60 protein-coding genes (2 of these 60 cut by a window edge) are annotated in these 54748 nt (G+C 74.1%); 30 read left to right on the top strand and 30 right to left on the bottom strand.

The window, feature by feature from the left end:
- Window positions 1–233, top strand: partial view of an SRPBCC family protein gene (locus tag A3CO_RS0115065; RefSeq protein ID WP_018333078.1) — the 3' portion only. The gene continues 217 nt to the left of window position 1, outside the view; the window shows 233 of its 450 coding nt (coding positions 218–450); its start codon lies off the left edge, out of view; its stop codon occupies window positions 231–233.
- 192 nt (window positions 234–425) lie between these two features.
- On the opposite strand, the gene A3CO_RS0115060 is transcribed toward A3CO_RS0115065, so the two are convergent.
- From A3CO_RS0115060 to A3CO_RS32435, 4 genes are all read right to left on the bottom strand, one after another.
- On the bottom strand, window positions 426–1136 hold the full coding sequence (locus tag A3CO_RS0115060; protein ID WP_018333077.1) for an RluA family pseudouridine synthase: 711 nt from the start codon (window positions 1134–1136) through the stop codon (window positions 426–428).
- A 51-nt stretch (window positions 1137–1187) separates the two neighbouring features.
- Window positions 1188–1484 carry a DUF397 domain-containing protein gene (locus A3CO_RS0115055; RefSeq protein WP_245561509.1) on the bottom strand — a complete coding sequence of 99 codons (297 nt, stop codon included), beginning with the start codon at window positions 1482–1484 and terminating at the stop codon, window positions 1188–1190.
- A gap of 64 nt (window positions 1485–1548) precedes the next feature.
- Window positions 1549–1770 (bottom strand): DUF397 domain-containing protein, encoded by a 222-nt coding sequence (locus A3CO_RS0115050; RefSeq protein ID WP_026204632.1) that lies wholly within the window; start codon window positions 1768–1770, stop codon window positions 1549–1551.
- Window positions 1771–1986: 216 nt separating this feature from the next.
- On the bottom strand, window positions 1987–2850 hold the full coding sequence (locus A3CO_RS32435; RefSeq protein ID WP_018333074.1) for a helix-turn-helix domain-containing protein: 864 nt from the start codon (window positions 2848–2850) through the stop codon (window positions 1987–1989).
- Between the two features lie 419 nt (window positions 2851–3269).
- On the opposite strand from A3CO_RS32435, the gene A3CO_RS32430 reads away from it, so the two are divergent.
- Together A3CO_RS32430 and A3CO_RS35910 are read left to right on the top strand one after the other, a co-directional pair.
- On the top strand, window positions 3270–3599 hold the full coding sequence (locus A3CO_RS32430) for a hypothetical protein (RefSeq protein ID WP_157647588.1): 330 nt from the start codon (window positions 3270–3272) through the stop codon (window positions 3597–3599).
- On the top strand, window positions 3596–4102 hold the full coding sequence (locus tag A3CO_RS35910; RefSeq protein WP_018333072.1) for a hypothetical protein: 507 nt from the start codon (window positions 3596–3598) through the stop codon (window positions 4100–4102). The genes A3CO_RS32430 and A3CO_RS35910 overlap by 4 nt, the downstream gene beginning before the upstream one ends.
- A gap of 130 nt (window positions 4103–4232) precedes the next feature.
- Here A3CO_RS35910 and A3CO_RS0115035 read toward each other — a convergent pair whose 3' ends face one another.
- Window positions 4233–5393, bottom strand: coding sequence for an isochorismate synthase (locus A3CO_RS0115035; protein ID WP_018333071.1), 1161 nt, complete (start codon window positions 5391–5393; stop codon window positions 4233–4235).
- A gap of 141 nt (window positions 5394–5534) precedes the next feature.
- Between A3CO_RS0115035 and A3CO_RS0115030 the strand changes: the two genes are divergently transcribed.
- Both A3CO_RS0115030 and A3CO_RS0115025 read left to right on the top strand, forming a co-directional pair.
- Entirely contained in the window at window positions 5535–6797 is a 1263-nt protein-coding gene (locus A3CO_RS0115030) for a cytochrome P450 (RefSeq protein WP_018333070.1), read from the top strand.
- Between the two features lie 34 nt (window positions 6798–6831).
- The gene (locus A3CO_RS0115025) at window positions 6832–7260 is read left to right on the top strand and encodes a VOC family protein (protein WP_245561508.1); all 429 of its coding nucleotides are present in this window, start codon (window positions 6832–6834) and stop codon (window positions 7258–7260) included.
- 79 nt (window positions 7261–7339) lie between these two features.
- Here the strand turns inward: A3CO_RS0115025 and A3CO_RS0115020 are convergent, their stop codons facing one another.
- Window positions 7340–8587, bottom strand: a complete 1248-nt coding sequence (locus tag A3CO_RS0115020) for an FAD-dependent oxidoreductase (RefSeq protein WP_026204630.1) — start codon at window positions 8585–8587, stop codon at window positions 7340–7342.
- Window positions 8588–8685: 98 nt separating this feature from the next.
- Between A3CO_RS0115020 and A3CO_RS32420 the strand changes: the two genes are divergently transcribed.
- From A3CO_RS32420 to A3CO_RS0114985, 7 genes are all read left to right on the top strand, one after another.
- On the top strand, window positions 8686–9348 hold the full coding sequence (locus A3CO_RS32420; protein WP_018333067.1) for a TetR/AcrR family transcriptional regulator: 663 nt from the start codon (window positions 8686–8688) through the stop codon (window positions 9346–9348).
- A 63-nt stretch (window positions 9349–9411) separates the two neighbouring features.
- Window positions 9412–10113: an energy-coupling factor ABC transporter permease gene (locus A3CO_RS0115010; RefSeq protein ID WP_018333066.1), complete on the top strand. Its 702-nt coding sequence runs from the start codon at window positions 9412–9414 to the stop codon at window positions 10111–10113.
- Window positions 10110–10451, top strand: coding sequence for a PDGLE domain-containing protein (locus tag A3CO_RS0115005; RefSeq protein ID WP_018333065.1), 342 nt, complete (start codon window positions 10110–10112; stop codon window positions 10449–10451). The genes A3CO_RS0115010 and A3CO_RS0115005 overlap by 4 nt, the downstream gene beginning before the upstream one ends.
- On the top strand, window positions 10451–11209 hold the full coding sequence (cbiQ, locus tag A3CO_RS0115000) for a cobalt ECF transporter T component CbiQ (RefSeq protein ID WP_018333064.1): 759 nt from the start codon (window positions 10451–10453) through the stop codon (window positions 11207–11209). The genes A3CO_RS0115005 and cbiQ overlap by 1 nt, the downstream gene beginning before the upstream one ends.
- Window positions 11206–11970, top strand: a complete 765-nt coding sequence (locus A3CO_RS0114995) for an energy-coupling factor ABC transporter ATP-binding protein (RefSeq protein ID WP_018333063.1) — start codon at window positions 11206–11208, stop codon at window positions 11968–11970. Before cbiQ ends, A3CO_RS0114995 begins: the two co-directional genes overlap by 4 nt.
- Before the next feature lie 112 nt (window positions 11971–12082).
- Window positions 12083–12862, top strand: a complete 780-nt coding sequence (locus tag A3CO_RS32415; RefSeq protein WP_018333062.1) for a tyrosine-protein phosphatase — start codon at window positions 12083–12085, stop codon at window positions 12860–12862.
- Window positions 12863–12992: 130 nt separating this feature from the next.
- On the top strand, window positions 12993–13172 hold the full coding sequence (locus A3CO_RS0114985; RefSeq protein ID WP_157647587.1) for a hypothetical protein: 180 nt from the start codon (window positions 12993–12995) through the stop codon (window positions 13170–13172).
- A gap of 13 nt (window positions 13173–13185) precedes the next feature.
- Here A3CO_RS0114985 and A3CO_RS0114980 read toward each other — a convergent pair whose 3' ends face one another.
- Genes A3CO_RS0114980 through A3CO_RS0114970 form a run of 3 tightly spaced genes read right to left on the bottom strand, consistent with a single transcriptional unit; the run spans window position 13186 to window position 16626 of the window.
- Window positions 13186–14649, bottom strand: coding sequence for a pyruvate, phosphate dikinase (locus A3CO_RS0114980; protein WP_018333060.1), 1464 nt, complete (start codon window positions 14647–14649; stop codon window positions 13186–13188).
- Window positions 14650–14660: 11 nt separating this feature from the next.
- Window positions 14661–15440 (bottom strand): SDR family oxidoreductase, encoded by a 780-nt coding sequence (locus A3CO_RS0114975; RefSeq protein ID WP_018333059.1) that lies wholly within the window; start codon window positions 15438–15440, stop codon window positions 14661–14663.
- Window positions 15433–16626 (bottom strand): cytochrome P450, encoded by a 1194-nt coding sequence (locus A3CO_RS0114970; protein WP_018333058.1) that lies wholly within the window; start codon window positions 16624–16626, stop codon window positions 15433–15435. The genes A3CO_RS0114975 and A3CO_RS0114970 overlap by 8 nt, the downstream gene beginning before the upstream one ends.
- Window positions 16627–16734: 108 nt before the next feature.
- Here A3CO_RS0114970 and A3CO_RS0114965 point away from each other — a divergent pair, with 108 nt between their 5' ends.
- Entirely contained in the window at window positions 16735–17373 is a 639-nt protein-coding gene (locus A3CO_RS0114965) for a hypothetical protein (RefSeq protein ID WP_018333057.1), read from the top strand.
- 25 nt (window positions 17374–17398) lie between these two features.
- Here the strand turns inward: A3CO_RS0114965 and A3CO_RS0114960 are convergent, their stop codons facing one another.
- Together A3CO_RS0114960 and A3CO_RS32410 are read right to left on the bottom strand one after the other, a co-directional pair.
- On the bottom strand, window positions 17399–18001 hold the full coding sequence (locus A3CO_RS0114960) for a histidine phosphatase family protein (protein WP_018333056.1): 603 nt from the start codon (window positions 17999–18001) through the stop codon (window positions 17399–17401).
- A complete protein-coding gene (locus A3CO_RS32410; RefSeq protein ID WP_033414414.1) occupies window positions 18001–19566 on the bottom strand; it encodes an AMP-binding protein in 1566 nt (521 codons plus the stop codon). Before A3CO_RS32410 ends, A3CO_RS0114960 begins: the two co-directional genes overlap by 1 nt.
- A 140-nt stretch (window positions 19567–19706) precedes the next feature.
- On the opposite strand from A3CO_RS32410, the gene A3CO_RS32405 reads away from it, so the two are divergent.
- From A3CO_RS32405 to A3CO_RS0114930, 5 genes are all read left to right on the top strand, one after another.
- Window positions 19707–20387, top strand: a complete 681-nt coding sequence (locus A3CO_RS32405; protein ID WP_018333054.1) for a TetR/AcrR family transcriptional regulator — start codon at window positions 19707–19709, stop codon at window positions 20385–20387.
- A gap of 70 nt (window positions 20388–20457) precedes the next feature.
- On the top strand, window positions 20458–22194 hold the full coding sequence (locus tag A3CO_RS0114945) for a PEP-utilizing enzyme (RefSeq protein ID WP_018333053.1): 1737 nt from the start codon (window positions 20458–20460) through the stop codon (window positions 22192–22194).
- Between the two features lie 3 nt (window positions 22195–22197).
- Window positions 22198–22476 carry a hypothetical protein gene (locus A3CO_RS0114940; RefSeq protein ID WP_018333052.1) on the top strand — a complete coding sequence of 93 codons (279 nt, stop codon included), beginning with the start codon at window positions 22198–22200 and terminating at the stop codon, window positions 22474–22476.
- Between the two features lie 26 nt (window positions 22477–22502).
- A complete protein-coding gene (locus A3CO_RS0114935) occupies window positions 22503–23600 on the top strand; it encodes a phosphotransferase family protein (protein ID WP_026204628.1) in 1098 nt (365 codons plus the stop codon).
- A complete protein-coding gene (locus A3CO_RS0114930; protein ID WP_018333050.1) occupies window positions 23597–24628 on the top strand; it encodes a TIGR03857 family LLM class F420-dependent oxidoreductase in 1032 nt (343 codons plus the stop codon). Before A3CO_RS0114935 ends, A3CO_RS0114930 begins: the two co-directional genes overlap by 4 nt.
- On the opposite strand, the gene A3CO_RS37550 is transcribed toward A3CO_RS0114930, so the two are convergent.
- Both A3CO_RS37550 and A3CO_RS0114920 read right to left on the bottom strand, forming a co-directional pair.
- Window positions 24610–26547: a homocysteine S-methyltransferase family protein gene (locus A3CO_RS37550; RefSeq protein ID WP_018333049.1), complete on the bottom strand. Its 1938-nt coding sequence runs from the start codon at window positions 26545–26547 to the stop codon at window positions 24610–24612. The two genes, A3CO_RS0114930 and A3CO_RS37550, sit on opposite strands and share 19 nt — an antisense overlap.
- A complete protein-coding gene (locus tag A3CO_RS0114920; RefSeq protein ID WP_018333048.1) occupies window positions 26544–27851 on the bottom strand; it encodes a PucR family transcriptional regulator in 1308 nt (435 codons plus the stop codon). The genes A3CO_RS37550 and A3CO_RS0114920 overlap by 4 nt, the downstream gene beginning before the upstream one ends.
- A gap of 64 nt (window positions 27852–27915) precedes the next feature.
- Here A3CO_RS0114920 and wrbA point away from each other — a divergent pair, with 64 nt between their 5' ends.
- Window positions 27916–28518 (top strand): NAD(P)H:quinone oxidoreductase, encoded by a 603-nt coding sequence (wrbA, locus tag A3CO_RS0114915; RefSeq protein ID WP_018333047.1) that lies wholly within the window; start codon window positions 27916–27918, stop codon window positions 28516–28518.
- A 135-nt stretch (window positions 28519–28653) separates the two neighbouring features.
- Here wrbA and A3CO_RS0114910 read toward each other — a convergent pair whose 3' ends face one another.
- The 4 genes from A3CO_RS0114910 to A3CO_RS0114890 form a co-directional block, all read right to left on the bottom strand.
- The gene (locus tag A3CO_RS0114910; RefSeq protein WP_018333046.1) at window positions 28654–29496 is read right to left on the bottom strand and encodes an ABC transporter permease; all 843 of its coding nucleotides are present in this window, start codon (window positions 29494–29496) and stop codon (window positions 28654–28656) included.
- Window positions 29493–30509 carry an ABC transporter ATP-binding protein gene (locus tag A3CO_RS0114905; RefSeq protein WP_018333045.1) on the bottom strand — a complete coding sequence of 339 codons (1017 nt, stop codon included), beginning with the start codon at window positions 30507–30509 and terminating at the stop codon, window positions 29493–29495. The genes A3CO_RS0114910 and A3CO_RS0114905 overlap by 4 nt, the downstream gene beginning before the upstream one ends.
- Before the next feature lie 246 nt (window positions 30510–30755).
- The gene (gene mdlC / locus A3CO_RS0114895) at window positions 30756–32357 is read right to left on the bottom strand and encodes a benzoylformate decarboxylase (RefSeq protein ID WP_018333043.1); all 1602 of its coding nucleotides are present in this window, start codon (window positions 32355–32357) and stop codon (window positions 30756–30758) included.
- 30 nt (window positions 32358–32387) lie between these two features.
- Window positions 32388–32660, bottom strand: a complete 273-nt coding sequence (locus A3CO_RS0114890; protein WP_018333042.1) for a hypothetical protein — start codon at window positions 32658–32660, stop codon at window positions 32388–32390.
- 143 nt (window positions 32661–32803) lie between these two features.
- Between A3CO_RS0114890 and A3CO_RS0114885 the strand changes: the two genes are divergently transcribed.
- Complete coding sequence (locus tag A3CO_RS0114885; RefSeq protein WP_018333041.1) at window positions 32804–33988, top strand: epoxide hydrolase family protein; 1185 nt, start codon at window positions 32804–32806, stop codon at window positions 33986–33988.
- The gene (locus tag A3CO_RS0114880; RefSeq protein ID WP_018333040.1) at window positions 33982–35715 is read left to right on the top strand and encodes an ABC transporter ATP-binding protein; all 1734 of its coding nucleotides are present in this window, start codon (window positions 33982–33984) and stop codon (window positions 35713–35715) included. Before A3CO_RS0114885 ends, A3CO_RS0114880 begins: the two co-directional genes overlap by 7 nt.
- Window positions 35716–35790: 75 nt before the next feature.
- Here A3CO_RS0114880 and A3CO_RS0114875 read toward each other — a convergent pair whose 3' ends face one another.
- Window positions 35791–37095 (bottom strand): DNA polymerase IV, encoded by a 1305-nt coding sequence (locus A3CO_RS0114875; RefSeq protein ID WP_018333039.1) that lies wholly within the window; start codon window positions 37093–37095, stop codon window positions 35791–35793.
- A 47-nt stretch (window positions 37096–37142) separates the two neighbouring features.
- Window positions 37143–37586, bottom strand: a complete 444-nt coding sequence (locus tag A3CO_RS32395) for an HAD family hydrolase (protein WP_018333038.1) — start codon at window positions 37584–37586, stop codon at window positions 37143–37145.
- A gap of 52 nt (window positions 37587–37638) precedes the next feature.
- On the opposite strand from A3CO_RS32395, the gene A3CO_RS0114865 reads away from it, so the two are divergent.
- A complete protein-coding gene (locus A3CO_RS0114865) occupies window positions 37639–37848 on the top strand; it encodes a DUF2795 domain-containing protein (RefSeq protein WP_018333037.1) in 210 nt (69 codons plus the stop codon).
- A 63-nt stretch (window positions 37849–37911) separates the two neighbouring features.
- Here A3CO_RS0114865 and A3CO_RS0114860 read toward each other — a convergent pair whose 3' ends face one another.
- Together A3CO_RS0114860 and A3CO_RS0114855 are read right to left on the bottom strand one after the other, a co-directional pair.
- Window positions 37912–38178, bottom strand: coding sequence for a hypothetical protein (locus A3CO_RS0114860; RefSeq protein ID WP_157647585.1), 267 nt, complete (start codon window positions 38176–38178; stop codon window positions 37912–37914).
- A gap of 107 nt (window positions 38179–38285) precedes the next feature.
- On the bottom strand, window positions 38286–38621 hold the full coding sequence (locus A3CO_RS0114855) for a hypothetical protein (RefSeq protein WP_026204623.1): 336 nt from the start codon (window positions 38619–38621) through the stop codon (window positions 38286–38288).
- Between the two features lie 99 nt (window positions 38622–38720).
- Between A3CO_RS0114855 and A3CO_RS0114850 the strand changes: the two genes are divergently transcribed.
- On the top strand, window positions 38721–39434 hold the full coding sequence (locus A3CO_RS0114850) for a class I SAM-dependent methyltransferase (protein WP_018333034.1): 714 nt from the start codon (window positions 38721–38723) through the stop codon (window positions 39432–39434).
- Here A3CO_RS0114850 and A3CO_RS0114845 read toward each other — a convergent pair.
- On the bottom strand, window positions 39431–39661 hold the full coding sequence (locus A3CO_RS0114845; RefSeq protein WP_018333033.1) for a hypothetical protein: 231 nt from the start codon (window positions 39659–39661) through the stop codon (window positions 39431–39433). The two genes, A3CO_RS0114850 and A3CO_RS0114845, sit on opposite strands and share 4 nt — an antisense overlap.
- A 177-nt stretch (window positions 39662–39838) precedes the next feature.
- Between A3CO_RS0114845 and A3CO_RS32390 the strand changes: the two genes are divergently transcribed.
- Both A3CO_RS32390 and A3CO_RS35905 read left to right on the top strand, forming a co-directional pair.
- Window positions 39839–41194: an FAD-dependent oxidoreductase gene (locus A3CO_RS32390; RefSeq protein ID WP_033414413.1), complete on the top strand. Its 1356-nt coding sequence runs from the start codon at window positions 39839–39841 to the stop codon at window positions 41192–41194.
- Between the two features lie 275 nt (window positions 41195–41469).
- Window positions 41470–42693 carry a hypothetical protein gene (locus A3CO_RS35905; RefSeq protein WP_020508843.1) on the top strand — a complete coding sequence of 408 codons (1224 nt, stop codon included), beginning with the start codon at window positions 41470–41472 and terminating at the stop codon, window positions 42691–42693.
- Window positions 42694–42760: 67 nt separating this feature from the next.
- Here A3CO_RS35905 and A3CO_RS0114830 read toward each other — a convergent pair whose 3' ends face one another.
- Genes A3CO_RS0114830 through A3CO_RS0114820 form a run of 3 tightly spaced genes read right to left on the bottom strand, consistent with a single transcriptional unit; the run spans window position 42761 to window position 44396 of the window.
- Window positions 42761–43282 (bottom strand): hypothetical protein, encoded by a 522-nt coding sequence (locus tag A3CO_RS0114830; protein ID WP_018333031.1) that lies wholly within the window; start codon window positions 43280–43282, stop codon window positions 42761–42763.
- Window positions 43279–43641: a DUF4873 domain-containing protein gene (locus A3CO_RS0114825; protein ID WP_018333030.1), complete on the bottom strand. Its 363-nt coding sequence runs from the start codon at window positions 43639–43641 to the stop codon at window positions 43279–43281. Before A3CO_RS0114825 ends, A3CO_RS0114830 begins: the two co-directional genes overlap by 4 nt.
- The gene (locus A3CO_RS0114820; protein ID WP_026204621.1) at window positions 43638–44396 is read right to left on the bottom strand and encodes a TetR/AcrR family transcriptional regulator; all 759 of its coding nucleotides are present in this window, start codon (window positions 44394–44396) and stop codon (window positions 43638–43640) included. Before A3CO_RS0114820 ends, A3CO_RS0114825 begins: the two co-directional genes overlap by 4 nt.
- Window positions 44397–44508: 112 nt before the next feature.
- Here A3CO_RS0114820 and A3CO_RS0114815 point away from each other — a divergent pair, with 112 nt between their 5' ends.
- Genes A3CO_RS0114815 through A3CO_RS0114805 form a run of 3 tightly spaced genes read left to right on the top strand, consistent with a single transcriptional unit; the run spans window position 44509 to window position 48057 of the window.
- Window positions 44509–45462 carry an AurF N-oxygenase family protein gene (locus A3CO_RS0114815; protein ID WP_018333028.1) on the top strand — a complete coding sequence of 318 codons (954 nt, stop codon included), beginning with the start codon at window positions 44509–44511 and terminating at the stop codon, window positions 45460–45462.
- Window positions 45462–46445, top strand: coding sequence for an alpha/beta fold hydrolase (locus tag A3CO_RS32380; protein ID WP_018333027.1), 984 nt, complete (start codon window positions 45462–45464; stop codon window positions 46443–46445). Before A3CO_RS0114815 ends, A3CO_RS32380 begins: the two co-directional genes overlap by 1 nt.
- Window positions 46435–48057, top strand: coding sequence for a flavin-containing monooxygenase (locus tag A3CO_RS0114805; protein ID WP_018333026.1), 1623 nt, complete (start codon window positions 46435–46437; stop codon window positions 48055–48057). Before A3CO_RS32380 ends, A3CO_RS0114805 begins: the two co-directional genes overlap by 11 nt.
- 136 nt (window positions 48058–48193) lie before the next feature.
- On the opposite strand, the gene A3CO_RS0114800 is transcribed toward A3CO_RS0114805, so the two are convergent.
- Window positions 48194–49075, bottom strand: coding sequence for an acyl-CoA thioesterase (locus A3CO_RS0114800; RefSeq protein WP_018333025.1), 882 nt, complete (start codon window positions 49073–49075; stop codon window positions 48194–48196).
- Between the two features lie 37 nt (window positions 49076–49112).
- The gene (locus A3CO_RS0114795; RefSeq protein WP_018333024.1) at window positions 49113–49703 is read right to left on the bottom strand and encodes a hypothetical protein; all 591 of its coding nucleotides are present in this window, start codon (window positions 49701–49703) and stop codon (window positions 49113–49115) included.
- 254 nt (window positions 49704–49957) lie between these two features.
- Here A3CO_RS0114795 and A3CO_RS32375 point away from each other — a divergent pair, with 254 nt between their 5' ends.
- Complete coding sequence (locus tag A3CO_RS32375) at window positions 49958–51445, top strand: WS/DGAT/MGAT family O-acyltransferase (RefSeq protein ID WP_018333023.1); 1488 nt, start codon at window positions 49958–49960, stop codon at window positions 51443–51445.
- Window positions 51442–52185, top strand: a complete 744-nt coding sequence (locus A3CO_RS32370) for a methyltransferase domain-containing protein (RefSeq protein ID WP_018333022.1) — start codon at window positions 51442–51444, stop codon at window positions 52183–52185. Before A3CO_RS32375 ends, A3CO_RS32370 begins: the two co-directional genes overlap by 4 nt.
- Before the next feature lie 88 nt (window positions 52186–52273).
- Here A3CO_RS32370 and A3CO_RS35900 read toward each other — a convergent pair whose 3' ends face one another.
- The 3 genes from A3CO_RS35900 to A3CO_RS0114770 form a co-directional block, all read right to left on the bottom strand.
- Window positions 52274–52930 carry a phosphatase PAP2 family protein gene (locus A3CO_RS35900; protein ID WP_157647583.1) on the bottom strand — a complete coding sequence of 219 codons (657 nt, stop codon included), beginning with the start codon at window positions 52928–52930 and terminating at the stop codon, window positions 52274–52276.
- 225 nt (window positions 52931–53155) lie between these two features.
- Window positions 53156–53632 carry a hypothetical protein gene (locus tag A3CO_RS0114775; protein WP_018333020.1) on the bottom strand — a complete coding sequence of 159 codons (477 nt, stop codon included), beginning with the start codon at window positions 53630–53632 and terminating at the stop codon, window positions 53156–53158.
- A 134-nt stretch (window positions 53633–53766) separates the two neighbouring features.
- On the bottom strand, window positions 53767–54748 hold the 3' end of the coding sequence (locus A3CO_RS0114770; RefSeq protein WP_018333019.1) for a glycosyltransferase family 39 protein. 1103 nt of this gene lie beyond the right edge of the window; only the last 982 of its 2085 coding nucleotides appear in the window; its start codon lies beyond the right edge, outside the window; it ends in the stop codon at window positions 53767–53769.

Here is a 54748-nt window from a genome sequence, read left to right as displayed (position 1 = left end):
TGGTCGTCTACGAGCCGGACGCCGCGCTCGGGTGGGCCCCGGCCGGTCCCGGCCAGCGCCCGGCCGGATACACGTGGACCTACACCTTCGAGCCCGACGGCGACGGCACGCGCGTGACCCTGACCTACGACTGGTCCGCCGTCACCGACCCGCAACTGATCGACTTCTTCCCGGTCGTCGACGCCGAGACGTTGGACGCGTCGCTGGGCCTGCTCGCGGAGGCGCTGGCATAGGAGGAGGTGGCCTGCGGCCTCGTGAGCACTATTCCGTGTCGGGGCACGGAAAAGTACTCACGGCTGTGCGGTCGGCCGTGATGTCAGCGGTGGCACCCGGCTGACGCCGGACGTCAGCAGCGCGCCACGACCGGGCCGGCCCTAGCGAAGTGCACACCAGGCAGAACTCGCGGCCGGTCGAGCTGCGCTACGTCACCCTCTGGGCCGCAGCAAGGCCCGGAACTCGTCGTCCGGCTCGGCGGTGACGATCTGGCGCGTCCCGTCGGGCGCGTCGAAGGTCAGCCGGTGGGCGTGGAGTCCGGTGCGGCTCGTGGGGTTCTTCTCGAATAGCGGGTCGCCGACGATCGCGTGCCCGGTCCAGGCCAGATGCACCCGGATCTGATGCCGCCGACCCGTCACCGGGTGCACCTCGAGGAGCGTCCGGCCGTCGTTCTCCTCGACATTGGTGAAGTTCGTCGTGCTCGGGTAGACGTCCTTCGACGTGTCCACCGCGTCCTCGGGCACGCTCCACAGCCCGTCGGTCAGGGTGATCGCCTCCCGCGGCGCTGCGATCCGCACCCGGTTCTTGCGCCCGACGGAGAGCGGCAGCTCGATCCGCCCCTCGGCAGGCAGGCCGGTCGTTCCAGTCACGGCGAGGTAGGTCTTCTCGACGGTGCGCTTGGTGAACTGCCGCGTCAGGTCACCGTGCGCCTCGAGCGCCTTGGCGAACAGCACGACGCCCGAGGTCACCTTGTCGATCCGGTGCGCCGGCCACAGCTTCTCGCCGTCGTCGGCGGCGATCCGCACGATGTCGGTGTCATGCCGCTCGCCCATCACCGACCAGCCGACGGGCTTGTCGAGCACGAGCGCGCCGCCGTCCTCGTACAGCGTGCGCGCCGCGCGCATCTCGGCCCAGGTCGTCACGTCCTCATTGTGACGACAGGTGGGCGCCGACCCTGGACCCCGGCAGGGGTTTCAGGACTCCCTCGACGCACCTCGTGGCGCTGGCAGGTCGACGAGGTGGTCGAACTCCCCCCGCTTCGCGCCATCGAGGAATGCCGCGAACTCTTCCCAGCTGTACAGGAGGGCGCCCTCTTCGGGCGACCGCGAATGCCGGACGGCGACGCCGTCCCCGTGCGCGGCGGCCTCGACGCACATACCCGCAGCTGAGCTCGCGCGCGCCTTCACCCAAGCCAGCGCTCGCTGGCCCTCAAGATCCAACATCAGTCGACCTCCCCTCAGCGTCTCCCCGCCGGGGAGATCGAGAGGCATACGACAATGACACCCGCCGGTAACTTTGGCTAGGCCTCGCGCGCGGAGCGGCACGCGTCGAACGTCAGCAGTCGCTAGCTAGATGATCGAATTCGCCCCGCCGGCATCCGTCCAGGAAGGCTGCGAACTCGTCCCGCGTGTACAGGAAGGCCCCCTGCTCCGGGGCCTTTGAGTCACGCAGAGCGACCTGCTCACCGTAGGAAGCAACTTCGACGCACATCCCGCCGGGAACACTCGCAGTTGCCTTCTGCCATGCGAGCGCTTGGAGCAAGTGCACGTCGAGCATCACAGTCCGATCCCCCCTGAGTCACGGGAAGGTCACGCGACCGCCCGTCAATTGGCGCAGAGGGTCCTCTTGTGAGGCACCCGGGACATCCCACTAACGGGGCACGAGCGCCTGACGGCGTTGCAGCATCGCTCTCCGGTGCAGGACGGAATCTTGCGGGTTCGCCTCTTCGCCAGGAACGACCTCTCACCGCTCGAAACAGACCGCTCGGCTTAGTCAAGCTCGGTAGGTCTCGCAGTAGGTCGAGAGCAGGGCATGCGACTCAGCCCGCGAGGCCGAGCGGCTCAGGAGGTCTTGCCAGACGTTCTCGAATCGCACGACCGTCTCGGCGTTGTCGACTTGCTGGAATCCCACCAAGCCCTCGATGAACACGACGTCAGGGCCGGAGCGACCCATGTCAAGCGCGACGAAGACGCTGTTGAGTCCCGGATGGAACCCCGCCGAGAACGGGATGACACGAACCTCGACGACTCCGGCACGGCATCGGTCGATGATCGACTGCAGCTGCTCGTCCATGACCGCGGGGCTACCGACGACTCGAGCGAGGACCGCCTCGTCGATGATCACGGAATAGCGCCCGCGCCGAGACAGCCGCTCCTGCCTGCCAACACGGACGGAGATCGCAGCGTCGAGCACGTCGCGGTCATCGGGTTCAGCCTGAAGCATCATGGCCTTCATGTACTCCGACGTCTGCAGGAGACCCGGAACGACACCCGAATTGAACTCGCGGACATAGGCCGCATCCCGTTCCAAGTCGACGAATCCAGATGAGACAAATCTCTGAAACTCGGTACTCGGGGGAACAACATCGACCCATGCCTCTCGACGCCTTCGCGCCCCCCGCGCCGTCTCTGCGAGCCGGTCGGCCTCCTCGGGCTGGATACCGAAGTAGACGATCAACGACGAGAGGTCCCGCTCGCTGACAGCCCGTGCGCCGGACTCCATCCGCGAGACCTTGCTGATCGAGAATCGAAGATCATCAGCGACCTGCTGTGCAGTCTTGCCGGCCTCCTGTCGCAGCTGACGCAGCCGCGCGCCAAGCTGGCGCCGCAGGGTCGTCGGAGTCGGATCATCGGGCACCGGACGACCCTCCCACCACGCACGGACAACACCGCCGTCCGAGTGTATTCGTGACGGACGCAAAGTTGTCACTTGCCAGGTCAGTATGGCGGACGTCAAAGTAGTACTCAGCGGCGGGGGGCGTCGCAGGACACGCCGAGATCATCGATCAGACGACTCGGACGTGGATTTCCCCCCAGGAGCCGATCAGTTCCCTGCTGGGGAGGAGTGATCGACTGGGACGAGGAAACCGACGACGCGGGATGATCTCCCGCGCACCCACGGGACAGACAGAGAAAAGGCGCTGCGCCGACGTGCGGCAACACGTCCTGGCACAGCGCCCTCTCTGCGATCACATCGTCGGATCACGAGTCCGGCCATGCGCGCCCGGGCCGAACACGGCCCGGATCGACTTCCCCTCCCGGTCAGGAGCAAAAGCGATGCTGCCTTTGTACCGCGCCTGTCAACGCATCTGCACACGACTGGCAAACGATCTCTTCGTCCACGACGACCTCCGCGCCCACGCGCGCGGGTGGACCGTCGAACCCATCCACCACGGCACCGGCCGGCGCTACCGCGATCCCCGCTGGGACCGGCTCAGCGCCTGCCACCACTGCGACGGGGTCGGCTACCGCGGCATCGACGCGTGCCCGGCCTGCGCCGGCCGCGGCGTCCTCGACCGCGCGATTCGACCCGCCGTCGGGAAGAGGCAGCTCGAGAACCGGGCGCCTCTCAAGGTCGCGGCCGACCGTCTGGACGAGATCCCGTGACCGAGGACGCCGAGGACTTCCTCGGCGACCTCCACCACGCCATCCGCCCGGTCCGGCCACCGAACCCGATCGTCGCGCTCTGGCGCTGGCGCTACGAGCTGGCGCTCCTCGTCGGCGCAGCAGTCGCGGCACCCACCGTCGCCGAACTCAGCTCGGCCCTCGTCGTCGGGCTCACGGCGCTCGTCGTGCTCCCGCTCGGGGTTCCGCAGGTCCGCCACCTGGTATGGCTACGGGTCCGCGGCGTGGTCCTCCAGCACCGGCTGCGCACCGCCTTCCGGGCGGCGCGCATCCACTCCAACTCCGGGCGCATCCCGGCGATCCTGTGGACATCGCCGCGCACCCATGCCGACCGGGTCCACCTGTTCCTCCCGGCCGGGCTCACACCCGAGCTATTGGAGGGACAGACCGACCGGATCGCCGTGGCCACCGGCGGTGTTCACGCGGAGGTGCTGCCGACGCGACACCGCTTCGTCGTGAAGCTCGTCATCGTGCGCTCACCGTGACCGACCGGGGGCCTGTCGCGGGATCCGTCGCCGGCCGCGGCGTCCTGTCGCTGTGAATCACAACGACAAGGTGGGCGGGCACCGGATGGAGGCCGCGACAAGAGCCCGGCGCGCCGCCGTCAGCAGCTCCTCACAGTGACGCGAGCATCGTCTCCAGCTTGGTGGTGGTCTCGGCGAGTTCCGAGGCCGGCACCGAGGCGGGGACGATCCCGGCGCCCGCGTAGAGCCGGGCGGTCGCGCCGCTGACCTCGCCGCAGCGCAGGGCGACGACCCACTCGCCGTCGCCGTCGGCGTCCATCCAGCCGACCATGCCCGTGTAGAAGCCCCGGGAGAACGGCTCGAGCTCGTCGATCGCGCGGCACGCCGCCTCGCGGGGCACACCTCCGACAGCGGGGGTCGGGTGCAGCGCCCGCGCGATGTCCAGCGACGCGACCCGGGAGCGGCCGCGGATCGTCGTCGAGAGGTGCCACAGCGCGTCGGTGCGGATCAGCGTCGGCTCGGCAGGGACGTCCAGTGAGTCGCAGCAGCCGGCGAGCGCGGCCGCCACCTCGTCGACCACCAGCGCGTGCTCGTGACGGTCCTTGGCCGAGGCGAGCAGCGCGGCGCCGGTGGCCTCGTCGTCGGCCGGGTCCGAGCGCCGCGGCGCCGAGCCCGCGAGCGGGTTCGCCACCACCTCGCCGTCCCGCCGCGACACGAGCAGCTCGGGGCTCGCACCGATCAACGACCGCTCGGCCGACGACGACGGCAGGTCCACCGCGAACACGTAGCCGGCCAGGTTGCGGGCGGCGAGCTCGGTGAGCATCGCGGGCTGGTCGATGGGAGTGTCGCGGACCAGGTCGAGCACCCGCGACAGCACGACCTTCTCCAGCCCACCGGCGCGCATCCGCCGCAGCGCGTCGGCCACCATCGCCTCGTAGCCGGCCGGCTCGGGGACGGGCCGCGAGTGCCAGTGCGTCGGGTCCGCGCCCTCGCCGCGACGCCCCACCGACCGGGGCAGCGGGGGCGCCCACGTCACGGCCTCCGGCACGACGAGGGCGGCGGGTGCGGCCGGGTCGAACGGCAGGGCCCCGATCACGACGGCGGGTCCGTCGGTGCGGCGCAGCGCGCGACGGGCCTCGTCGGGATCGTCGAGCCGGCGGGCGACGCCCTGCGCGAGCAGTCCGCCGCGCGGGCCGGAGAACCACGTGCCCTGGCCCGGACGCCACCGGGCGAGCAGCTCCGCCGAGTCCCCGGACTCCGTGGGTGGAGTGCCGGGTACGGCCAGCAGGCCGGCCGTGGCCTCGCTCGTCACGTGGTGGCTCCTCCCGCTCGGGTCCGTCGATCATCGCCGCACTCGTGCCGTTCCGCTGGCAGAGTGGATATCCCGTAGGTCCACTCTCACCCGGACCGTCCGGCCCGGCCACGTGACACGCGACGCATCGCTAGGAGCGCAGTGACCCTCCGTGACGATCTCGCCCTCGGCAGCCGCATCGCGGCGATGCGCGCGGGTGGCCTGGCCCTCGCCCTGCGGGGCGATCCGGTGGCCCGACTGATGCACCGACCGTGGCGGCACGACCCGTACCCCACGTACGCGACCGTACGGACCCCGGGTCGGGTGATGCGCAGCCGGACCGGGATCAGTGCCGTCGCCACCCACGCACTGTGCGAGCAGGTACTGCGGGACCGGCGGTTCGGCGTGCGCCTCGCCGACGGTCGCGCCCCGTTCGCGCCCGAGGAGGGCCCGTCGCTCCTGGAGCCGATCGACCTGTCCCTGCTCGGCCTCGACGCGCCCGACCACACCCGGCTGCGTCGGCTGGCCGCGCCGACGTTCGCGCCGCGGCGCCTCGAGCGCTACCGCGAGATCGCGGAGACCGTCACCGCCGACCTGCTCGACCGCGCGGCCGCCCGCGGCCGCTTCGACCTGGTGCGCGACCTCGCCGCCCCGCTGCCGATCACGGTGATCGCCCGGCTGCTCGCCATCCCCGAGGTCGACGCCGACCGCTTCGCCGCCTGGGGCCGCGCGCTCGGCGGGGCACTCGACGGCGTCCGCTCGGTCGCGCACGCCCACGAGCTCGCCCGCACGACGACGGAGGCCCGCGCGCTCTTCGAGTCGCTGGTGTCCCGACGCCGGGTGGACCCCGGCGAGGACGTCGTCTCCGGTCTCGTCGGGGCCCTCGACGACGGCCGCATGACGATCGACGAGCTCGTCTCGCTCGCCCAGCTGCTGCTCGTCGCGGGCTTCGAGACGACCACCAACCTCGTCGGGAACGCCGTCCGCGCGATGCAGGCGACGCCCGGGCAGTGGGAGGCGCTGGTCGCCGATCCCGGGCTCGCGCCCGGCGCGGTCGAGGAGACGCTGCGCTACGACCCGCCGGTGCAGCTGACCGCGCGCATCGCCCACGAGGACGTCGAGCTGGACGGCGTCCCGCTGCGCCGCGACAGCGGGGTCCTCGTGCTGCTCGCGGCCGCCGGGCGGGACCCCGAGGCCCACACGGACCCGGAGCGGTTCGACATCGCCCGCGAGCAGACCACCCCGCACCTCGCGTTCTCGGGCGGCGCGCACTACTGCCTCGGCGCCGCCCTCGCCCGGCTCGAGGGCGAGGTCGCGCTGCGGATGCTCGCGGAGCGGCTGCCGGGCCTGCGCACGGCCGGGCGGACGGTGCCGAAGACCGCGACCGTGCTGCGCGGGCCGCGACGGTTCCCGGTCGCCGCCTGAGGTCTCCGGATCGGTCCGGGACGGTGGTTCGCGCATGAGATTGCGCGCGACCGGGCAGGGCCTCGACATGCCTGCCATCCCCGCCGTGCACCACGTCGCCATGTCCGTCCGCGACCTGTCGGTCAGCGAGCCCTTCTACACGAAGCTCTTCGGTACCGAGCCTGCGATGACGCTCTCCGACGGACCGTTCCGCCGCCGCGTCTTCGCCCTCGCCGACGGTCAGCTCTTCGGGCTCACCCAGCACGAGACCGTCTCCGCCGACGACCGGTTCGACCCGGCCCGCGTCGGCCTCGACCACGTCGGGTTCGGCTGTGCCGACGCCGCCGCGGTCGACGCCTGGCGCGACCACCTCGACAGCGTCGGCATCGAGCACTCCGGCATCGTCGAGGCCGACTACGGGCTCGCCCTGTCGGTGAAGGACCCCGACGGGAACGCCCTCGAGTTCTTCATGCTCGCGAGCTGACGGCCTCGGACGACAGGAAAGCGTCGTTGCTGTCACTAGGTGACAGCAACGACGCTTTCCTGTCACGAAGCGGGGGCCGTCACGAGGCCGGGGCCGCCACCACCGGCAACGGCGGGCGTCGCGCGAAGTCGGGCGCGTGCTCGGGCAGCACGCCGATCCCGACGACCCGGGCCGGCAGCCACTGCAGCGCCGGGAAGCGCTTCATCAGCCGGACCGGGAACGGCATGCGGTCGGCGTCGTCCGTCGGCTCCGCGTCGAGCACCGGGGCGACGACGCGGCGGTGGGCGAGGTCCTGCGCGGTCTGCGTGATGACGGTCGCCGGGGTGCGACGACGCTGCACCGCGCGCCCGGCGCGGTCCACGGCGGCCGGGTCGTGGGCGAGCAGCGGGGCGGCCAGCAGCCGGGCCGCGGCCACCGCGTCCTGCACGGCGAGGTTGATCCCGACGCCGCCGATGGGCGACATGGCGTGGGCGGCGTCGCCGATGCAGAGCAGGCCGGGTGCCCACCAGCGGGTGAGCCGGTCCAGCGACACCTCCAGCAGCTTCACGTCGTCCCAGGCGAGGTCGTCCAACCGCCCGGCGAGCCAGGGGTTCATCGCGACGAGGAAGTCGTGGAACGCCTCGACGCGGCCGGACCGCAGCCGTGCGTCGGTGCCCTTCCCGATCACGAGAGCGCACTGGAAGTAGTCGGCCCGGTCCAGCATCACCAGGAACCGGCCCCGCCCGACGCGCCCCAACCCGCCGTCGGGATCGTCGGCGTGGCGCGGGACGCGGAACCACTCGACGTCGATCGGCACGTCGTAGCGGTGCAGCGGCAGGCCGGACTCGGCCCGCACCCGCGAGTCGCGCCCGTCGCAGGCCACGACGAGGTCGGCGGCGAGCTCGGACCCGTCGGCGAGCCGCACACCGGTCACGCGCTCGCCGGTGCGCACCAGCCCGGTCACCTCGGCGCGCATGCGCAGGGTGAACGTGGGCTCCTCGCGCGCGGCGGTGGCCAGCATGTCGAGCAGGTGCCACTGCGGGGTCATCGCGATCATCGGGTGCGGCGCGTCGAGCCGCGACAGGTCGCCGAGCGTCGCCTCACCCCCGTCCATCCGGATCCGGGCGCGGGTGAGCGCCCGGTAGGGCAGCTGATCGAAGCGGGGCCACAGGCCGAGCTCGTCGATCAGCGTGAGGGTCGAGGTGTGCACCGTGTCGCCGCGGAAGTCGCGCAGGAAGTCACCGTGCTTCTCCAGCACGGTCACCTCGACACCGGCGCGGGCCAGGATCAGCCCCAGCACCATCCCGGCCGGGCCGCCGCCCACCACACAGCAGGTCGTCCGTTCCATGACTGCCTCCTCGAGCCACCGTGAACGAGCTTTCACTATCGTCGACGGCAGACGGAGCTCCGTCAAGGCGAACGAGCATTCACGGAAGGGGGAGCTAGGTGCCCCGCATCACCGAGGAACGCCGCGAGGAGAACCGCCGTCGGATCCTCGGGGCGGCGCGCCGCTGCTTCGCCCGGGACGGCTTCCACCAGACCTCGATGCCGGACATCGCCCGGGAGGCCGGCCTGTCCACGGGCGCGTTCTACCGCTACTACCCGAGCAAGGACGACGTCGTGCTCGAGGTCGCCGGGCAGGCGTTCTCGATCCTCACCGGTCGACTCGACGAGGCGGTGGACAGGACGGCCGCCCCGACCGTCGCCGACCTGGTCGCGGCCGTCGTCGGGACCTTCGGCGCGCAGACGACCCGCCTGCCGGACGGCTCCGAGATCGACCTGGACGAGCTCGTGCTCTGCGGGGTGCAGGCCTGGGGCGAGGCGACCCGCCCGGGGGTGCTGCAGGACCGCGTCCGCGGCGGGTTCCAGGCGCTGCGCGAGCGGATCGCGACGGGCCTGCGCCGCGGCCAGGACGCCGGGCTGATCCCGTCCGCACTCCCGCCGGAGACCGGCGCGCACGTCGTCATGGCCGTGGTCCCCGGGTTCGTCATGCAGCGCGCCGTATTCGGCTACCGCGACGTCGACGGGTTCGTCGCCGCGGTGCACACCCTGCTGGGCGCACCGGACACCACTGCCCGACCGGCCAGTTCGATGCACTCGCAGGACTAGTGCGACAAGCACGACGTTGCGACACTCTTCACCCGAACCACCACGATCGGGCGAGGAGGGCGCATGTCGACCGAACCGGTCGCGATGCACATGAGCGACGGCATCGTGGACGCGCCGGTGTCGCTGGCCTTCGGGGTCGTCGCGATCCTGGGGCTGGCGGTGTGTATCGCCCGGGCCCGGCGCGACCTCGACGACCGCACCGCACCCCTCGCGGGCCTCGTCGCGGCCTTCGTGTTCGCGGTGCAGATGCTGAACTTCCCGGTGCTGCCGGGCGTCAGCGGCCACCTGCTCGGGGGCGCGCTCACCGCGATCCTGGTCGGCCCGTCCGTCGGGGCGCTGTGCGTGGCGATCGTGCTGGTGCTGCAGGCGCTGCTCTTCGCCGACGGCGGCCTCTCCGCGCTCGGCACGAACATCACGAACATGGCCCTGATCGGCACCGGCGTGGGCTTCGCCGTCGCCGTGGCGCTGCGCCCGCTCGCGCGTCGGTCGCGGGCCGGGCTGCTGGTCACGGCCTTCGTCGCGGCGTGGGTGAACACGCTGGTCGCCTCGTTGGGCTTCGTCCTCGAGTACGCCCTGGGCGGGCAGGGGCCGGCGCTGGGCACGGTGTTGGCGCTGATGGCGGGCTTCCACACCCTCATCGGTATCGGCGAGGGGATCATCACCGCGCTCACCGTCGGCGCGGTCGCCGCGGTGCGGCCCGACCTCGTGTACCTGCTGCGCGGGCCGCGCCCGGAGCTGACGATCAGGGAGGGTGCGACCCGATGACGAGCACGCCCACGAGGCGCCGCCAGGCCGGCGTCCTCGGCGCCTTCCTCCTCGTCGCGCTGCTGCTCGCGGGCGGGGCGTCCTACCTGGCGTCGGGCTCCCCCGACGGGCTCGACGCGGTCACGCAGACCGGCTGTCGCGAGACCGACGGCGCCCTGCAGGGGTGGTGCATCGCGCAGAACGCCGGCGAGCACGCGTCGGCCGGGAGCCCGTTCGCGGACTACGCGGTGGGCGGGGACGACGCGCTGACGGGAGTCGCGGGCGTCGTCGGCGTGATCGCCACGCTCGTCGTGGCCGGGGGCCTGTTCTGGCTGCTCCGACGCCGCTCGGGCCCCTGATGGGCGCCGGTCACGCGCACACCCTCCACCACCCCGGCGACAGCGTCGTCCACCGGCTGCCGGCCCACGTCAAGATCGTCGTCGCGTTCGTCCTGGTGGTGGCGGTCGTGGCCACCCCGCGCGAGGCGTTCTGGGTGTTCGGGGCGCATCTCGTCCTGCTGGTCGCGATCTGGGTCGCGGCCCGGCTCCCGGTCACGGCGATCGCGGCGCGCTCGGTGATCGAGGCGCCGTTCGTCGTGCTCGCGGTGCTCCTGCCGTTCCTCGCCGCCGGCCCGCGCATCGAGGTCCTCGGCCTCCCGCTGTCCGTCGACGGCCTGCTCGCGGGCTGGAACATCCTGGTCAAGGGCACGCTCGGCGTCCTCGTCTCCATCACGCTCGGCATGACGACGCCGGTACGCGACCTGCTCGCCGGCCTCACCCGGCTGCGGGTCCCCGGCATGGTCACCACGATCGCGACCCTGATGGTCCGCTACCTCGAGGTCATCGCCGCCGAGGCCCGGCGCATGCGGCTGGCCCGCGTCGCCCGCGGGAACGACCCGCGGTTCCTGTGGCAGATCGGCCCGACGATCCGCGGCGTCGGCACGCTCTTCCTGCGCTCCTACGAGCGCGGCGAGCGCGTCCACCTCGCGATGCTCGCCCGCGGCTACACCGGCGCCATGCCGCTGCTCGGGGACACGACGGCGGGTCGGCGGACCTGGACGGTCGCCCTCGTGCCGGCCGTGGCGGCGGTGCTCTGCGCGACGGCGGGCTACGCGTGAGGGAGACGCAGCGCCGCGGAGCTCGACCGTCGTCGGAGCCGTCGCTGGAGGTCGAGGGGCTGGCGTTCGCCTACCCGGACGGCCACCAGACGCTGTTCGGCGTCGACCTGCGCATCGAGCGCGGCGAACGCGTCGCGCTGCTCGGCCCCAACGGCGCGGGCAAGACGACGCTCGTGCTGCACCTCAACGGCGTGCACCGCGCGGGCGCCGGGACGGTCCGCGTCGGGGGCCTGGAGGTGGCGAGGCCGCACCTGCAGGAGATCCGGCGCCGGGTGGGCGTGGTGTTCCAGGACCCGGACGACCAGCTGTTCATGCCCACTGTCGGCGACGACGTCGCCTTCGGCCCGGCGAACTTCGGTGTGGTCGAACCGGACCTGTCGCTGCGGGTGAAGACCGCCCTCGACGCCGTCGGCATGGGCGAGCACGCCGACCGCTCCCCCATGCACCTCTCGGGCGGCCAGCGACGCCGGGTCGCCCTCGCGACCGTGCTCGCCTGCGACCCCGAGATCCTGGTGCTCGACGAACCCTCGTCCAACCTCGACCCGGTCGCCCGGCGGGAGCTCGCCGAGGTCCTGCTCGGGCTGGACCGGACGATGCTCATGGTCACCCACGACCTGCCCTACGCCCTGCAGCTCTGCCCCCGCGCGGTGGTGATCGACGACGGCGTCGTCGTGGCCGACGCGCCGACCCGCGAGCTGCTCGCCGACGCCGCCTTCCTCGCCGGGCACCGCCTGGAGCTCCCCTTCGGCTTCCGGGTCTGATTCCCGACGACGGGTCGCGCACGACCAGCACGCTCGCTCCGTCGAGCTGCGCGAGAGTGCCGTCGGATCATCCGGGGGTGAGGGAGAACGCCGGGCCTGTGAGGATGCGGGCGTGAGGAACCCCCTCAACCGCATCCGCCGTCTCCGTCGGGAAGCCGCGAACCGTCGCGACGTCGCCGCGCACGTCCCGCCCGGGCCGCCGACGAACAACATCCGCGACGTGGCCGGGCTGCCCACCGTCGACGGCCGACGGACGCGTGCCGGCATCCTCCTGCGCGGCGACGCCCCGTTCGCCGACGACGGGCCGGACTCCCCGGGCTGGCCCGCGGGCCTCGCGTGGCCGCCGGGAGTGGCGGTGGACCTGCGCAGCGACCGGGAACTCGACCACCCGTACCCGCTCGCCGGCACGCGGTGGCTGCACCTGCCGATGGTCGACGCCCTCGACCCCGCGATCCTCGCGCGGGACGGGGACGACCGGCTGCCGACCGACCAGCTCTACCTCGCGCTCGTCGACGCGGCCGGGGTCTGGCTGCCGCCGCTGCTCGACGCGGTCGTCGACGGGCCGCACCCGGTGCTCGTCCACTGCGCGGCGGGCAAGGACCGCACCGGGGTCTCGGTCGCGGTGCTGCTGCGGCTCGCGGGGGTGACCCGGGCCGCCGTCGACGCCGACTTCACCCGCACGAACGCGCGCCGGATCGGCCTGCAACGGCGGCTGGAACGCCGGCCGATGCTGCGTCCCGGGGTGATCCCGGCCGGCGACGTCGGGGTCACCCGCGAGCACCTGCTCGGGGTCCTCGACCGCCTCGACGGCGACGGCGCCCGCGAGGTCGCACGGGCGGCGGGCGTGCCCGACACCCGGGTGGAGCAGTGGCGTGAGCTGCTGCTGGACTGATCGGCCGCACGGCTGTGGTCGACCACAAAATCGCGCCCGGCAACGCTGGGGTGCGCGACAGTGCCGGGCGGGTCGGTGGTCAGGAAACTGGACGATGAGAGCGGTTCGACCGACCCGAGGAGTGCACCTCATGACGACCCCCGCGACCTGCCCCTGCTGCGGGGTCGTGGTCATGCCGGAGGAGATGGCCTACGACTTCGCGGGCGAGACCGTGGAGTCGCTGACCCGTGAGGTCACCTACCTGCGCGAGACCGTCGCCCGGCTGCGCGCGGCGGTGCACAGCAGCACCCCGCGCCCCGTCGCCGTCTGAGTCCTACCCGGTCCTACCGGCCGAGCCGGGCCGGCAGGTCCGCGAGCGTCGCCGCGCCGGTCCACCCGAGCAGGGTGGTCTCCCAGTCGGCGACGACACGCGGACCCGCCTCGCCCGTGACGTCGCCCGCCAGCACCACGCCGCGGGCGCCGTCGACGGTGACGACCCGACCGGCCAACGTGCCGACGGTCCCGTCGCCGCAGCCCACCACGCACGGCAGCCCGGCCTCCCGGGCTACAAGCGCAGCGTGGGACGTCGTCCCGCCGTGCTCGGTCACCACCGCGACGGCGGCGTACATCGCGGGCACATCGTCGGGGGCGGTGAACGGCCGCACCAACACCACCGGTCCGTCGGCGTCGAGCGCGTCGTCCGGGTCGGTCACGACGAGGCCGGACGCGACCCCGGGGCCGGCCCCGGTTCCCGTCGCCAGGGTCTCCCCGCCCGTCGTCGCCGACGCCTCCAGGTGCCCGCGGGCGTGGTCGGCGGTCAGCCGATCCAGCGCCTCGTCGCGTGTGATCGTCCCGGTCGCCGCGAGGTCGACCGCGATCCGCAGGGCCGCCGTCGGGGACCGCTTCCCGGCCCGGGCCTGGAGCACGAAGAGACGCCCGGACTCGACGGTGAACTCGACGTCGACCAGGTCGCGGTACGCGGCCTCGAGCGTCGACGCGGCCGCGGCGAGCTCGGCATGCAGCGCGGGCATCTCGTCGGCGAACGCCGCGATCGGCACCGGCGTCACCGTGCCCGAGACGACGTCCTCGCCCTGCCCGCCGCGCACCCACTCGCCGTAGAGCACGGGGTCGCCGGTGGAGGGGTCACGGCTGAACGCCACGCCCGTGCCCGAGGCGTCGTCGCGGTTCCCGAACACCATGGCCTGCACCGTCACCGCGGTCCCGGCGTCGTGGTCCAGCCCGTACCGGTCGCGGTAGACGCGGGCCCGCGGGCTGTCCCACGAGCGGAACACGGCGCCGATCGCGGCGCGCAGCTGCTCCCACGGGTCGTCCGGCGGCCCGGCCGGGTCGACCACCTCGGCGTACGAGCGCCGGAACCGGGCGTCGGTGTCCTCCGCCCACGCCCGGTCGCCCGTGCTCGCCGCCAGCCCGGCGACGGCCTCCGGCGTGAGGCCGAGGTTGAGCACCGTGTCCATCATCCCGGGCATGCTCTGCGCCGCCCCGGAGCGGACGGACACCAGCAGCGGCGGCAGGGAGGTCGACGGGTCCGCGAACCGCCGCCCGGAGTCCGCCTCCAGGGCCCGCATCGCGTCGACGACCCCGGCCCACACCTCGTCGGGCAGCCCCGCCGCGCGGTAGCGGGCGCAGACGTCGGTGGTGATCGCGAACGCCGGCGGGCCGGGCAGCCCGAGGGCGCGCATCCGGTTGACCGAGTGCGCCTTCCCGCCCAGGCGCTCGCGACCGAGCGAGCACGTCCCGTCGAGGGCGACGACGGTGTCGGTCGAGCGGTCGTCGAGGCCGGTGGTCACGGTGGATCTCCTCAGTTCACGACGACGGCTGCGGCGGCTGCGGCGGCCCGCGCGGCCAGGAGACCGCCCTCGACCGGCAGGTCGACGCCGCGGATCCACGACGCCGACGGCCCGAGCAGGAACGCGACGGCCGCGGCGACCTCGTCCGGCCGACCGTGACGCCCGACCGCCGCGGCGGCCCGGTCGATGTCGGCCTCGCCCATCGACGTGCGGAAGTCGCGCAGGATCGGGGTCTCGACCGGCCCGGGGCTGACCGCGTTCAGGCGGGCGCCGCCGATGTGGCGGCCCGCCGTGAGTCGGGTCCAGCGCACGAGCGCCTTCTTCGACGTGTCGTACGCGGCGGGCCCGGCGTGCGGGTGGCGGGCCAACCACCGGTCGAGGTCCGCGGCGTCCCCGCAGGCCAGGAGTTCGTCGAGGACGTCGTCCGGCTCGGGGCTGCGGTACTGGGCCACCGAGGCCACCGTGACGACGGAGTCGAGCGTCCCCAGCAGGGGCTCGATCAGCCGGCGCGCGGCGAGCACGTTGACCGCGAGCACCGTCGAGGCCGGGGCCGTGCCCGGCACGCCGGCGACGTGCGCCACGGCCGACACCTCGTCGCGCACCCGCGCGACGACCGCCGCGACCTGCGCGGGGTCCGTGAGGTCGCAGGTGAGGGTCTCGACGTCGGGTGCGGCCGGCACCGGCGCGCGGTCGAGCGCGAGGACGCGCCACCCGGCGTCGGGAAGGAGACCGACGAGCGCGGCGCCGATCCCGGAGGCGGCCCCGGTGACCAGCGCGGTCCGCTCAGCCATGGTCGATCCGCACCGGGAGGTGCTTCGTCCCACGGAAGAAGTTCGACGCCAGCCGGTCGATCCCGCCGGTCTGCGTGATCTCGAGTCCGCGCTCGGCGAGCCGCCGGAAGAACACGGTCGCCTCCAGCCGCGCGAGGTGGGCGCCGAGGCAGGCGTGCGCACCCCAACCGAAGCCGAGGTGGTCGGCCTCGTCGCGCCAGGGCCGGAAGGCGTCGGGGTCGGTGTAGACGCGGTCGTCGCGGTTGCCCGAGACGAACCACATGACGACCTTCTCGCCGGGGGCGATCGTGCGGCCGTGCAGCTCCAGCGGAGCCGTGGCGGTGCGGCGCATGCAGAGGACCGGGGAGACCCAGCGCAGCATCTCCTCGATCGCCGGCCGGAGCCGGGCGGCCGGGTCCGCCGTGATCCAGGGCCACGCCGCCGGTTCGAGGTGCAGGGCGTGCACCCCGCCGGAGAGCAGGTTCCGGGTCGTCTCGTTCCCGGCGACCATGAGGATGAGGTAGTAGGCGTCGAGCTGCCCGCGGGTGAGCGGGTGCTCGTCGACCTGCGCGTGCGCGAGGACCGAGACGAGCCCGTCGTCGGGGACCGCCCGGCGGGCCGCCTCGAGCTCACGGAAGTAGGCGAAGACCTCGTCGCGGGCGCGGACCGCGGTCTCGGGGCCGTCGGCGTACTCCGGATCCGCGGAGGCCATCTGGTTGGTCCAGCGCAGGATGTCCGGGCAGTCCTGCGGGGGGACCCCGAGGAGTCGGCCGAGCACGAGCAGCGGCAGCTGCGCGGAGATCGCGGGGACGAGGTCGAACTCGCCGGCGCCCACCCAGGGGTCGAGCAGGTCGTCGACGACGGTGGTGATCTCGTCCTCCCACCGGGCCACCGCGGCGGGTCGCAGGACGGGGATGACGAGTCGGCGCAGCTTCATGTGCTCGGGGGCGTCGAGGTGGTGGATGCTGCGGTCGCCGTCGCCCTCCGCGCGCCGCGACGGGATCTGCGTGCCCTCGCGCACCGTGACGGCCGGGTCGGTGGCGATGCGGCGGATGTCGGCGTACCGGGTGACCGACCAGAAGCCGGGGCCGTCCGGCTCGTCGTTCCAGTGCAGCGGGTCGTCGTCGCGCAGGACCCGGAGGAGGTCGGCGTCGCGTCCCTGCGCGAAGGCCGACACGTCGGTGAGGTCGATACTCGCGGTGGTCACCCAGGGCTCCCCACAGGTCGGCCGGCCGCTGCTTGCCGGGTGGTGACAGGGAACACTAGTCTCCCACCAGATGCAACTGGCATTCACAAAACAGCTCGAGGAGGAGCGATGGACGACGCCCGCTTCCGCGCCCTGCACGCCCTGCGCGTCAAGGGGATGACCAGCGCGGCCGTCGCCGCGGCGGTGGTCGCCGCCCCCGAGGCCGAGATCGCGGCCGCCCTGGACGACCTCGGCGCGGAGGGCCTCGTCCGCCACCGCTCCGGCGGCCGGATCGAGGGCTGGAGCCTCACGAAGGACGGGAAGGCCGCCCACGCGGAGCTCGTCGCCGGGTCGGTGGACCCCACCGCCCGCACCGTGCTCGAGCAGGCCTACGAGGACTTCCTCCCGCTCAACGGCGAGTTCAAGACGGTGTGCCACGCCTGGCAGACCCGCGGCGACGGGGACACCCCGAACGACCACACCGACGCCGCGCACGACGAGGCCGTCGTCGCCCGGCTCGGCGCGGTCGACGAGCGGGCGGGCGCCGTGCTGTCGGGCGTCGGCGCCGCGCTCGACCGGATGTCGGCCTACCGACCGCGGCTGGCCGCCGCCCTCGAACGCGTCCGCGCCGGAGAGCGATCCGCGTTCACAGCGCCGATGCAGGACTCGTACCACGACATCTGGATGGAGCTCCACCAGGACCTCATCCTCTCGCTCGGCCGGACCCGGAACACGGCCGACGAGGGGGCTTCGCCCCGTGAGCACTAATCCGTGTTCTGGCACGGAATAGTGCTCACAGGGCGGACGCCACCTGCAGGTGCGCCGTCTCGTTCAGGGTGTGCAGCAGCCGTTTTCCCTGCGGGGACACGAGCAGCCGGCTGACCGACGTGTGCTCGAGCTGGCAGAACATGCTGCGGGGGCGTTCGAGCACCGAGCACAGGTGCGCGTTGATGACCCCGGAGTGGCACACCACGGCCACGACCCCACGGGGGTGCTCGGCCGCGATCTCGGCGAGCGCGGCATCGACGTCGCGACAGAAGGCCTCCGGGTCGAACCGGTGGGCACCCCACCGGCCGGTCTCGAGCGCCCGCCACATCTCGGCCCGCTCCTGCGCGTCCGCCGTCCGGTCGGCGGCCACGTAGACGGCCACGCCGTGGTCGAACTCCCGGAGCCGCTCGTCGGTGCGCACCGGCACCCCGAGGCGCTCGGCGAGGGCCGCCGCCGTCTCCAGCGCGCGCCGCATCGGGCTCGACCACACGACGTCGGGCCGCCGCACGGCACCGCCCGCGAGGTGCTCGGCGAGCCGCTCGGCCGCGGCGTGCCCGTCGGGCGACAGTCCGGGGTCGGACTGGGCCGCGTCCGCCGGCCGGCCATGGCGGATCAGCACCATCTCCATCACGAACCTCCGGGGTCGGACGAGTGGGCGGACGACAGGCGGGCGACGAGGACGCGGTGCAGGACCTTCCCCGCGTCGTTGCGGGGCAACTCGTCGACGAGCTGCACCGCGCGAGGGCACTTGACGTGCGCCAGCCGGTCGCGGGCCCACGCGACGAGGCGGTCCTCGAGGTCGGGGGCGACGCCGTAGCGGGGCACGACGACGGCGACCACGCGCTCGCCGAACTCCTCGTCGGGCACGCCCACCACGGCGACCTCGTCGACGTCCGGGTGCTCCTCGAGGACCAGCTCCACCTCGCGGGGTGCGACGTTGACGCCGCCGGTGATGATCAGCTGGCTCGCCCGGCCGGTGAGGTAGAGGTACCCGTCGGCGTCGAGGTGCCCGAGGTCGCCCACCGCACCCCAGCCGGGCGTGGCGGCGAGTTCGGCCCCGCCGTCGGGACCCCGCTCCGGCTCCGCCGCGCCGGGCGCCGTGAACCACACCGCACCGTCCTGTCCGGGCGGCAGCAGGCGGCCCGCGGCGTCGGCGATCACCACCCCGCTGCCGACCGCCCGGCCCACCGAGCCCGGGTGGGCGAGCCACTCCCGCGGTCCGATGACCGTGCGCCCGTACCCCTCGCTCGCGCCGTAGTACTCGTGGACGATCGGGCCCCACCAGTCGAGCACCGCCCGCTTCACCGCGGGCGGGCAGGGCGCGGCGGCGTGCACCGCGACCCGGTGCGACGACAGGTCGAACCGGCCCCGGACCTCGTCGGGCAGGCGCAGCAGGCGGACGAACATGGTCGGCACCCACTGGCTGTGCGTCACCCGGTACCGCTCGATCGCGGCGAGCGCGCCCGCCGCGTCGAACCGGCGCATCAGCACCACGGTGCCGCCGGCCTGGTGCACCGATTGCAGGAAGCCGATCGGGCCCGCGTGGTAGGCCGGGCCGGGGACGAGGAGCACGTCGACGCCGGCGCCGGGCTCGCTGAACCCGAGCGTGCGCATCAGACCGGCCGAGCGCACGCCGAGCTCGTCCGGGTGCACGTCGCGCGGGGCCACACGGGCGGGCTTGGGGGTCCCGGTCGTGCCGGAACTGAACAGCAGCCGACCGCCCGCGCGTTCCGGGAGGTCGGGGTCGCGGTCGGTCCCGGCGACGAGGTCGTCGAGCTCCACGGCACCGTCGGGCGCCTCCGCGGGCACCTTCCCGACGACGAGCCACGCGACCCCGGCGGCCGTGTCACCCAGGGCCCCGACCAGGGCGGGAAGGATCTCCGGGGTGGTCACGACGGCGCGCGGCGCGGCCTGCGCGAGCACGGCCACGAGCTCCCGGGCGGCCAGGTGGTGGTTCACGGCGGCGAGCACGAGCCCGCTGCGCCAGCACGCCCAGCAGACCTCACCCCACCGCACGTCGTTGCCGAGCAGGATCGCGACGGTGTCGCCGTCGGCGAGGCCCCGGGCGCGCAGGGCCGTGGCGAGCCGCGCGCTGCGCTCGTCGAGCTCGGCGTAGGTCACCGTCTCCCCGCTCTCGGCGAGGACCATCGCGGGTCGCGAGGGCGCCTGCCGGGCGACGCTGCCGGGATACACCAGCTGACCCCCTCCAGGTCTCGGACGGCGACAATGTAGACGACCAGTCGCATCCTGCGGCAGTCCCGAGACCGTTTCCGCTGGTCGGGCCCTGAGCTAGGGTGATTGCTGCATCACGGACCGATCCCAGGAGGCGCCCGGTGAGCGTGGCGGACGACGACACCGGCGACGCCGGGACCGGGTCGCCGCCGGTCCGGCGCGGCAAGAACACGCGCGGGCTGCGGACCCGGCAGGAGCTGCTCGACGCCGCCGTGACCTGCTTCTCCGAGTACGGCTACAGCCGCACGCGGATCGCCGACATCGTCTTCGCCGCCGGCGTCTCGCAGGGCAACTTCTACCGGCACTTCGCGAGCAAGGACGAGATCTTCCTCGAGGCGCTCCGACCGAGCCTGGACGAGCTCACGCGCTCGACCCACCGCACCACCCGGACCGGCGACGGCACCGACCGCGCCACGCTCGTGGCCCTGACGAGCGCCTACCTGACCTCGTACGCCCGCAACCGGCGGATTCTGCGCGTCATGCGCGAGGCGGCCGCGACGAGCACCGACGAGGGGTTCTCGGAGCTGTGGCTCGCACAGCGGGCCAACTACGTCGAGCGCACCGCACGCTGGCTGCGCGACCTGCACCGCCGCGGCCGACTGCACGACACCGACGTCGAGCTGCTCGCCGACGTGCTCGGCTCGGCCATCGAGCAGACCGCCTACGTCCACATCGGCCTCCCGGCGGCGACCCCCCGCCGGGAGCGCATCGAGCAGCTGGCGGTGGCCGTCGGCGAGGTCTGGCACCGGGCACTGCCGCTGGTGGACCGCGGGGAGGCTTGACAGGCCGACGTGGCGCGCATCACGATGCGACTCGCAGTTCACATCGTGAGCGACGAGGGAGCAGACCCCGATGCCCGACTGGCCGATCTTCGACGCGACCTCGAAGACGTTCCCGCTGTACTCGCGGGCCAACGTCGGCGAGATCTTCCCGGACCCGATCTCGCCGCTGAACGCGTCGGTGGGCTTCCAGGAGTACCTCGAGCCGGGCTGGCGGGACGCGTTCGTCGCCTGCGGGGTGTGGGACCACGACGTCTACGACGCCGGCGTCGGCCGCAACATCCTCCCGGCCTTCGGCAGCTACCTCTACATCAACATGTCGCTGATGCGGCTGTTCGGCGTGCGGGTGCCGGGTATGGGCGCCGAGGCCGTCGACCTGCAGTACTTCGGCGACATGCCCGGCATCCCCAGCTACGAGAGCGAGCGCCGGGACTTCGACGACGACCCAGCGTACTCCGAGAAGGCCGGCGCCTGGCTGATGAACGACGTCCTGCTCGCGCAGGGCCTGCCCGCCTACGACGCCGACCGTGCGGAGGTCCTGGCCATCCGCGGCGAGCGACCCGACGTCGCGTCCCTGTCCGACTCGCAGCTCGTCGAACGCCTCACCTCCTTCGGCGACGTCCAGCAACGCTTCTTCCAGCACCACATCGAGTCCAGCCTCAAGTCCGGGGTCGGCCTCGGCGCCGTCGCCCAGGTCGCGGCGGCCGTCGGGCGGCCGGAGCTGGGGCTGACGCTCGTGAGCGGCATCGGCGACGTCGACTCCGCCGGACCGTCGAACGGGATGTGGAGCCTCAGTCGCCTCGCCCGGACCGGCCCGGTCGCCGCGCTGTTCGACGCGGGCGTCGCGGGGCTCGACGAGCGCATCGTCGCGTCGACCGACCCCGCCGTCGTGGCCTTCCGCGCCCAGCTCGACGCGTTCCTCGCGGAGTGGGACTTCCGGGGTCCCGGGGAGTGGGAGCTGCGGTCGAAGACCTGGGGGCTCGCCCCCGAGCTCGCCCTGCACACCGTCGACCGGATGCGGACCGTCGGCGACGACGAGGCACCCGCCGTCAAGAACGCCGCCCGGGCCGCCGAGCGGGAGGCCGCCACCGCCAGCCTGCGCGAGCTGCTGGCCGGGAACGCCGAGGCCGCCGGGCAGTTCGAGGCGGCCCTGCACGCCGCCGCCCTGTGGCTGCGCGGCCGCGAGCGCTCCCGCACCACCTCCGCGATGCTCGTGCACGAACTGCGCCTCCCGGCCCTGGAGCTGGGCCGCCGCGGGGCGGCCGCGGGCCACCTCGACACCCCCGAGCAGATCTACATGCTGTTCGCCGAGGAGCTCGGCGACTACCTCGCGAACCCCGGCGCCTTCACCGCTGTGGTGCGCGAGCGCGAGCAGGTCTACCTCGACCTGTTCGACCACGAGCCGCCGTTCGTGGTGGTCGGCGACCCGCCCCCGCTCGCCGAGTGGAAGCGCCGCTCGGCCCGGACGCGCACCACCGCGCAGGTCGGCGAGGTCATCCAGGGCGTCTCCGGCTGCACGGGCGTCACCCGCGGGCGCGCCCGCATCTTCACCGACCCCGACGACGACGCCGAGCTCGAGCCCGGCGACATCCTCGTCGCGCCGATCACCGACCCCTCGTGGACGCCGCTGTTCGTCGCCGCGTCCGCCGTCGTGGTCGACGTGGGCGCGCCGTTCTCCCACGCCGCCATCGTCAGCCGGGAGCTCGGCATCCCCTGCGTGGTCTCCGCGAGCGACGCCACCGGCCGCATCCCCGACGGTGCGACGATCGAGGTCGACGGCACCGCCGCGACCGTGACGATCATCGGCTGACCGATGACCGCCACCGGGCCCGCCGCGACCACCCCGGCCGACGGGCCGGTGGCGGTCGTCCGCCGCTACCTCGACGAGATCTACCACGCGGGGGACGTGGAGCTCGTCCGCGAGATCACCGCCGAGGTCCTCGCCGGTGACGACGCCTTCGCCGTCCTCGTCTGGACCGCCCGCGGACGCACCGCCGACCGGCTCCTGTCCGGAATCGAGGTCTTCCGTGTCGTCGACGGTCGCATCACCGACGTCTGGAACACCCCCTACTCCACCGAACCCTGGGCCTGATCCGACAGCCCGGAAGCGAGCGCGCCATGAGCCTCACCGCACCCCCCGCCGTCCCAGTGCTGGACACCACCGACGAGATCGACGACGCCTGGCTGACCGCGGCCCTGTCCGCGCGCCACCCGGGCGTCGAGGTCCGGGGCGTCACCGCCCGGCCGATCGGGGCGGGCAACGTCAGCGACACCGTGCACCTGACGATCGACTACGGGACGCGGCCGCCCGGCGCGCCCGAGGCCGTCGTCGCGAAGTTCCGGCCGCGCTCGCCGGAGGTGCACCAGCACGGCCTGGGCAGCGGCGCGTACCACCGGGAGATCGGCGGCTACCGCGCCATCACCGAGCGGGGTGCGGCCCGCATCCCCGTCCTGTTCCACGTCGACGGGGACGAGACCAACATCAACCTCGTCATCGAGGACCTCACCGACGCGACGCCCGGCAACCAGGTCGCGGGCTGCGGGGTCGACGAGGCCGCCGCCGTCCTCACCCAGCTCGCGCGGCTGCACGCCACGTTCACGCCGCAGGACCCCGCCACGGCACCCGCCTGGCCGATCCGGATGACCGAGGCCGCGGACTACTGGAGCCCGAGCGTCCGGCGCGGGGCCGCCCTCGTCGCCGACCGGTTCCGCGACCGCCTCCCGCAGGCCGACCTCGACGTCGTCGCGGCCGCCGCCGACATCGCCCACGACTGGCACCTGCTGCCCCAGACGCGCCTCACCCTCACCCACGGCGACCCGCGGGTGGACAACGTCCTGTTCGAGCACGTCTACGGCGGGATCCGGGCGGTCCTCATCGACTGGCAGGTGACGGGGCTGCGCAACCCGATGTACGACGTGGGCTACTTCCTCTCCGGCAGCCTCGACGCCGACCTGCGCCGCGTCCACGAACGCCGGCTCATCGAGGACTACCTGCGGCAGTTCGGCGCGATCGCCCCCGGCTACTCCCCCGAGGAGGCGTTCGAGGACTACCGCACGCAGGTCCTCTCCGGGCTCATGATCACCACCGCGGCGGTGGCCCTGCTCCCCGACGTCGAGCAAGTCAACACCCTGATCCTCGCTCTGCTCGAGCGGAACTGCGCCGCGGCCCACGACTGGGACGGCATCGCGGCGACGCGCTCGCGCAGCGCGCGATGAGGCATCCCGAGCTGGGCTTCTACACGCTCGGCGGCCAGCCGTCGTCCCCGCGGGAGATGCTCGACGAGGTCCGGCTCGGCGAGGAGCTCGGGTTCGGGTCGGCGTTCCTCTCCGAGCGGTTCTCCATCAAGGAGGCCGCGTCGCTCTCCGGGGCGATGGGGGCGATCACCACCGAGCTCCGGGTGGCCACCGCGGCCACCAACCACCACACCCGCCACCCCGCGGTCACGGCCGCCTGGGCGACGACGATGCACCGGCTCACCGAGGGTCGCTTCACCCTCGGGCTCGGACGCGGCCTCGCCCCCCAGCTCCGGGCCTTCGGGCTGCCCCCGGTGACCACGGCGCAGCTCGAGGACTTCATCGGCCTGATGCGCCGGCTCTGGCGGGGCGAGACGGTCTTCGACCACGACGGGTCGGCCGGCCGGTGGCCCGCACTCCGGCTCGACCCGACGTTCGACGAGGACATCCCGATCGCTCTCACCGCGTTCGGGCCCCGGACCCTGGCGCTGGCGGGGCGCGCCGCCGACGCCGTCGTGCTCCACACCTTCTTCAGCGACGAGACGACCGCGCGATGCGTGCAGACGGTGCGGGAGGCGGCTGAGCGCGCCGGCCGCGACCCGGCGTCGGTCGCGGTGTGGTCGTGCTTCGCGACGGTGCCCGACCACCTCCCCGAGGAGGTCCGCCTGAAGCGCACGGTGGCCCGTCTCGCGACCTACCTGCAGGTCTACGGCGACCTCCTCGTCCGCACGAACGACTGGGACCCGGCCGACCTCCGGCGGTTCCGGGCCGATCCCGTGGTCGCAGGACTCGGCGGCTGGGCCGACATCGTCGCCACCCGCGACGAGATCGAGCACATCGCGACGGTGCTGCCCGAGGCGTGGCTCGCCCCAGCAGCGACCGGCGGTGCCGCAGAGTGCGCGAAGGCCGTCGCCGCCCAGTTCGACCTGGGCGTCGACGGCGTCATCCTGCACGCGTCCACCCCCGCCGAGCTCGCACCCGTCGTCGGGAACTACCGGCCGCGGGCCTGAACCGTCGTCCGGGCCGTGACGACGGCGCCGAGGCGTGAGACCGCCTCGGCCAGCAGCGCGGGCGGGCCGGGGCGCCGGACGACGATGCCGTCGACCAGGCCCTCGGCCAGGGCCTCGGCGGCCAGGTCGGCCGCGAGGTCCATCCCCGGGGCGGGGTCCTCCCCGGCCGCCCGCATCCGGGCGAGGACGTCGTCGGGGAGGACGACGTCGGGCACCTCGTGGCGCAGGTGCTCGGCCTCGGCGAAGCCGGACAGCGGGGCGAGCGAGAGCAGGACGGGCACCGACACCCCGGCGCCCGCGAGGACCCGGCGGAGCCGGTCGAGCTCGTAGACCGGCCGGGTCACGAGGAACTCCGCGCCCGCCTCGACCTTCAGCCGCACCCGGTGCATCTCCCGCTCCAGGTCGTCGGTCCCGGGCGTCACGCGGACCCCGACCCGGAACGGGGTCGGTGTGACACGCAGACCGTCCGCGTCGACCCCCGCGGCCAGCGACGCCGCGAGCCCGACCAGGCCCACCGCGTCGACCTCCCACACCCCGTCGCGCACCGCCCGGTCGGCGTGCACCGGCGGGTTGCCGGTCTCGGTGACGATCGTGTGCAGTCCCAGCGCGTCGAGCCCGAGCAGGTCGGCCTGCAGCGCCATCCGGCTGGTGTTCCAGCTGGTCACCGTGAGCGCGACGTCCGCGTCGAGGGCCTCGTGCACCCCGGCGGCGACCCCCGCCGTCGTGATCCGGGGCCGACGGGTGCGCTCGCGCCCCGCCCACAGCGCCCCGGCCCCGGCCGCGAGGGCGGCGCGGCCGCGGGCGACGTGCACGTCGAGGTCGTCCGCGCCGGGTCCGGTCACCTCCGCGACGAGCAGCGGGTCACGACGGGGCGCGTCGAGCCAGCGGGCCACCGCACCGCGGCCCGGTCCCTCCCCCGGTGACAGCGGAGCGTCGTCGCTGCCACTGGACGACAGCGACGACGCTCCGCTGCCACGGGCTGGGGACGCGACCCGCGAGATCGGGAGCACGACCGGCTCGTCCACGACCGGCCCGCGCGCCAGCTCGGCGGCCGCGGCCGCGACGTGGGCCGGCGTGGTCCCGCAGCAGCCGCCGACCAGCCGCGCGCCGGCCGCGACGTACCGCGCCGCGTAGCGACCGAAGTGGGCGGCGTCGGAGGCGAAGCGGACGCTCCGGTCGGACACGACGTGCGGCAGCCCGGCGTTGGGCAGCGCCGTCACCGCGATCCCCTCCGGCACCGCGGCCACGAGCCGGCGGACCACCGCGAGCAGCCCCTGCGGCCCGAGCGTGCAGTTGGAGCCGAGCGCGAGCGGGCGGAGCGCCCCGACGACCCGCGCGACGTCCTCGGGGGTCTCGCCGTGCGTCGTCACCGGCCCGCCGTCCTCCTCGACGAACGTCGCCTGGGCGATCACCGGCAGGTCGGTCGCCGCGCGGACCGCCTCGACGGCCTCGGCCAGCTCGTCGGCGTGCGCGAACGTCTCGCACACCAGGACGTCGACCCCGCCCTCGGCCAGGGCGGCCGCCTGCTCGCGGATGGCGGCCCGCACCGCGGCGGGCTCGACCGGCCCGGCCAGGCGCGGAGAGGTCGCCGGCGAGATCGACCCCGCGACGAAGGCGGGGCGGCCGGCGTCGTCGAGGGCCTCGCGCGCGAGCCGCGCGGCGACCACGTTGATCTCGTGGACCTGACGGGCCAGGCCGTGGCGGGCCAGCCGCAGGCGGCTCGCCCCGTAGGTGTGGGTCTGGATCACCTCGGCGCCCACGTCGAGGTAGCGCCGGTGCAGGGCGCCCACCAGCTCCGGGGCGAGCAGGACGAGTTCGCTGACCGCACCCTCCGCGCGGGCGCCGGTCGCCTGCGCGAGCGTGCCCATCGCGCCGTCGCCGAGCAGGGTGCCCGCGGCCAGGGCGTCCGCGACGTTCACCGGGACCCCTCGTCCATGTAGCCGAGGATCTCGAGGGCCACCTGGGCCGCGAGCCGGTCGGAGTAGTGGTCGAGCACGAGCCCGGACAGCTCCTCGGCGCGGCGCAGCCGGTAGCCGATGGTATTCGGGTGCACGGAGAGCGCCCGCGCGGTGCGCTGCGGGCTGCCGTCCTCCCGGAAGTAGCGCGCCAGGGTGCGCACCAGCTCGCCCGCGCGCTCCGAGGAGCCGTCGACGAGCCGCCCCAGCACCTCGCGGGCGAAGGCGCGGGCGTCCTCCGGGTCGGGGACCTGGAGCAGCAGCCGGTGCACCCCGAGGTCCTCGAAGCGCACGAGCCGCCCCTCGCGGCCGAGCCGACGGGCGGCCTCGACCGTGCGCCGGGCCTGGTCGTAGGAGCGGGCGAGCCCGGCGAGGTCGTCGACGGCCCGTCCGAGCCCCACCGTCACCGGCCACCGGCCCCCGCCGCGGACCAGCCCCGACGCGAGGCGCGCCGCCAGGTCGTCCGGGTCCACCCCGGCGGGGACGACCGCCACGAGCTCGCTGTCGCGCAGGACCGCGAGGAGGTCGGGGACCAGCCGGCCGAGCCGGTCGCGGGCGGCCGCGAGCAGGCCTGCCGCCGCCCCGTCGTCGGGAACGAGGACCATCACGCGGGCGCCCGGGACCTCGAGCCCGAGGTGCTCGGCCCACTGCGCCGCCTCGCTCGCCGACCGGGCGCGGCCCAGCAGCAGCCCGGAGAGCAGGTCGTCCCGGACCTGACCGGCGGCCGCGGCGAGCACCCGCTCCCGGCCCAGCAGCACCCCGACGATCGTCGCGGCGTGCTCGGTGGCGAGCAGCAGGACGTCGTCGGCGGCGCTGCCGTCGAGGGCGGCCGGGCGGGACCGCCGGGCGGGGTCCTCCTCGGCGAGCAGCACCGCCGTCGTCTCGCCGGCGACCTCGACCGGCACGACCACCCGCACCCACGTGCCGCGCCCCGGGACGCGCATCGCCCGGCCGCCACGCCGCGCGGCGTCGAGCACCCGGGCCCAGCGCGGCTCCGCGATCTCGGCGCGCAGCACCGCCGCGGCCCGCACCTCGTCCACCCCGGGGGCGGACGCGGCGAGCACCGGCCACGTGTCGTCCACCCCGACCACGGCGGCGACGGCGCCGAGCTGCTCGGCGAGCAGCCGGGTCACGGCCACGGGCCCGTCGTCGGCCGCGGCGAGCCCGGAGATCCGGCGGTGGAGCAGCACCAGCCCGCGCAGCGTCTCGGCGGGCGGGTCGGACGCCGGGCGCGGGGCACCCGTCGTCGGGCCGTCGGTCACCACCACCGGTCCAGTGTGCCGCGCGTGGGCACGCGCGAGAGGGTGATCACGACATCCCCGTCGACAAGGAGTGCCCGTGGCCCGCATCGCCGTCGTCTTCTACTCCGCCACCGGAAACGTCGCCGCCCTCGCCGAGGCCCTCGCCGAGGGCGCCCGCGGCGCGGGGGCCGAGGTCCGGGTGCGGCCGGTGGCCGAGCGCGCGCCCCGTGAGGCGATCGAGGCCAACCGCCGGTGGAAGGCGTGGGTGGACGACAACCCGTACGACACCGTCGCCTCCCTCGACGACCTCGAGTGGGCCGACGGCATCGCCCTCGGCAGCCCCACCCGGTTCGGCGGGGCGGCCGAACAGCTCAAGTCGTTCATCGACACCACGGGCGGGCTGTGGGCGCAGGGCAAGCTCGCGGACAAGGTCGGCACCGCGTTCACGTCGGCCTCCACCGGCCACGGCGGTCTGGAGACGACCACCGTGGCGATGAACATGACCTTCTACCACTGGGGCACGTTGATCATGCCCCTCGGCTACGCGGCCGACCCGTCGCTCATGTCCTCGGGCAACCCCTACGGCGCGTCCTGGGTGTCGCGGAAGTCCGCGGCCCCCGACGACGAGGCCCTCGGCGCCGCCCGCGTGCAGGGGGCGCGGCTCGCGCAGGTGGCGGACAAGCTCGCGGGATAGGCCGGTCCCGATGCAAGCAATGCGTCACTGCTTGCACTGGACGCCAGAAAAGCCGCATCGTCGCCACGCCGCGCGACGGTGCGGTTCTACTGGCACTGGGTGCAAGCAGTGACGCATTGCTTGCACGGGGGTGGGTCAGTCCAGCGCGCGCCGGACGAAGCCCCGGATGCCGATCGCCCCGAACAGCACGCAGGCGAACACGAGGGCCGCGATGCACAGCCACGTCGGCAGGTGCGGGATCTGCGGGGTCAGCACGCCCCGCAGGCCCTCCGCGACGTAGGTGATCGGGTTCAGCGCGCAGATCACCTGGAACCAGCGCAGCGACCCGATCTGCAGGAACGGGAACTGCGTGGACCCGGTGAACAGCAGCGGTGTGATCACGACGGCGAAGACGATGTTGATCCGCCGCGGGCTGACCGACGTGCCGATCACCAGCCCGGACGCGCCGCCCGCGAGGGCCCCGAGCACGAGCAGCAGCGCCGAGAGCGGCAGCCCGGCGAGGTTCCACGAGACCTCGTCCAGCACGAGGTAACCGACCGGGATCATCACCAGCGACCCGATCAGACCCCGGATCGCGCCGAACACGATCTTCTCCACCGCGACCATCCGCGTGGACAGCGGCGCGAGCAGCCGGTCCTCGATCTCCTTGGTGTAGCTGAAGTCGATGACCAGCGGCAGCGCCACCGCCTGCACCGCGACGAGGAACGCATTGAGGGCGAGCAGTCCGGGCAGCAGCAGCTGGGCGTACCCGGGCGCGATGTAGCCGAGCTCGGAGAGCACCTTCCCGAACACGAACAGCAGGAAGAACGGCTGCACCAGCACCTGGGAGATGAAGCTGCCGAGCTCCTTGCCGGTCACCGCGACGTCGCGGCCCAGCACCCCGAGGAACGCCCGCCGCGGGGAGACCCGGCGGAACGGCTCGGTCTCCGTCACGGCCGTCATCACGGCCCGTTCCGGCTCCGCTGCGCTGCGCGTCACCGCAGTCCCCTCCCGGTCAGGTCGATGAAGACGTCCTCCAGCGTGGGCTCGCCGAGCCCGACGTCGGACACGCGGCCACCCGCCGTCGTGACCTCCTCCAGGAGACCCGGGAGTGCGGCGCCCGCCTCGCCCTCGACGCGGACGCGGAGCCGGGAGGGTCCCTCGTCGGGCGTCGCCAGCACCTCGGCGCCCGCGACGCCCCGGACGACGCCGAGCCGGCCGCGGAGCTGCTCCGGGTCCAGGCCGGTGACGTCGAGATCGACGGTGGCGGACCCGGAGAGCCCGGCGACGAGGTTCGCGGGCGTGTCGAGCTTCAGCAGCTCGCCGTGGTCGACGATGCCGACACGGTCGGAGAGCTTGGCGGCCTCGTCCATGTCGTGGGTCGTGAGCACGATGGTGACGCCGCTCGCGGCGAGCTCGGCGACCCGGTCGTGCACGAAGAGCCGCGCCTGCGGGTCGAGGCCGGTCGAGGGCTCGTCGAGGAACAGCACCCGCGGGTCGTGCATCAGGCCGCGGGCGATGATCAGCCGCTGCGCCTGGCCGCCGGAGAGCTGGTCGGGGTTGGTGCTCGCCTTGTCCGACAGGCCCATGCGCTCGAGCAGTTCGTCGGCCAGCGGACCGCGCCGGGCCCGCGGCACCCCGTGGTAGGCGGCGTGCCAGACGAGGTTGCCCTTCGCGTCGAGGCTGCGGTCGAGGTTCGGACGCTGCGGCACGACGCCGATGACCGACCGCGCCCCGACCGGGTCCGCCGTCACGTCGATGCCGGTGACGGACGCGCGGCCGGACGTCTTGCGGACGCGCGTGGTGAGCACGCCGATCGTCGTCGTCTTGCCCGCGCCGTTCGGGCCGAGCAGGCCGAACACCTCGCCGGGCGCGACGGCGAACGAGACGCCGTCGACCGCGTTGACCGTGGCCTTGGGGTAGCGCTTCACCAGGTCGACGACCTCGACGGCGGGCGTGGCGGTCCGCCCGGCGTCGGTGGCCGTGGAGGTGGGATGCGTCTGGGTCGACACGTGCGGCGACGCTACGCGGAGGTCGTGGGGCGGGGCATCTCGATACCGGGTGAGCACTCCCGCGAGGGTGCGACCTCGAGCATGGTTCAGGTCAAGCCGGACCTGGGAGCGTGAGGGGAACCCTGGCGCCACAAGAGCGCCCGATTCTTCCCCTCACGCGCGGCTGCTCCGTGCGTGAGGGCAGGATCCGAGCGCTCTTGTGGCACGAGGGTTCCCCTCACGCCGGAAGGGCCGGAAGCGCCGGACTCAGCCCGCCGCGCGCCCGATCGGCACCGCGACGAGGCGCGGCCCGTCCCCGTCGCGGCCGCGTTCCAGGGCGGCGCGCAGCTCGTCGGCGGAGGACACCGACTCGGCCGGGACGCCGTACCCCGCGGCCAGGGCGCAGAAGTCGACGGGCGGCAGGTCCAGCCCGGGCGCCTTCGGCGTGTTCTCCCGGGAGGCGAACCACTTGAGGATCGCGTACTCGCGGTTCTCCAGGACGAGCACCGTGACCGGTACGCCGAGCATCGCGGCCGACCCGAGTGCCTGGATCGCGTACTGCATCGAGCCGTCGCCGATGGCCGCGAGCACGGGGCGGGACCGGTCGGCCAGGGCCACGCCGACCGCGGCGGGCAGCCCGAAGCCGAGCCCGCCCGACGTCGTGAAGAAGGACGTGGCCGGCCGGGAGACCGGGCGGCGGTCGTGCAACGCGCCGCGGTTCGAGGGCGACTCGTCGACCACGACGCCGTCGGCGGGCCAGACCGACCCGACGACGTCGAACACCTCCTCCGCGGTCAGCGTGCCCGGGACGGCCGACGCCTGCGCGGCCGCCGCGGACGGTGCGGATCCGGCGGGCCGCCGCGACGACGGCGCCACGCGCTCCAGAAGCGCGCGCACGACGGCGACCGGCGAGGCCACCAGCGCGTCGCCCATGGGCGCGCGGGCGGCCTCGTCGGGGTCGGACGTGACGTGGAGCAGCGTCGTGCCCTCGGGCAGGAACCCGCCGGGCACGTAGGGGTAGTAGCGGAAGACGGCGGTGCCGAGGACGAGCACGACGTCGTGGGCCGCGAGCGTCCGGGACACCGGCGCGATCGCCATCGGCAGGGCGCCCCGGTACTGCGGGTGGTCCTCCGGGAACCCGACGCGGCCATCGGCGGGCGGCCCGTAGACCGCGCAGCCCAGTCGTTCGGCCAGCACCACGGCGTCGTCGAACCCGCCGCCCGCATCGATCTCGCCCCCGACGACGAGCGCGGGGGCCGACGCGCCGTCGAGCGCGGCGACCCACGCGTCGAGACCGGCGGGCGCGAGGGGCGCCGTGACCCGTCGTCGGGACGCCCGCTGCGCCACCTCGAGATCGTCGCCGGTGAGCTCGACGTCCCAGTCGTCCATCGGGATCGACACGAACACCGGGCCGGTGGGCGGGGTGGTCGCGACGTGGATCGCCCGGGCCAGGGTCGCGACGACGTCCTGGGCCCGGGGCGGCTCCGCCGAGTACTTCACGGTGGGACGCGGGAGCTCGGTGGCCCGCGGGTTCGCGAGCATCGCCTCCAGCGTCATCATCGGCCGGACCTGCTGGCCGGCGGTGACCACGAGCGGGGTCTTGTTGGCCGCCGCGTTCACCAGCGCGCCCACCGCGTTCCCGAGCCCGGGGGCGGTGTGCAGGTTGACCAGGGCGGGCCGACCGGTCGCCTGGGCGAAACCGTCGGCCATCCCGACGACGACGGCCTCCTGGAGCCCGAGGACGTAGGTGAAGTCGTCGGGGAAGTCCTGGAGCATCGGCAGCTCGGTGGAGCCCGGGTTGCCGAAGACCGTCGTCATGCCGTGCGCCCGGAACAGCTCGAGCGCGGCGTCCCTCACGGTGAGCGTCACGCCGCAGGGTCTACCCCGCGGCGCGACCGCTCACCAGGTCTGCGCGGGCACCGGCGCGGGCAGGTGCAACCTGCTCACGCGGACGACCACGTCGCGCAGGTCGTCGGAGTCGAAGTTGCGACGCAGCTCCTCGGCGCGGAGTGTCGCGGCGACCCCCTCGTAGGGGCCGTGCGCATCCATCTCACCGGTCTCCGGGTCGAACACCAGGACCACGTAGCCGTCGCACTCGTCCAGATCCGCCGCTGCCGCCAGCAGTGCCGCGGGCCGTTCGTTCAGCACGATGATCACCTCCGCTGCGTTCATCGCCACGATGACGGCCCGTGTGACAGCGTGGGAGGAAGATGCCACCTTCGGGGGACTGCTTCCATCCGGCGGCGTGTCGGGGTGACACCCGGACGGATGCCTCCCCACGGCGCGTTCGGACCTGTGCCGTTAGCGTCGCGTCCATGGCTCCCGACGACGCCGCGCCGACCACCGACCGCCCGTCGTCCCCCACCCCGTCGGACGCCGACGCCATCACCCCGTTCGTGCTCGACATCCCCGCCGACCAGGTCGCTGACCTGCACGAACGTCTGCGTCGGGCGCGCCTGGCCGAGCCGGAGCCGGTGGCCGACTGGTCGCAGGGCATCCCGGCGGACGTCGTCGCCGACCTGGCCCGGGCGTGGCTCGAGGACCACCAGGTCCGGGCGTTGTCCGACGAGCTCAACGCCCTCGGGCAGTACCGCACGGAGATCGACGGGCTCGGCATCCATTTCCTGCACGTAGAGTCACCGCGCGCTGACGCACAGCCACTTCTGATCACGCACGGGTGGCCCGGCTCGGTGGTCGAGTTCCTCGACGTCGTGGGCCCCCTGACGACGCCTGACGACCCGGCGTGCCCTGCTTTCCACGTGGTCGCGCCCTCCCTGCCGGGCTTCGGTTTCTCCGACAAGCCCACGACGACGGGCTGGGGCATCGACCACGTCGCGGACGCGTGGGCCGTCCTCATGTCCCGTCTGGGCTACCCCCGCTTCCTCGCACAGGGTGGCGACTGGGGCGCCATGATCACGACGGCGCTGGGCGTCCGGCACCCCGACCGCGTCGCGATGCTCCACACGACGATGCCGCTAGCCGAGCGGCCCGAGGGCGCGCGGACCGAGGACCTCCCCGAGCTCGAGCAGCGCTGGCTCGCGCAGGCCCGGGAGTTCCGCGAGGTCGGCAGCGGCTACTCCGGCCAGCAGCGGACCCGCCCGCAGACCCTGGGCTACGCGCTCGTGGACTCGCCCGTCGGCCAGCTCGCGTGGATCGCGGAGAAGTTCGGGGTGTGGACCGACGGCGGGCTCGCGGCCGTGGACCGCCGGCGCCTGCTCGACAACGTGGCCGTCTACTGGTTCGGCGCGTCCGGGGCGTCGTCGGCCCGGATGTACTGGGAGAACGCGCAGGTCGACCGCCGCTCGGAGGTCACCGTGCCCGCCGCGATCTCGATCTTCCCGGCCGAGATGGCGAAGATACCGCGCTCGTGGGTCGAGGCGCGCTACACCGACGTCCGCCGCTGGAGCGTGCTGGAGCGCGGCGGGCACTTCGCCTCGCTCGAGGTGCCGGAGGTGTTCGTGGCCGAACTCCGGGAGTCGTTCCGCGGGGTGGTGTGCTGACCCGGTCCGACGCCGGGCTGCGGCGCCTGGCGCCGTACCTCGCCGAGCACCGCGGCACGCTGCTCGTCGTCGCGGTGCTCTCCCTGCTGACCGCCGGCACCTCGCTGGCGCAGCCACTGCTCGTGGGACGGGTCATCGCGACGGTGCAGGGCGCGGGTCCGGTGCTGCCCGCTGCCGCCGTCCTCGTGGCGGTCCTGGTGGGCGGGGCGCTCGTCGGAGCGGTCCAGTCGTTCCTGCTGCAGCGCACGGCCGAGGGCGTGGTGCTCTCGACGCGGCGCCGGCTCGTGGAGCGGGTGCTGCGACTGTCGGTCCCCGAGTACGACGCCCGCCGGACCGGCGACCTGATCTCCCGGATCGGCTCCGACACCACGCTGCTCCGCGCGGTCGTGACCTCGGGGCTCTTCGAGCTCGCCAGCTCGGTGGTGGTCGTGGTGGGGGCGGCCGTCGCCATGGCGCTGGTCGACCTCGTCCTGCTGGCGGTGACGCTGCTGGCCGTCGCGGCCGGGGTCGTCGTCATCGGGGCGGCGTCGCGGCGGCTCCGGGCGCTGTCGACGCTCTCCCAGGCACGGGTCGGCGAGATGACGGCCGCGGTGGAGCGGGCGCTCGGGGCGGTGCGGACCATCCGGGCCAGCGGGGCGACCGAGCGGGAGGTCGCCGGGGTCGTCGGCGCGGCCACGGCCGCCTACGGGGTCGGCGTGCGGACCGCGCGACTGCAGGCGCTGGTGTCCCCCGCCGTCACGATCGCCACCCAGGGCTCGTTCATCGCCGTGCTCGGGATCGGCGGGGCCCGGGTCGCGGCCGGGGAGCTGACGGTCGGCGAACTCGTGTCCTTCGTGCTCTACCTCTTCCTGCTCGTGCTGCCGTTCGCGCGCCTCACGCAGGCCTGGACGCAGCTGCAGACGGGGCTCGGGGCGCTCGCGCGGATCGAGGAGGTCGTCGCCCTCCCCGGAGAGACCGCGGCTGACGTCGTGACGTCGCCGCGGTCGGTGGCCGCCGCCCCCGCGCTCGAGCTCCGGGACGTCGACTTCCGGTACCCCGACGGCACCGTGGTGCTCGACGGGGTCTCCTTCGCCGTGCCGCGCGGCACCCGGACCGCGCTGGTCGGCCCGTCGGGGGCCGGCAAGTCCACGGTCTTCGCGCTCGTCGAGCGCTTCCACGACGTGAGCGGCGGCGCCGTGCTCGTCGACGGGATCGACGTGCGGGACCGGCCCCGCGCGGTGCTGCGGGCCCGCCTCGGCTACGTCGAGCAGGAGTCGCCCGCCCTCGCCGGCACGCTGCGCGAGAACCTCGTGCTCGCCGCGCCCCACGCGCCCGAGGCCGACCAGCTCGCCGTGCTCGCGGCGGTCAACCTGTCCGGCCTCGTCGAACGCTCCCCGCTCGGGCTCGACGCCCCGGTCGGCGAGGGCGGCGTCCTGCTCTCCGGCGGCGAGCGCCAGCGGCTCGCGATCGCCCGCACCCTGCTCGCCGAGCCGTCGCTCATGCTGCTCGACGAGCCCACCGCCAGCCTGGACGCCCGCAACGAGCAGGCGCTCAAGGAGGCGATCGACGTCGCGGCGGCCGCCGACCGGACCCTGCTGATCGTCGCCCACCGGCTCTCGACGGTCGTCGACTGCGACCAGATCGTGGTCCTCGACGACGGCCGGGTCGCGGCGGTCGGGACGCACGCCGAGCTGCTCGCGGTCAGCCCGCTCTACGCGGAGCTCGCCCGGTCGCAGCTGCTGCTGTGACGCGCCCCCGGGATGGCAGCGGAGCGTCGTCGCTGCCACTGGGTGACAGCAACGACGCTTTCCTGCCATCCGATGTCAGGTCAACGACACGAGCGGATCGGCCCGGGTCAGCTCCGGATCGTCCGCGGCGAAGGTCTGCGCGCGTCCCGGCCCGGTGGAGCGGGTCTCGAACCGCACGGTGACCCGCCCGTGCCCCGCGCCCTGCACCCACCCGTGCCCGTACGTCGGGTGGGCCGCGTCGTCCCCGGTGCGCCACGGCCGCTCGGGGGCCGGCGCCGGGTCCTCCTCGATCTCCGTCCCGACGACCGGTGCGGTCACCTCGACGACGGGCTCGGCGGTCTCGAACAACGTGCCCTGCACCGCCGTCGTCAGGCCGGCGTAGGACACCCCGACGAGGCGGACCCCCGCCTCGGGCAGCGCGTCGACGGCGAGCCGTTGGGCCACCGCCGTGAGCGCCGGCAGGTCGGTCGACGCGACGGTCGAGGTCTCCGAGCGGGTGTGGGTCACGAAGTCGCCGCCGCGGACCTTCACCGTCACCGTCCGGGCGGCGCGCGACGAGGCGACGAGGCGCCGGTGCGCGGAGGCGGCGAGGTCGGCCACGGCGCGTCGGACGCCCGCCACGTCGGAGAGGTCGGTGTCGAACGTCGTCTCCGCGCTGACCTGCTTCGCCTCGCCCCGCTCGGTCACCGCGCGGTCGTCGACCCCCTGCGCGAGGCGGTGCAGCGCGGTGCCGACCGCCGACCCGAGCAGCGCCGTCACCTCGGCCGCGGGCATCGCCGCGAAGGCCGCGATCGTGGTGACGCCCGCCCGCGCGAGTGCGGTCTCGGCGACCGGCCCGATCCCCCAGAGTGCCCGCACCGGCAACGGGTCGAGCAGCGCCCGCTCCCCGCCGTGGGCGACGACGTGGACGCCGTCGGGCTTGGCCAGCCCCGAGGCGATCTTCGCGACCTGCTTGCCCGAGCCCGCGCCGACCGACACCGCGAGCCCGGTGGCCTCACGCACCTGCGCGCGCACGCCCTCGGCCCAGGCCCGGACGGCGTCGGCACCTGCCCCGGCCAGCGCCGCCGGCTCGGCGAACGTCTCGTCGTAGGCGACCTGCTCCAGCACCGGCGCGGCGGCGCGGACGACGGCGAAGAACGACTCCGAGAGCGTCCGGTAGACCGCCGTGCGGGGTGGGAGCGCGACCGCGGTGGGGCACGCCCGCCGCGCCTGCGCCATCGGCATCGCCGAACGCGCCCCGAACGCCTTCGCCTCCCCCGAGGCGCCCGCGACGATACCCCGCGGCCCGAGCCCGCCGACGAGCACCGGCCGGCCGCGCAGCGTGGGACGGGTCAGCTGCTCCGCGGAGGCGAAGAACGAGTCGAGGTCCAGGTGGACCACCCACCGACGTCGATGGTCGAGCTGCGCTCCGCTCCGTCTCCCCCCGGTCACGACGGCGGGTGGCTCCAGATCAGGTCGGCCCCGCCCAGCAGGTCGGCCGGTGTCCCGCTCCACGTCACGCCGACCGCGGTCAGCCCGTGGCGCCGCGCGGCCGCGACGTCGGTGGGCGCGTCGCCGATCATCGCGGCGTCCGCCGCCCCCTCGGGCAGCACCCGCCCGAGCCCGAGCAGCGCCTCGAGGAGCACCTCGTCCTTGCCGGCCACCCCCGGGCCGGTCCCGGCGACGTGACCGAACCAGCCCGACCACCCGAGCCCGTCGACGAGCCGCCGCGCGAGCGGTGTCGAGGCCGACGTCGCGACCGCCATCTCGACGCCCGCGCCCGACCACGCGGCGAGGAGCGCCTCGACCCCCGCGACCGGTCTCGTCGTCCCCCGCTCGAGCAGCGTGCCGTCGAGATCCCAGACGACGCACGACCAGGGACAGCTCAGCACGCGAACGAGGATTCCATGGTTGGTTCCCCCTGCGGCGGACCATCCCCGGCCCATGGGTTACGACGTCACGCAGGTCCAGAAGTCCCTCGGCGGATTCGACTACCCGGGGGACCCCGAGCAGCTCGCCGAGCACGCCAAGTCGAAGGGCGCCGACGACCAGCTGGTCGAGACGCTGCGCGGCCTCGACAAGGAGCAGTTCGACGGCCCGAACGCCGTCATGAAGAAGCTGAGCGAGGCCGGCGTCCTGGGCGGCGGCTCCTAGCAGCCCGGTCCTGACGACGGGTCCGCTCCGGACCCGTCGTCAGGACCTGCGTGATCGCCCCGATCAGCGGGGCATCGTCGGGATGCGGCGCTCGACGACCTCGCGGGCACCCTCGATCGTGCCGTCGTTGGCCCAGTCCGACTCGTCGAGCCGGGACACGTTCCACCCGCCCGGCCGCACCCGCGTGCCGTACAGGAAGACGTCCTTCTCCTGCACCCATTCGATCTCGTAGTCGATGGGCTGTTCGCTCTGCGACTGCCAGGTCCAGACGGCGCCGGACCGGCGGCTCGACTCCCGGACCTGCCGGCCGTCGATGTCGATGGTGCTCACGGCGTTCCTCCCCAGGACCCGGCCGACACCACCGGGCGTCCGACCGACCTGCGCCGATCGGACCATCAGCCTACCGCTCTTTGTCTCGTCGCGAGTCACCGAGGCCGTTACGCCGCGGGACCCCAGCCCTCGCGGCACAGCGCCCCCACGATGCGTCGGGCGTCGGCGCGGTGGGCGTCCGAGCGGTGCGAGGTCCAGCTCCACTCCGTGCACTCGCGGTGGAGCAGGTCCGCGACGACGGTCGTGGCGTGCTCCCGGTCCTCGACCGCGACGTCCGCGGCACGCGCCTGCGCGTGACGCAGCAGCGCGTGGGCGGGGGTGGTGGTGGACGACGTGCTCATCGCGAGCCTCCTGTCGTCGGGGTCCTGACGGCGGGTGGAGGTCCACCGGCGGGACTCGGAGGGGGAGACGTGCAGCAGGGCGGCGACGGCGGCGCGGTGCACTGATCGCAGGGTGGCCTGCCGCGCGCCGACGGGAAACGGCAGGGGGAGCAACGACACATCGTCTGGGCCGTCCGGAGTCGCGGCGGTCACGATGAGGCCATGACCGCTCCGTTCACCGTCGAACTCGACCCCACCCCCGGCCGTCGGCAGGGCGAGGAGCAGTTCCTCCTCCACCGCGACCGCGGCACGCAGCGGGTGGTGCTGCACGACTACGCGACCGTGTACGACGTGCCCGGGCTGTACGAGGAGGTCGTGCAGCGGCAGCTGCAGTGCGCCTCACCGGCGACCGTCGCCGACGCCGCCGTCGAGGCCGGCGCGACGCTCGGGCTCGAGCCCGGCGCGCTGCGCGCGTTCGACCTGGGCGCGGGCAACGGCGTGGTCGGCGAGGAGATGACCGCCCGCGGCATCACCGTGGTGGTCGGCGCCGACGGCATCCCCGAGGCCCGCGACGCCGCGCACCGTGACCGGCCCGGGCTCTACGCCCACTACGTCGTCGGGGAACGGCTGGAGAGCGCCGAGGTCGCCCGGCTCGTCACCGAGGAGCAGCTGAACGCCCTCGTCGCGGCGGGCGCCGTGGGCGAGGGCCACGTGCCGGTGGACGCGCTGGACGAGCTCTGGTCGGCCTTCCCGACGAACTCGGTGCTGGCCCTCACGCTCAAGGACGCCCCCGACGACCACGACGTGTCCGACGTCGAGGCGATGATCTCGGCGCGCGAGGACACCCGCATCGTCGTGCGCCGCACGTTCCGCCACCGGCTCTCGATGGCCGGGAACGAGCTGTACTACCTGGTGCTCGCGGCGGTGAAGAGCTAGTCGGCGAGGCCGCCCCGGATCACCTGCAGGTGCGGGCGGCGGACCATCACGGGGGCGGGCAGCGGTGCGCCCACGGCGTGGGCGGGCCGTCGTCGCCGCGGCCGCAGGCAGACGAGCTCGTTCACGAGGTCGTCCGCCAGCTCCTCGGTGAGCACGCGGTCGAGGTCGTAGTCGTCGAGGACCTCCCGGCCCCGACGCCACGACGCATGCTGCCCGTTCCTGATCATCACTGACATCGTCGGCGCTGGTCGGGCGCCTCCACAGGCCTGATGCCGTATGGAGTGATGACTCGATCGAGGGCCGTTTTCCGACGCGCCGCCCCCGGTGGGGCACCCGATCGTCGGCGTGGCGTCCCCGTCGGAGGACCAGGTGCGGATCACGCGACCCTCCGACAGGATCGGTCCATGAGGACCCATGCCGTGGCGATCGTCGGCTCGGGCCCGTCGGGCTTCTACGCGGCGGGCGCCCTCCTCGACTCGGAGGACCCGCCGGTGCGGGTCGACATGTACGACCGGCTCGCCACCCCGTGGGGCCTGGTCCGCGCCGGGGTCGCGCCGGACCACCCGAAGATCAAGTCGGTCAGCGGCCAGTACGAGAAGATCGCCGCCCGTCCCGGGTTCCGGTTCTTCGGGCACGTCCACGTCGGTGAGGACGTCACCGTCGACGAACTCCTCGAGCGCTACGACGCCGTGATCTACGCGGTGGGCTCGCAGACCGAGCGCCGCCTCGGCATCGACGGCGAGGACCGGCCCGGCAGCCTGGCCTCGGTCGACTTCGTCGGCTGGTACAACGGCCACCCCGACTTCGTGGACCTCGACCCGGACCTGGCCGCCGACCGCGCCGTCGTCATCGGCGCCGGCAACGTGGCGCTCGACGTCGCCCGCATGCTGCTGCTCGGCGAGGCCGACCTGCGGGCCACCGACACCGCCGACCACGCCATCGCGTCGTTCGTCGGCTCGTCGGTCCGCGAGGTCGTGGTGTGCGGCCGGCGCGGCCCGGTCGAGGCGGCGTTCACCACCACCGAACTACGCGAGCTGGACGAGATCGACGGCCTGACGACCGTCGTCGACCCCGCGCAGATCCCGTCCGCCGACGGTGACGCCGAGCTGGCCAAGGGCACCCGCCGCAACGTCGAGATCCTGCGCGGCTGGGCCGACCGCGGACCCGACCCGGACGCGCCGCGACGGATGGAGTTCCGCTTCCTGCGCTCGCCGCTGCGCATCCTCGGCGAGGGCGACGACGGGCCCGTGACCGGTGTCGAGCTCGCCGTCAACCGGCTCGAGACCACCGAGGACGGCCGGGTGCGCCCGGTCGACACCGGCGAGCGGGAGACCGTCGAGTGCGGCCTCGTGTTCCGCGCCGTCGGCTACAAGGGCGTGGCCCTGCCCGGCGTCCCGTTCGACGAGGGCTCCGGCACGATCCCGCACACCGAGGGCCGGATCGAGGGCCGCGAGCGCGAGTACGTCGTCGGCTGGATCAAGCGCGGGCCCACCGGGATCATCGGCACCAACCGCAAGGACGCCAACGAGACCGTCCGCGGCCTGCTCGCCGACCTCGCGACCGGCGCACGCGACGGGGCCGCCGTCGCGAGCGCGGAGGAGGTCGAGGAGTGGCTCTCCGGCCGCTGCCCCGACCTGGTCGACCTCGACGGCTGGGAGGCCATCGACGCCCACGAGCGGGCCGCCGGGGAGCCCGGGGGCCGGCCGCGGGTGAAGCTGACCGACCGGTCGTCGTTCATGGACCTGATCCGCTCCCGGTAGGCCCCCGTTCGCAGGCGCCCGCGCGCCGCCTCGTCGCCGTGATCCACCGCGACCGGGCGGCGGGCCGCTGACCGGACGCCGCGACCGGTCGGGCCCCCGTTCCGACGGACGTGCGCACCCGGGTCGGTCCGGATGCGCGGGCGTCCGGCGCGGTCGGCCGACCGCACTCGGCCCTCGGCACCCACTTCGCACGACGACGGTGCGCCCGTGCCCCGGACCGGGCACGCCCGCGCATCCCGGGGACCCTCCCCGCGGACGACGCACGAGGGAGTGCCATGAGCGAGCCCGACGACACCATCCGCCTGCTGGGCGGCTTCCCGCGGCCCGACCGCACTGCGGCCGCCATCCTCGTCGACGACATGTTCGACGTCCTCGAGCGCATGCTCGCCGCACAACGCCGCTTCGCCCAGGCGATCCTCGCCCCGGCCGAGGTCACCGCGGTCGCCGCCGTGACGCCCGCGGGCGAGTCGGGTGGGGGCCGCGCGGTCGGCTCCCGGAGCGAGGCCGACGGCCGGGTCCCGGAGGCCGACGTCGACACCGACGGCGACACCCTCGCGGGCCGGAGCGGGGACCAGTCCGACGAGGGCGAGGACGTCGTCGCGGACGACTCGTCCGACGACCGGACCGACGAGACCGTCGACGAGGACGAGACCGACGAGGCCGAGGACACCGCCGGGTCGGTCGACGACGACACCGACGACGAGGCTGAGGCCGAGGACGTCGAGCCCGCCGACGAGGACGAGGTCGTCGACGAGGACGAGTCCGACACCGGGGACGAGGACGAGCCCGAGGAGGAGGCCGAGGATGTCGCCGCCGAGCCCGTCGACGAGGACGACAGCGACGAGACCGAGGACGAGGTCGAGGACACCACCGGGGCGGTCGACGACGTGACCGACGACGAGCAGCCGGAAGCCACCGTCAGCGACACCGCCGACGAGTCCGACGACGAGGAGATTCAGGACTCCGACGCCGACTCCGACGACCGGTGGGACGACGACGGCGGCGACGACGGCGGCCCCGACGTCGACAGCGCGACGGACGACACCGAGGACGACACCGACGAGGACGACGGCGACTCCGAGGACACCGACCTGAGCTCGGAGGACGTCGACGACCGGGCGGACGACGACACCGACACGACCACGTCGCAGGTCGACGACCAGGCGGGGAGCGCCGAGGCCGCCGAGGACGGGGGCGCGTCCGGGGTCGCTCCGCGCGCCGACGGAGGCGCCAGGTCCACGCGGACCCGCTCCGACACCCAGACACGCAGCACCGGCTCGGGGCAGCGGCGCAGCCGCTCCACCCCGGAGTCGACGCGTCGGAACCGGGAGGGCCGGTCGGATGCGGACTCGCCGGCCGCGGGCGGCACGCGACGGAGCGAGGGCCAGCGGACGCGGCGGGCGACGTCGTCGGTGATCCGCACCGAGGACGAGAGCACGACCCGGCAGCCCGCGCGCCGCGCGTCCACCGGTCGTCCCGCCCGCCGCCGCTCCGAGTAGGCCGCACGATCCCGCGGCGCCGCGCGGCGTGATCGCTCGGCGAACCCGTCGCGCGGCCCGATCGGGTCTACGCGGTGTCGGACGCCTCGTCGAGGTCGATCCGGCGGAGGTCCCGGGCCTCCGGTGAGGCCAGGATGTCGGTGACGTAGCCGATCACGTGGTGGCGGATCTCGGCGTCGAGGTTGCCGAGCCGACGGACGAGCACCCCGCCGATCCCGGAGGTCCGGGTCTCGAGCGCGATGTCGCCCGGCCCGATCTCGTCCACCTCGACGACGACGTGGTCGGCGTCGGGCGCGAGGCACGCCTCGAGGCCGATCCGCACCGTCATCTGCGCCTCGACCGGGACGGCGCGGCCGCCGATGTCGACGGTGAGGTCGAGCTGCACGGGGACGTGCACCTCGGTGTAGGTGTCGTCGACCTGCCGACCGCGGAGCTTCCCGACCACGCCGACCGCCCGGGCGGTGGCCATCCCCCCGGGCCCGGCGGGGACGGGACCGAAGGCGATGCGGTCGCCGATCAGCCCGGAGATGTCGCGCACCGCCCGCTGCGGGGTGGCGATCGCGGCGAGGATGGCGTCGCGCTCGCTCACGCCGGGACCTCCGTCATGACGGCGAACGGCGGGGTGGACGTGCCGGCGATCCGGTAGCGGCCCCACGGGTCGACGTCGGACAGCTCCCCGACCGCCTCGCCCTGCGGCGTGACGACGACGGCCTGCGCCCGCTTCCCACCCAGGGCGGCCTCCAGCCCCGTGTGCACCGCGACCCGGCCGTACCAGTGGTACCGGCCGTCGAGCGGCTCGACGTACCCGCGCAGCGTCACGTCGACCTCGAACTCCTGCCCGTCGGCCAGCCGCAGCGACCCGGGCCCGCGGTACCCGTCCTCGTCGTCATGGTCGTGATGACCCCCGTCGCTCCAATCGTCCCTGATGCGATCCCCGGTGGTCGTCATCGATCCCCGTTCCCAGCCTCGGCGACATCGGACTCGCTGCTCCCGGACGATTTTCCGGGAGACATCTGGATCACCTTGTTGATCTCCAGCGGCACGTTCGGGTCGATGACGACGTCGCGCTGCCGCGCGAACCCGTCGATCGCCGCCCAGACGAGCACCGTCAGGTACTCGACGACGGAGTCCCGGCTCATCGAGCGGCGCTCGAGCCACCACTCCGCCGTGTTCTGGACGAACCCGACGATGCCGTAGGCCCAGGGCTCGGCCGCGCCGGAGTCGAGGCCGAAGGACCGCAGGTAGTCACCGATCAGCGCGGACAGCGCCGTCGCGATGAGCTCCTTGTCGGCCTGGACCACGTCCTGGCCGTGGCCGTGGCGCGCCAGCACCCAGTACAGGTTCGGGTAGTCCTCCAGCGTCCCGAGCACCGCGGCGATCGACTTGCGGATGCGCGGGAGCGGGGCCTCCTCGGAGTTCAGCGCCGGGATCAGCCGGTCGAGCAGGATGTGCGTCCCGCGCTCGCCCATGGCCTCCACGAGGTCGGCCTTGTCGGAGAAGTGCCGGTAGAGCACCGGCTTCGTGACGCCGGCCTCGATGGCCACTTGCTCGATGCCGAACTCGGGTCCGACCTCGGCGAGGACCCGCATCGCGGCCTCGACGAACTCCGCGCGGCGCTCCTCGCGGTGCTTCGTCCAGCGCGTGCGACGCCCGTCACGAGAAGGGGGCGTACCGCCCTGTCTCGGCTTGACACCGTCGGCCATGGGCGATGACGCTACCACCAGTTACGGTTACCAGCGGTAAGACGTACAACAAGTTGGGGATACAGTCCGTACCCCCTGCGCTCCCCCGAACGACCTCCGAGAGGACGACGCCATGTCGGCGCCCGTGGGCACTTCTTCTCCCGTCGCTGCGCTCGCCCCGCCACGCACCGCCCGCCCCGGCGAGGGGGACGGCAACGCGACGGCCGCGCGCCTGCTGCGCTCCGCGGCCAGGAAGTCCTACGACCCGGACGTCGACATCGACTGGGACGCGCCGCTGGTCGAGGGCAAGATCTGGGTGCCGGAACACCGCGTCTCGCTCTACGGCACCGAGCTCTGGGAGCGCCTGACCCCCGAGCAGCGGATCGAGCTCGGCAAGCACGAGGCGTGCAGCGTCGCGTCCGTCGGCCTGTGGTTCGAGACCCTGCTCATGCAGCGGCTGCTCAAGGACTTCTACGCCGACGACCCGACCAGCGACCGCGCCCAGTGGGCCCTCACCGAGGTCGCCGACGAGTGCCGCCACTCGCAGATGTTCGCCCGCCTCGTGCACCGCGCCGGGGTCGAGCCCTACGGCGCCGTCCCGTTCGTCCACCAGCTCGGCAAGCTCTTCTCCGTCGTCAACTGGGGCCCCGCCGCCTACGCGTCGATCCTGGTCGCCGAGGAGGTGCTCGACCGGCTGCAGCGCGAGCAGGCCAACGACGACCGCATCCAGCCGCTCATGCGCCAGGTCAACCGCATCCACATCATGGAGGAGGCGCGCCACGTCGCCTTCGCCCGCGACGAGGTGTCCCGCGGCCTCGCGGAGCTCTCCCGCACCGAGCTCGCCTACCAGCGGTTCATGTGCGCGTTCACGTCGTTCTTCGTCGTGCGCAGCCTGATCAACCCGAAGGTCTACGCCGCGGTCGGGATCGACCCCGCCGAGGGCCGACGCGCCGCCCTGGCGAACCCGCACCACCGCGAGATGATCCGCTTCGGCGGCGAGAAGATCCTCGCGTTCCTCGACGAGGCGGGCATGATCGCAGGACCGGGCAAGGCCCTGTGGAAGAAGTCCTTCCTGCTGGAGAAGTGATGCGCGAATCCGTCGGCCCGCTGTCCCTCGCCACCGGCATCACCCTGCGGGTCGGCCGCAGCGGGGTCCTGACGACGGGGGTCCCCACCCTCGTCCTCGTCCACGGCTGGTCCCAGGATCTGCGCACGTGGGACCGGGTGGTCCGCGACCTGCGCCGGGCCGGGGTGACGAGCGAGATCGTCCGCTACGACCACCGTGGCCACGGCGGCTCGGAGTCGGGCGGGCAGCACGCCTCCACGATCGGCCTGGCCGCCGACGACCTCGCCGCGCTGCTGCGCGACCACGTCGAGGGACCGGTCGTCCTCGCCGGGCACTCCATGGGCGGGATGACGCTCATGGCGCTGGCCGAGCGGCACCCCGACCTGGTGCGTGACCGCGTCGTCGGCGCCGGCTTCGTCGCCACCGCCAGCGACGACATGGCCGAGCTGACCCTCGGCCTGCCGGGGCGCCGCGGCGCGTTCGTGGCCCACGGGGAGCGCGCGGCCATGCCGTTCCTCGCCTCGCTGGGCAACCGCGCGCCGGTCAGCCGGGCGGACCCGGAGGGCAGCGGGACCCACGCCCGCTCGGTGCTCCTCGCCCCGCTGGTCCGCGCCCTGGTGTTCGGCCGGCACGCCCGCCGGGCGGACGTCCTCAGCGTCGCCGAGCAGACCTTCGCCGCCGACCCGGTCGCCGTCCTGGCGTTCCGCGAGTCGATCGGGGAGCACCGACGGACGTCGTCGCTGGAGTCGCTGCACGGCGTCCCGACCGTGGTGCTCGTCGGGACCGACGACCGGCTCTGCCCGGTCGACCACGCCCACACGATCGCCGCCGCCCTGCCCGCCGCCGAGCTGGTGGTGCTCCCGGGCGCCGGTCACATGATCACCTTCGAGCGGTCGCCGGAGGTGGCCGCCCACCTCCAGGGCCTCGTCGAGGCCGCCGGCGTCACCACACCGGCCGTCGGGCTCGATTCCATCTCCGGAGGAGAGGCGTCTCTTGTTCAGTGAGGTCGTCATCGTCGGCTCGGGCTTCTCCGGGCTGGGGCAGGCGCTGGCGCTGCGGAAAGCCGGCATCACCGACGTCGTCATCCTGGAGAAGGCACCGGGAGACGCAGCGGAGCGGAGCTCGACCCGGCAGCAGGCGGGCGTCGGCGGCACGTGGCGGGACAACACCTATCCCGGGTGCGCGTGCGACATCCCCTCGCACATGTACTCGCTCTCGTCCGACCTGAACCCGGACTGGTCGCGCTCCTACTCCCCGCAGCCCGAGATCCGCGACTACCTCGAGCACCTCGCCGACCGTCACGACCTGCGCCGGCTCGTCCGCTTCTCCACGGAGATGACGGGGGCGACGTGGGACGAGGAGTCGCGCACCTGGACGGTGCACACGCGGGAGACGCAGCATCACGGGGAGCACGCCGACGGGGGAGCTCGACCCGTGGAGACGACGGGTGAGTACCGCTGCCGCTTCCTGGTCTCCGGCGTGGGCGCACTGCACCTGCCGTCGGAGCCCGCCCTGCCGGGCGCGGAGCGCTTCCGCGGCGAGACCTTCCACTCCGCGCAGTGGCGCCACGACGTGGACCTCCGGGGCAAGCGGGTCGCGGTCGTCGGCACGGGGGCGAGCGCGATCCAGTTCGTCCCGCAGATCGCTCCGCTGGTCTCGCAGCTCACGCTGTTCCAGCGGACGCCCGCCTGGGTCCTGCCCAAGGGCGACCACCCCATCGGTGACTGGCGCAAGCGGCTCTTCGAGAAGGCACCGCTGGTGCAGCGCGCGTACCGGGCGGCGCTCTACGCGGGCCTCGAGTCGCGGGCGATCGGGTTCATGAGCCGGCCGGAGCTGCTGCGTCCGGCCGAGTGGGTCGCGCGCAAGCACATCGAGCGGTCGATCTCCGACCCCGCGCTCGTCGACCGGCTGACCCCGCGCTACTCGCTGGGCTGCAAGCGGGTGCTCGTGTCGAACGACTACTACCCGGCGCTCGCCCGGCCCAACGTCGACGTCGTGTCCAGCGGCATCGCCGAGGTGACCGAGCACGGCGTCGTCGACCACGACGGCGTCGAGCACCCCGCCGACGTCATCGTCTACGGCACCGGCTTCCACGTCACCGACGCGATGGACGGCCTGCGGATCACCGGCCGCGACGGGCGCACGCTGCGCGACGCGTGGGCCGAGCACGGCATGCGCACGCACTACGGGATCACGGTCACCGATTTCCCGAACCTGTTCTTCCTGCTCGGCCCCAACACCGGACTCGGCCACAACTCCGTCGTGTTCATGATCGAGTGCCAGGCGCGCTACGTCGCCCAGGCCATCTCCGCGGTCCACGGCTACGGCTGCTCCGGGCTCGACGTGCGCGCCGAGGTGATGAACCGGTCGGACACCGCGGTGATGCACCGACTGGAGAAGGGCATCTGGACCCGCGGCGGCTGCACGTCCTGGTACCTGGACTCGGCCGGCAACAACCGCACCATCTGGCCGGGCTTCACGCTCCGGTACTGGGCCGAGACCCGCCGCTTCCGCCCCGACGACTACGAGTTCTTCGGCCGGTCGGAGGACTTCGCGGTCCCGACGACGGCCGGTGCGAGCTCGAACGGCCAGGTGCCGGTGGTCGCGCGGGCCTGACCCCTCCCCGTGCAAGCAATGCGTCACTGCTTGCACCCAGTGGCAGGAAATCCGGCACCGTCGCGGGCGGTCGCGACGATGCGGTTTTCCTGGCGTCCAGTGCAAGCAGTGACGCATTGCTTGCACCGGGACGGTGCTACTCGGGCCGGCGACGCCGGATGAGGCCCTCCTGCACGACGCTCGCGACCAGGGTGCCGTCCTCGCGGTAGAGCCGGCCGGACGCGAGGCCGCGGCCGCCACCCGCGTTGGGCGACTCCTGGACGTAGAGCAGCCAGTCGTCGGCGCGGAACGGGCGGTGGAACCAGACGGCGTGGTCGAGGCTCGCGAGGCTGACGTCCCGGGCCCCCGCACCGCCTCGGACGTGCGGGAACACCGCGGCCTCGAGCAACGTGAGGTCGCTGGCATAGGTCAGGACGCAGACGTGGAGCAACCGGCCGCCCGGAGCGTCGGGGTCGGGCAGCTCACCGTCGGCCCGGATCCACACGCGGTTGCGGGGCGGCCGGTCGACGGTGTCGTCCCACGGCGCGTGGTCGACGTAGCGCACGTCGAGGGGCCAGGTGAGCGCCTTCCCCGTCGTCGTGAAGGCGGGGCGGTCGACCGGGACCGGCGGCATGTCGCGGCGGGCGAGCCCCTCGGGGCCACGCGTCTCCGGCATCGGCGCCTGGTGCTCCACGCCCTCCTCCGGGCGCTGGAACGACGCCGACATCGTGAAGATCGTCTCGCCGTGCTGCACGGCGGTGACGCGTCGGGTCGTGAAGGACCGCCCGTCGCGGGCCCGGTCGACCTCGTAGACGATCGGGGCGAACGGGTCGCCGGGGCGCAGGAAGTAGCCGTGCAGGGAGTGCACGACGCGGTCGTCGTCGACCGTGCGCCCGGCGGCCACCATGGCCTGGGCGGCGACCTGGCCGCCGAAGACACGCAGCAGCGACTCCTGCGGACTGCGGCCGCGGAAGATGTCGCGCTCGATGTCCTCGAGGTCGAGGACGTCACCGACGAGTTCGTCGAGGGCCTTGCTCATGGACTGGCATCCTTCCGGAGGCCGATCCCCGGGTCGATCATTGCCCGAACGAGAGCACCGAGACCTTCGCGACGCCGAGGTCGAGGCCGAGCGCCGACCCGCCCGAGGACTGCTGCGACCCGCCGTCGGACGCCGCCGCCTGCTGCTGCGGCGCGGCCTCCTGCTGGGGCGCGGGCTGCGGGGCGGCAGGCTCCGCCTGCTGCGGCGCGCCGCCACCGGAGAAGGTCATCATCGACGGGGCCGGGGCGGCCGCGGGCGCCGGCGCGGCGATCGGGACGACCTGCGTCGGGCCGGCGGCCCGGTTCGCGACGATCGGCGTCGTGGTGCTCCGGCCGGCCGAGGACGCCGAGGCCGCCGAGGTGCCCGCTCCGGGTGCGGCCGGGTGCGCCGCGGGCGCGGAGAGCAGGTCGAGCGTGGTGGGCGGCGGGGTCGACAGGCCGTAGGCCTGGACCGGCGCCGCGGACGGGGCGGCGCTCGTCGCGACGGGGGCGTCCTGCGACTCCGAGAGGGGCGTGACACCCAGCACCGAGTGCGCGCCGAACGCGACCGCGGCCGCCACGGGCACGCCGACGACGACGCCCTTGGAACGCAGCGGGTGCACACGCATGGCGTGGCGGGCGCGGGCCATGGGGGGTTCCTCTCCGGGAGCGGATCGTCTCCGGGTCCGCCGCTGTCCCCCGACACACGGCGGCGTGACCACTCACAGCACCTAACGCGCCCGGCCCACCACCGTTACGGGTGACCGTCGGATTTCTTGAGCGGCCGTCCCGGTGATACGCAACGTGAGCGCATCTCGCTCTCGGTGACCGCGCGCCGGTCGACTGGCCTTCGTCCCCGGCGCCGACCACACTCCTGCCGGACACCGCCGGTGGGAGGAGACGCGTGCAGCAGTTGTCGGGTCTGGACGCGGTGTTCCTCGCCGCCGAGGACGACCACCAGTTCACCCACGTCAGCCAGCTCGTGGTGTTCGACAAGCCGGACCCGGACTACGAGCCGTTCACGGCGTGGCGCCGGCAGCTCGCCGACCGGCTGCACCTGCTCGAGCCGCTGCGCCGACGCCTGGTCGAGGTGCCGCTGGGCCTGGACCACCCCTACTGGATCTCCGACCCCGACTTCGACCTGGACTTCCACGTCCGGCACTCCGCGGTGCCGCCGCCCGGCACCGACGAGCAGCTCGACGAGCTCGTCGGGCGCCTCATCGCGGGCCCGATGGACCGCGACCACCCGCTGTGGGTCTCGCACGTGATCGAGGGCCTCGCCGCGACCGAGGAGTCCCCGCACGGCCGGTTCGCGCTGCTGACGATGGTCCACCACTCGGCCGTCGACGGGGCCTCGGGCGCCGAGCTGCTCACCCTGATGCTCGACGACGTGCCGGACGCGGAGCGCCCCGCCGACGCCGGGCGCTGGACCCCGGAGGACCCGCCGTCGTACCCGGGGCTGCTCGGCCGGGCGGTGTGGCACGGCGTGCAGCGGCCGGGACGGGCGCTGCTGCTCGCCGCGCAGGCCGGGCAGCAGGTCGCCGCCGCGACCCGCCACCCCGCCGTCATCGACCTCGCCGACCGGATCCGCCACAGCCTGCGCGGGCAGCTCGGCGCGGTGCTCAACCTCGGCCGCGCGCGGGAGTCCGACGCGGAGTCGCCCCGCCTCCCGGCCACGCCCGCTCCGGCGACGGTGTTCAACGCCCCCATCAGCCGCTACCGCCGGTTCGCGCGGCGCTCGGTGCCGCTCGACGAGGTCAAGGCGGCCGGGAAGGACCACGACGCGACGGTCAACGACGTCGTCGTCGCCGCCTGCGCGGGCGCGCTGCGCACCTACCTGCTCGAGCGCGACGCCCTGCCCACGGCCCCCCTCTCGGCGATGATCCCGGTCTCGCTGCGCACCGGCGAGGAGCCGGACATGTGGACCAACCGGGTGTCGGCGACGGTGGCCTCGCTCCCGACGGACATCGCGGACCCCCTCGAACGCCTGTCCGCCGCGCACCAGGCGCTGCAGACCGCGAAGGCGTTGTTCCGCGCGACGCCGGGCTCGCTCGCCCCCGAGGGCGCGAGCCTCGGCGTCCCGGCGCTCACCACGCTGATCAGCCGCGTGACCACGCGGACGGCGGCCCGTGGCCTGGTGCCGTTCAACGTCATCATCTCGAACGTGCCCGGCCCGCAGGAGCCGCTCTACATGGCCGGAGCGCGGGCTCGGCACTACTACCCGGTGAGCGCGGTCGCCGACGGGCAGGGCCTGAACATCACGGTGCAGAGCTACGACGGGTCGGTCGACATCGGACTGGTGTCGTGCGCCCGGCTCGTGCCGGACCTCGGCCGCCTGGTCGACCTGATCGTCGAGGAGTTCCACGCCCTGCACGGCCCGGCACCGTCGTGACCGCGCGGGACCGGCTGCTGGCCCTGCTCGCCGAGCGACCCGCGGACACGACCGGTCCCTGGCTCGATCTCGTGCAGGGTCGGCCGGGGTCGCGGGGGCGCATCCAGGACGCGTGGGAGAGCGCGTCCGGGGCGAGCGGCTACGACGGACTGCTGGCCGTCGGTGACCGCGTCGAGGCCTACGTGCCGGGCCTGGTCGGCGGGGGCAACCTGCGGGCCTTCTACCGGGTCGACGACCGGCTCGGCCTCGTCGGCGGGGAGACGGTGCTCGACCTCGCCTGCGGGCCCGGGACCCTGACCCGCCGGCTCGCGCGCGCGGTCGGCCGGGACGGCCTGGTGATCGGCGCGGACCTCTCGGAGTCGATGCTCGCGCGCGCCGCCCGCTCCACCGCGTTCGCGCAGGTGGACTTCGCCCGCGTCGACGCGATGGTCCTGCCGTTCCGCGACGCGACCGTCGACGCGGTGTCGTGCTCGCTGTGCCTGCACCTGGTGCCCGACCTCATGACGACGCTCGCCGGGATCACCCGGGTGCTGCGCCCGGCGGGCGCGGCGGCGTTCGCGGTGCCCGCCCACGCGCCGGGACCGCTGCGGCCGTTCAGCGAGGTGTTCGCCCGCTGGGGCCAGGCGCGGCTCTTCGGCCCCGGCGAGCTCTCGGGCGCGCTGCGCGACCTCGGGTGGTCGGACGTCTCCGAGCGCTCGCTCGGCGGCATCCGCGTCGTCGACGCGAGCGCGCCGGTCTGAGGCCTTCTCCCCCGGTGACAGGGAAGCGTCGTTGCTGTCACTGGGCGACAGCAACGACGCTTCGCTGCCACGGGGTCGAGGGGAGCGCTCAGCGCCGAGCGACGGCCCGGCGCACCCCGTCGAGCACGAGCAGGCCCCCGACGACGGCCGCGATGACCCCGTAGGCCGCGAGCACGTCTCCCGGCCGGTGCCACCCGGCCGCCATCACCGCGACCGAGGCGCCGGCGATCACGACGAGGCCCACCGCGCCCGCCACCCACCGAAGGGCCGCGGGCAGCACGAGCAGGGTCGCGATCACCAGCGCGCTGATCACCGTGACGTGTCCGCTGGGCAGCGAGTTCTCGGTCGCCCCCTCGGCAGGCAGCACGGCCTTGAGCCCCTGCGTGATCGCCTGGCTCACGAGGACCAGCGCGATCGCGGCCCCGACGGCACCGACCCGTCGTCGGGACAGGCCGATCACGGCGATCACGAGGAGCGCGAGCCCGACCGACGCGACGCTGACCAGCTGGAGCACGCCCACCACCTCGGAGCGCACCCCGGCGAAGAGGTGCTCGACCGCGCCCATCAGCGTGTGGTCGAGACGCCGGCCCGAACCGGACCGGACCAGCAGCAGCCAGCTCCCCGCCGTGACCAGCGCGCCGAGGACCGCGAGCACCAGTCCGCCGACCACGCGCGCGGCCCACCCCCCGTCGCGCCGGACGACCGGGTGCAGCGGGACGGTGGGTCGCGTCGCGAAGGTGGTCATGGTCCCCAGGGTCCCCACCGGACCTGAGGATGACGTGAGAGGGCTACCGCCAGGCGCGGGCCGTGTGCCCGAGAACGATCACGTTTGTCCGCGCCGTCCCGGGTCGTGGCGTCGACGTCGCCCGCGACGAGGTCGGCGAGGTCCCAGGGCTGCGGGCGGAAGTCAGTGGCAGCGAGGTACTCCACGGGCACCCGCTGCCGCTGACATGGTCCGGTCGGGTCGCGCTCAGAACCGGACGGGCGCCCGCCCCCGGCGCCGGCGGGCCACCATGTGCCCGGCGACGAGGCGGGCCGGGCTCTCGCGCAGGCAGATCGACACGCCGGCGTCGAGCATCGCCACCAGCCGCTCGGTGGGGGCGTGCCGGGCCAGCAGGACCACCACCTCCGCACCCGGCTGCCGGGCGATGACGTCCTCGACCACGGCCGGGTCCGGCTCGACCAGCACGACGAAGTCGACGCACGGGTGGTGGGACGGCCGGTCGGTGGCCACCACCCGCCAGGTGGGCGGCGTGACCTCGCCGAGCAGCCGCGCCGTCGAGCGGGACGCGACCACCTCGACGGTCGCCGGGGCGTCGTCGACCAGGCGGTCGTCGCTCGCCGGTGCGATCGGGAGCGGAGCGCTCGGATGGGGTTCCCGGACGACGGGCTCGGGCGTCCGCGGGCGGGGGACACCGTGCCGACCGGAGCGCAACGAGAACCTCATGCGCCCGATGCTGCGCCGTCTCCCTGGATACGACCTGAGTACCGGCTGTGGGTATCGGGTCGCGCTCCGCGCACGCCGACGCGACGGCGTCCCGGGGGGCGGGGCACCGTCGCGTCGGCTCGCACCGCTCGTCCTCAGGCGAGCGGACGGCTCAGGTCGTAGACGGTCCTCCCGCCGACGTCGGTCTTCGTGAAGTGGGCGTCGACCCACGTGGCGATCTCGCCGGTGGTGCCGCGACCGGCGCGCTCGCCACCGCGGTCCGTCGTTCCCGTGGCGCCCGTCGCGGTGCCGGGGGTCGCGCCCGCGCCGGGCCGACCCGTCGTCGGGCCGGGCCCGCCGGGACCACCGAATCCGCCGGGGCCCCCGCCCTCGAGGTAGTAGCGGACCTGACCGGTGGCGACGTACTCCTGGAACTGGGCGAGGGTCGGGGCCGGGTCGCCGCCGCTGAACCCCCCGAGGGCCATCACCGGGACGCCGGCGGCGAGCTGGAGCGGCGCCTGGCTCATCGCGCCGGTCGTCGCGGCCGCCCAGCGCGTACCCGCGCCCCGTAGCAGCGCGACCAGCTGCGGCGACGCCTGCTCCCCCTCGAAACCACCGCGCGCGGCGCCCGCCCGGTCGCCGGGCCGACGCATCCCGCCTCCCGGGAACCCGGTCCCGTTCGCGCCCGCGGAGACGATCGGCCCCTGGTGCGGCGTCACCGCGGTGACGGCGGCGAACGCGGTGGACGCGCCGACCGTCCCGACCAGGGCCAGCACGGCGACGACGACGGCCCCGAGCCGGCGGGTGGTCAGGCGCGGCAGGAGCAGCCCGACCGCGGCGAGCACCCCGGCGACGACGGCGACCCAGCGCAGCCAGGCCAGGGACCCGGCCTGCGTCAGGACGACGGCGCTCCACGCGGCGGTGCCGAGCACGACGACGGCGAGCACGATCCGAGCGACGACCGAGGCCCGGGCCCGCCACAGGATCGACGCCCCGGCGGCCGCGGTGATCGCCACGCCGGGTGCCAGGGCGAGCGTGTAGTAGGGGTGGATGGTCCCGCTCATCGCCGAGAACACGATGGTGTGGACGAGCAGCCACCCGCCGCCGAGGAGCAGCAGACCGCGGGTCCGGTCGGTC

Origin of the sequence: Actinomycetospora chiangmaiensis DSM 45062 (assembly GCF_000379625.1) — a bacterium.
Classification (GTDB): Bacteria; Actinomycetota; Actinomycetes; order Mycobacteriales; family Pseudonocardiaceae; genus Actinomycetospora; species Actinomycetospora chiangmaiensis.
Note: the sequence above shows the minus strand (reverse complement) of the source record. Positions and strands in the feature narration are given on the sequence as shown.

Bases quoted from the DNA above. Each gene is read 5' to 3' on its own strand.
- A3CO_RS0115055 (WP_245561509.1), bottom strand. From the start codon at position 1,484: ATGCCTCTCGATCTCCCCGGCGGGGAGACGCTGAGGGGAGGTCGACTG.
- A3CO_RS35905 (WP_020508843.1), top strand. From the start codon at position 41,470: ATGAGCGAGCCCGACGACACCATCCGCCTGCTGGGCGGCTTCCCGCGG.
- A3CO_RS0115025 (WP_245561508.1), top strand. From the start codon at position 6,832: ATGAGATTGCGCGCGACCGGGCAGGGCCTCGACATGCCTGCCATCCCC.
- A3CO_RS0114945 (WP_018333053.1), top strand. From the start codon at position 20,458: ATGCCCGACTGGCCGATCTTCGACGCGACCTCGAAGACGTTCCCGCTG.
- cbiQ (WP_018333064.1), top strand. From the start codon at position 10,451: ATGGGCGCCGGTCACGCGCACACCCTCCACCACCCCGGCGACAGCGTC.
- A3CO_RS0114960 (WP_018333056.1), bottom strand. From the start codon at position 18,001: ATGGAGATGGTGCTGATCCGCCATGGCCGGCCGGCGGACGCGGCCCAG.
- A3CO_RS0114800 (WP_018333025.1), bottom strand. From the start codon at position 49,075: ATGAGCAAGGCCCTCGACGAACTCGTCGGTGACGTCCTCGACCTCGAG.
- A3CO_RS0115005 (WP_018333065.1), top strand. From the start codon at position 10,110: ATGACGAGCACGCCCACGAGGCGCCGCCAGGCCGGCGTCCTCGGCGCC.
- A3CO_RS0115020 (WP_026204630.1), bottom strand. From the start codon at position 8,587: ATGGAACGGACGACCTGCTGTGTGGTGGGCGGCGGCCCGGCCGGGATG.
- A3CO_RS0114815 (WP_018333028.1), top strand. From the start codon at position 44,509: ATGTCGGCGCCCGTGGGCACTTCTTCTCCCGTCGCTGCGCTCGCCCCG.
- A3CO_RS0114930 (WP_018333050.1), top strand. From the start codon at position 23,597: ATGAGGCATCCCGAGCTGGGCTTCTACACGCTCGGCGGCCAGCCGTCG.
- A3CO_RS0114975 (WP_018333059.1), bottom strand. From the start codon at position 15,440: ATGGCTGAGCGGACCGCGCTGGTCACCGGGGCCGCCTCCGGGATCGGC.
- A3CO_RS0114850 (WP_018333034.1), top strand. From the start codon at position 38,721: ATGACCGCTCCGTTCACCGTCGAACTCGACCCCACCCCCGGCCGTCGG.
- A3CO_RS0114845 (WP_018333033.1), bottom strand. From the start codon at position 39,661: ATGATCAGGAACGGGCAGCATGCGTCGTGGCGTCGGGGCCGGGAGGTC.
- A3CO_RS0114865 (WP_018333037.1), top strand. From the start codon at position 37,639: ATGGGTTACGACGTCACGCAGGTCCAGAAGTCCCTCGGCGGATTCGAC.
- A3CO_RS32390 (WP_033414413.1), top strand. From the start codon at position 39,839: ATGAGGACCCATGCCGTGGCGATCGTCGGCTCGGGCCCGTCGGGCTTC.
- A3CO_RS0114965 (WP_018333057.1), top strand. From the start codon at position 16,735: ATGGACGACGCCCGCTTCCGCGCCCTGCACGCCCTGCGCGTCAAGGGG.
- A3CO_RS0114885 (WP_018333041.1), top strand. From the start codon at position 32,804: ATGGCTCCCGACGACGCCGCGCCGACCACCGACCGCCCGTCGTCCCCC.
- A3CO_RS32380 (WP_018333027.1), top strand. From the start codon at position 45,462: ATGCGCGAATCCGTCGGCCCGCTGTCCCTCGCCACCGGCATCACCCTG.
- A3CO_RS0114775 (WP_018333020.1), bottom strand. From the start codon at position 53,632: ATGAGGTTCTCGTTGCGCTCCGGTCGGCACGGTGTCCCCCGCCCGCGG.
- A3CO_RS0115050 (WP_026204632.1), bottom strand. From the start codon at position 1,770: ATGCTCGACGTGCACTTGCTCCAAGCGCTCGCATGGCAGAAGGCAACT.
- A3CO_RS0114825 (WP_018333030.1), bottom strand. From the start codon at position 43,641: ATGACGACCACCGGGGATCGCATCAGGGACGATTGGAGCGACGGGGGT.
- A3CO_RS35900 (WP_157647583.1), bottom strand. From the start codon at position 52,930: ATGACCACCTTCGCGACGCGACCCACCGTCCCGCTGCACCCGGTCGTC.
- A3CO_RS0114795 (WP_018333024.1), bottom strand. From the start codon at position 49,703: ATGGCCCGCGCCCGCCACGCCATGCGTGTGCACCCGCTGCGTTCCAAG.
- A3CO_RS0114985 (WP_157647587.1), top strand. From the start codon at position 12,993: ATGACGACCCCCGCGACCTGCCCCTGCTGCGGGGTCGTGGTCATGCCG.
- A3CO_RS32430 (WP_157647588.1), top strand. From the start codon at position 3,270: ATGCTGCCTTTGTACCGCGCCTGTCAACGCATCTGCACACGACTGGCA.
- A3CO_RS0114820 (WP_026204621.1), bottom strand. From the start codon at position 44,396: ATGGCCGACGGTGTCAAGCCGAGACAGGGCGGTACGCCCCCTTCTCGT.
- A3CO_RS0114935 (WP_026204628.1), top strand. From the start codon at position 22,503: ATGAGCCTCACCGCACCCCCCGCCGTCCCAGTGCTGGACACCACCGAC.
- A3CO_RS0114940 (WP_018333052.1), top strand. From the start codon at position 22,198: ATGACCGCCACCGGGCCCGCCGCGACCACCCCGGCCGACGGGCCGGTG.
- A3CO_RS0115010 (WP_018333066.1), top strand. From the start codon at position 9,412: ATGTCGACCGAACCGGTCGCGATGCACATGAGCGACGGCATCGTGGAC.
- A3CO_RS0114890 (WP_018333042.1), bottom strand. From the start codon at position 32,660: ATGAACGCAGCGGAGGTGATCATCGTGCTGAACGAACGGCCCGCGGCA.